This window comes from Streptosporangium subroseum (genome assembly GCF_900188345.1).
In the GTDB taxonomy this organism is placed as follows: domain Bacteria; phylum Actinomycetota; class Actinomycetes; order Streptosporangiales; family Streptosporangiaceae; genus Streptosporangium; species Streptosporangium subroseum.
Genome location: NZ_FZOD01000026.1, coordinates 1 through 56,851 on the forward strand (window position 1 = coordinate 1; position 56,851 = coordinate 56,851).

Annotated in this window: 52 protein-coding genes and 1 riboswitch (1 of these 53 cut by a window edge); of the genes, 32 read left to right on the top strand and 20 right to left on the bottom strand. The window is 68.5% G+C overall.

The genetic code is table 11. The features are described from left to right. Positions 1-873 precede the first annotated feature (873 nt). Positions 874-1,275 (bottom strand): ArsR/SmtB family transcription factor, encoded by a 402-nt coding sequence (locus CHC08_RS24370; RefSeq protein WP_089209690.1) that lies wholly within the window; start codon positions 1,273-1,275, stop codon positions 874-876. 66 nt (positions 1,276-1,341) lie between these two features. On the opposite strand from CHC08_RS24370, the gene CHC08_RS24375 reads away from it, so the two are divergent. After that, positions 1,342-3,321 carry a heavy metal translocating P-type ATPase gene (locus CHC08_RS24375; RefSeq protein ID WP_089209691.1) on the top strand — a complete coding sequence of 660 codons (1,980 nt, stop codon included), beginning with the start codon at positions 1,342-1,344 and terminating at the stop codon, positions 3,319-3,321. A gap of 463 nt (positions 3,322-3,784) precedes the next feature. Here the strand turns inward: CHC08_RS24375 and CHC08_RS24380 are convergent, their stop codons facing one another. Next, entirely contained in the window at positions 3,785-4,294 is a 510-nt protein-coding gene (locus CHC08_RS24380) for a hypothetical protein (RefSeq protein WP_089209692.1), read from the bottom strand. Positions 4,295-4,480: 186 nt separating this feature from the next. Then, entirely contained in the window at positions 4,481-5,044 is a 564-nt protein-coding gene (locus CHC08_RS24385; protein ID WP_089209693.1) for a hypothetical protein, read from the bottom strand. 317 nt (positions 5,045-5,361) lie between these two features. Here CHC08_RS24385 and CHC08_RS24390 point away from each other — a divergent pair, with 317 nt between their 5' ends. The 4 genes from CHC08_RS24390 (at position 5,362) to CHC08_RS24405 (ending at position 11,075) form a co-directional block, all read left to right on the top strand. Continuing rightward, positions 5,362-6,720, top strand: coding sequence for a TrpB-like pyridoxal phosphate-dependent enzyme (locus CHC08_RS24390; protein WP_089209694.1), 1,359 nt, complete (start codon positions 5,362-5,364; stop codon positions 6,718-6,720). Between the two features lie 161 nt (positions 6,721-6,881). Beyond that, on the top strand, positions 6,882-8,468 hold the full coding sequence (locus CHC08_RS24395; RefSeq protein ID WP_089209695.1) for a phytoene desaturase family protein: 1,587 nt from the start codon (positions 6,882-6,884) through the stop codon (positions 8,466-8,468). 44 nt (positions 8,469-8,512) lie between these two features. Continuing rightward, a complete protein-coding gene (locus CHC08_RS24400) occupies positions 8,513-10,207 on the top strand; it encodes an ATP-binding SpoIIE family protein phosphatase (RefSeq protein ID WP_245878530.1) in 1,695 nt (564 codons plus the stop codon). A gap of 280 nt (positions 10,208-10,487) precedes the next feature. Next, positions 10,488-11,075 (top strand): TIGR03086 family metal-binding protein, encoded by a 588-nt coding sequence (locus CHC08_RS24405; RefSeq protein WP_089209774.1) that lies wholly within the window; start codon positions 10,488-10,490, stop codon positions 11,073-11,075. Positions 11,076-11,233: 158 nt separating this feature from the next. Here the strand turns inward: CHC08_RS24405 and CHC08_RS52970 are convergent, their stop codons facing one another. Then, a complete protein-coding gene (locus CHC08_RS52970; protein WP_370879562.1) occupies positions 11,234-11,308 on the bottom strand; it encodes a 50S ribosomal protein bL37 in 75 nt (24 codons plus the stop codon). Between the two features lie 263 nt (positions 11,309-11,571). On the opposite strand from CHC08_RS52970, the gene CHC08_RS24410 reads away from it, so the two are divergent. The 5 genes from CHC08_RS24410 to CHC08_RS24430 all read left to right on the top strand — a co-directional run bounded on the left by CHC08_RS24410 (position 11,572) and on the right by CHC08_RS24430 (position 16,196). Next, positions 11,572-12,168 carry an HD domain-containing protein gene (locus CHC08_RS24410; protein WP_218825448.1) on the top strand — a complete coding sequence of 199 codons (597 nt, stop codon included), beginning with the start codon at positions 11,572-11,574 and terminating at the stop codon, positions 12,166-12,168. Positions 12,169-12,250: 82 nt separating this feature from the next. Continuing rightward, positions 12,251-13,051, top strand: coding sequence for a DeoR/GlpR family DNA-binding transcription regulator (locus tag CHC08_RS24415; RefSeq protein WP_089209696.1), 801 nt, complete (start codon positions 12,251-12,253; stop codon positions 13,049-13,051). Next, on the top strand, positions 13,048-14,127 hold the full coding sequence (gene galT, locus CHC08_RS24420; protein WP_089209697.1) for a galactose-1-phosphate uridylyltransferase: 1,080 nt from the start codon (positions 13,048-13,050) through the stop codon (positions 14,125-14,127). Before CHC08_RS24415 ends, galT begins: the two co-directional genes overlap by 4 nt. A 72-nt stretch (positions 14,128-14,199) precedes the next feature. Beyond that, positions 14,200-14,335, top strand: a riboswitch (cyclic di-AMP (ydaO/yuaA leader). A gap of 5 nt (positions 14,336-14,340) precedes the next feature. Beyond that, entirely contained in the window at positions 14,341-15,315 is a 975-nt protein-coding gene (locus tag CHC08_RS24425; RefSeq protein ID WP_089209698.1) for a coiled-coil domain-containing protein, read from the top strand. Between the two features lie 221 nt (positions 15,316-15,536). Beyond that, entirely contained in the window at positions 15,537-16,196 is a 660-nt protein-coding gene (locus CHC08_RS24430; protein WP_089209699.1) for an HNH endonuclease family protein, read from the top strand. A 113-nt stretch (positions 16,197-16,309) separates the two neighbouring features. Here the strand turns inward: CHC08_RS24430 and CHC08_RS24435 are convergent, their stop codons facing one another. Further along, positions 16,310-17,932 (bottom strand): helicase HerA-like domain-containing protein, encoded by a 1,623-nt coding sequence (locus CHC08_RS24435; protein ID WP_089209700.1) that lies wholly within the window; start codon positions 17,930-17,932, stop codon positions 16,310-16,312. A 211-nt stretch (positions 17,933-18,143) separates the two neighbouring features. Here CHC08_RS24435 and CHC08_RS24440 point away from each other — a divergent pair, with 211 nt between their 5' ends. Then, positions 18,144-19,172: an endonuclease/exonuclease/phosphatase family protein gene (locus CHC08_RS24440; RefSeq protein ID WP_089209701.1), complete on the top strand. Its 1,029-nt coding sequence runs from the start codon at positions 18,144-18,146 to the stop codon at positions 19,170-19,172. Between the two features lies 1 nt (position 19,173). Here CHC08_RS24440 and CHC08_RS24445 read toward each other — a convergent pair whose 3' ends face one another. Then, positions 19,174-19,647: a MarR family transcriptional regulator gene (locus CHC08_RS24445; RefSeq protein ID WP_245878532.1), complete on the bottom strand. Its 474-nt coding sequence runs from the start codon at positions 19,645-19,647 to the stop codon at positions 19,174-19,176. A 117-nt stretch (positions 19,648-19,764) separates the two neighbouring features. On the opposite strand from CHC08_RS24445, the gene CHC08_RS24450 reads away from it, so the two are divergent. Together CHC08_RS24450 and CHC08_RS24455 are read left to right on the top strand one after the other, a co-directional pair. Continuing rightward, positions 19,765-20,586 carry an alpha/beta fold hydrolase gene (locus CHC08_RS24450; protein ID WP_245878533.1) on the top strand — a complete coding sequence of 274 codons (822 nt, stop codon included), beginning with the start codon at positions 19,765-19,767 and terminating at the stop codon, positions 20,584-20,586. A gap of 168 nt (positions 20,587-20,754) precedes the next feature. After that, entirely contained in the window at positions 20,755-21,261 is a 507-nt protein-coding gene (locus CHC08_RS24455) for a DinB family protein (protein WP_089209703.1), read from the top strand. Between the two features lie 147 nt (positions 21,262-21,408). Here the strand turns inward: CHC08_RS24455 and CHC08_RS24460 are convergent, their stop codons facing one another. Further along, positions 21,409-22,716 carry a M50 family metallopeptidase gene (locus CHC08_RS24460; RefSeq protein WP_245878534.1) on the bottom strand — a complete coding sequence of 436 codons (1,308 nt, stop codon included), beginning with the start codon at positions 22,714-22,716 and terminating at the stop codon, positions 21,409-21,411. Between the two features lie 203 nt (positions 22,717-22,919). Between CHC08_RS24460 and CHC08_RS24465 the strand changes: the two genes are divergently transcribed. After that, on the top strand, positions 22,920-23,525 hold the full coding sequence (locus tag CHC08_RS24465; RefSeq protein ID WP_089209704.1) for a response regulator transcription factor: 606 nt from the start codon (positions 22,920-22,922) through the stop codon (positions 23,523-23,525). Between the two features lie 35 nt (positions 23,526-23,560). On the opposite strand, the gene CHC08_RS24470 is transcribed toward CHC08_RS24465, so the two are convergent. Beyond that, a complete protein-coding gene (locus CHC08_RS24470; protein WP_089209705.1) occupies positions 23,561-24,676 on the bottom strand; it encodes a PP2C family protein-serine/threonine phosphatase in 1,116 nt (371 codons plus the stop codon). A gap of 118 nt (positions 24,677-24,794) precedes the next feature. Between CHC08_RS24470 and CHC08_RS24475 the strand changes: the two genes are divergently transcribed. Together CHC08_RS24475 and CHC08_RS49715 are read left to right on the top strand one after the other, a co-directional pair. Further along, entirely contained in the window at positions 24,795-26,024 is a 1,230-nt protein-coding gene (locus tag CHC08_RS24475) for a GNAT family N-acetyltransferase (protein ID WP_089209706.1), read from the top strand. Between the two features lie 177 nt (positions 26,025-26,201). Continuing rightward, positions 26,202-26,378 carry a hypothetical protein gene (locus CHC08_RS49715; RefSeq protein ID WP_179282193.1) on the top strand — a complete coding sequence of 59 codons (177 nt, stop codon included), beginning with the start codon at positions 26,202-26,204 and terminating at the stop codon, positions 26,376-26,378. 63 nt (positions 26,379-26,441) lie between these two features. Here CHC08_RS49715 and CHC08_RS24480 read toward each other — a convergent pair whose 3' ends face one another. After that, a complete protein-coding gene (locus tag CHC08_RS24480; protein WP_089209707.1) occupies positions 26,442-26,909 on the bottom strand; it encodes a ribose-5-phosphate isomerase in 468 nt (155 codons plus the stop codon). Positions 26,910-27,007: 98 nt separating this feature from the next. On the opposite strand from CHC08_RS24480, the gene def reads away from it, so the two are divergent. Beyond that, on the top strand, positions 27,008-27,496 hold the full coding sequence (gene def, locus CHC08_RS24485; protein WP_089209708.1) for a peptide deformylase: 489 nt from the start codon (positions 27,008-27,010) through the stop codon (positions 27,494-27,496). A gap of 212 nt (positions 27,497-27,708) precedes the next feature. Here the strand turns inward: def and CHC08_RS24490 are convergent, their stop codons facing one another. Next, the gene (locus CHC08_RS24490; RefSeq protein ID WP_089209709.1) at positions 27,709-29,118 is read right to left on the bottom strand and encodes an aldehyde dehydrogenase family protein; all 1,410 of its coding nucleotides are present in this window, start codon (positions 29,116-29,118) and stop codon (positions 27,709-27,711) included. Positions 29,119-29,562: 444 nt separating this feature from the next. Next, positions 29,563-30,183, bottom strand: a complete 621-nt coding sequence (locus tag CHC08_RS24495) for a mycothiol-dependent nitroreductase Rv2466c family protein (RefSeq protein ID WP_089209710.1) — start codon at positions 30,181-30,183, stop codon at positions 29,563-29,565. Between the two features lie 221 nt (positions 30,184-30,404). Between CHC08_RS24495 and pepN the strand changes: the two genes are divergently transcribed. Together pepN and CHC08_RS24505 are read left to right on the top strand one after the other, a co-directional pair. Beyond that, a complete protein-coding gene (gene pepN / locus CHC08_RS24500; protein ID WP_089209711.1) occupies positions 30,405-32,969 on the top strand; it encodes an aminopeptidase N in 2,565 nt (854 codons plus the stop codon). Positions 32,970-33,313: 344 nt separating this feature from the next. Further along, positions 33,314-34,276: a hypothetical protein gene (locus CHC08_RS24505; RefSeq protein WP_089209712.1), complete on the top strand. Its 963-nt coding sequence runs from the start codon at positions 33,314-33,316 to the stop codon at positions 34,274-34,276. A gap of 46 nt (positions 34,277-34,322) precedes the next feature. Here CHC08_RS24505 and CHC08_RS24510 read toward each other — a convergent pair whose 3' ends face one another. The 4 genes from CHC08_RS24510 to CHC08_RS24525 are packed head-to-tail and all read right to left on the bottom strand — an operon-like array spanning position 34,323 to position 37,041. Continuing rightward, a complete protein-coding gene (locus tag CHC08_RS24510) occupies positions 34,323-34,895 on the bottom strand; it encodes a Pycsar system effector family protein (RefSeq protein ID WP_089209713.1) in 573 nt (190 codons plus the stop codon). A gap of 20 nt (positions 34,896-34,915) precedes the next feature. After that, entirely contained in the window at positions 34,916-35,278 is a 363-nt protein-coding gene (locus tag CHC08_RS24515) for a DUF5130 family protein (protein ID WP_089209777.1), read from the bottom strand. Positions 35,279-35,295: 17 nt separating this feature from the next. Then, a complete protein-coding gene (locus tag CHC08_RS24520) occupies positions 35,296-35,580 on the bottom strand; it encodes a hypothetical protein (protein ID WP_089209714.1) in 285 nt (94 codons plus the stop codon). 39 nt (positions 35,581-35,619) lie between these two features. Continuing rightward, positions 35,620-37,041 (bottom strand): amidase, encoded by a 1,422-nt coding sequence (locus CHC08_RS24525; protein ID WP_089209778.1) that lies wholly within the window; start codon positions 37,039-37,041, stop codon positions 35,620-35,622. A 153-nt stretch (positions 37,042-37,194) separates the two neighbouring features. Here CHC08_RS24525 and CHC08_RS24530 point away from each other — a divergent pair, with 153 nt between their 5' ends. From CHC08_RS24530 to CHC08_RS24540, 3 genes are all read left to right on the top strand, one after another. Further along, positions 37,195-38,019 (top strand): nuclease-related domain-containing protein, encoded by an 825-nt coding sequence (locus tag CHC08_RS24530; protein ID WP_245878535.1) that lies wholly within the window; start codon positions 37,195-37,197, stop codon positions 38,017-38,019. Positions 38,020-38,665: 646 nt separating this feature from the next. Next, positions 38,666-40,504: a dihydroxy-acid dehydratase gene (gene ilvD, locus CHC08_RS24535; RefSeq protein WP_089209716.1), complete on the top strand. Its 1,839-nt coding sequence runs from the start codon at positions 38,666-38,668 to the stop codon at positions 40,502-40,504. Positions 40,505-40,594: 90 nt separating this feature from the next. Beyond that, positions 40,595-41,080: a helix-turn-helix transcriptional regulator gene (locus tag CHC08_RS24540; RefSeq protein WP_089209717.1), complete on the top strand. Its 486-nt coding sequence runs from the start codon at positions 40,595-40,597 to the stop codon at positions 41,078-41,080. A gap of 151 nt (positions 41,081-41,231) precedes the next feature. Here the strand turns inward: CHC08_RS24540 and CHC08_RS24545 are convergent, their stop codons facing one another. Genes CHC08_RS24545 through CHC08_RS24555 form a run of 3 tightly spaced genes read right to left on the bottom strand, consistent with a single transcriptional unit; the run spans position 41,232 to position 42,844 of the window. Beyond that, positions 41,232-41,435 (bottom strand): FmdB family zinc ribbon protein, encoded by a 204-nt coding sequence (locus CHC08_RS24545; RefSeq protein WP_089209718.1) that lies wholly within the window; start codon positions 41,433-41,435, stop codon positions 41,232-41,234. Between the two features lie 23 nt (positions 41,436-41,458). Then, positions 41,459-42,280 carry a GNAT family N-acetyltransferase gene (locus tag CHC08_RS24550; RefSeq protein WP_089209719.1) on the bottom strand — a complete coding sequence of 274 codons (822 nt, stop codon included), beginning with the start codon at positions 42,278-42,280 and terminating at the stop codon, positions 41,459-41,461. Between the two features lie 54 nt (positions 42,281-42,334). Next, positions 42,335-42,844 (bottom strand): HNH endonuclease, encoded by a 510-nt coding sequence (locus CHC08_RS24555; protein ID WP_089209720.1) that lies wholly within the window; start codon positions 42,842-42,844, stop codon positions 42,335-42,337. A 318-nt stretch (positions 42,845-43,162) separates the two neighbouring features. On the opposite strand from CHC08_RS24555, the gene CHC08_RS24560 reads away from it, so the two are divergent. After that, on the top strand, positions 43,163-45,235 hold the full coding sequence (locus CHC08_RS24560) for a prolyl oligopeptidase family serine peptidase (RefSeq protein WP_089209721.1): 2,073 nt from the start codon (positions 43,163-43,165) through the stop codon (positions 45,233-45,235). 96 nt (positions 45,236-45,331) lie between these two features. Here the strand turns inward: CHC08_RS24560 and CHC08_RS24565 are convergent, their stop codons facing one another. Continuing rightward, positions 45,332-46,096, bottom strand: a complete 765-nt coding sequence (locus tag CHC08_RS24565) for a TetR/AcrR family transcriptional regulator (RefSeq protein ID WP_089209722.1) — start codon at positions 46,094-46,096, stop codon at positions 45,332-45,334. A gap of 114 nt (positions 46,097-46,210) precedes the next feature. Between CHC08_RS24565 and CHC08_RS24570 the strand changes: the two genes are divergently transcribed. After that, a complete protein-coding gene (locus tag CHC08_RS24570; protein ID WP_089209723.1) occupies positions 46,211-46,804 on the top strand; it encodes an NADPH-dependent FMN reductase in 594 nt (197 codons plus the stop codon). A 35-nt stretch (positions 46,805-46,839) separates the two neighbouring features. Next, complete coding sequence (locus CHC08_RS24575) at positions 46,840-48,519, top strand: MDR family MFS transporter (protein WP_218825449.1); 1,680 nt, start codon at positions 46,840-46,842, stop codon at positions 48,517-48,519. Between the two features lie 76 nt (positions 48,520-48,595). Here CHC08_RS24575 and hypF read toward each other — a convergent pair whose 3' ends face one another. Continuing rightward, on the bottom strand, positions 48,596-50,932 hold the full coding sequence (gene hypF / locus CHC08_RS24580; protein WP_245878536.1) for a carbamoyltransferase HypF: 2,337 nt from the start codon (positions 50,930-50,932) through the stop codon (positions 48,596-48,598). Positions 50,933-51,213: 281 nt separating this feature from the next. On the opposite strand from hypF, the gene CHC08_RS24585 reads away from it, so the two are divergent. From CHC08_RS24585 to CHC08_RS24615, 7 genes are all read left to right on the top strand, one after another. Beyond that, positions 51,214-51,816, top strand: a complete 603-nt coding sequence (locus CHC08_RS24585; RefSeq protein ID WP_245878537.1) for a D-sedoheptulose-7-phosphate isomerase — start codon at positions 51,214-51,216, stop codon at positions 51,814-51,816. Next, complete coding sequence (locus CHC08_RS24590; protein ID WP_089209725.1) at positions 51,813-52,046, top strand: HypC/HybG/HupF family hydrogenase formation chaperone; 234 nt, start codon at positions 51,813-51,815, stop codon at positions 52,044-52,046. Before CHC08_RS24585 ends, CHC08_RS24590 begins: the two co-directional genes overlap by 4 nt. Then, a complete protein-coding gene (locus CHC08_RS24595) occupies positions 52,033-52,728 on the top strand; it encodes a D-sedoheptulose-7-phosphate isomerase (RefSeq protein WP_089209726.1) in 696 nt (231 codons plus the stop codon). Before CHC08_RS24590 ends, CHC08_RS24595 begins: the two co-directional genes overlap by 14 nt. Before the next feature lie 82 nt (positions 52,729-52,810). After that, positions 52,811-53,887, top strand: a complete 1,077-nt coding sequence (locus tag CHC08_RS24600; RefSeq protein WP_089209727.1) for an NADH-quinone oxidoreductase subunit B family protein — start codon at positions 52,811-52,813, stop codon at positions 53,885-53,887. 25 nt (positions 53,888-53,912) lie between these two features. Then, positions 53,913-55,721, top strand: coding sequence for a nickel-dependent hydrogenase large subunit (locus CHC08_RS24605; RefSeq protein WP_218825450.1), 1,809 nt, complete (start codon positions 53,913-53,915; stop codon positions 55,719-55,721). 58 nt (positions 55,722-55,779) lie between these two features. Then, positions 55,780-56,340 (top strand): NifU family protein, encoded by a 561-nt coding sequence (locus tag CHC08_RS24610; protein WP_089209728.1) that lies wholly within the window; start codon positions 55,780-55,782, stop codon positions 56,338-56,340. Next, on the top strand, positions 56,337-56,851 hold the 5' portion of the coding sequence (locus CHC08_RS24615) for a DUF5947 family protein (RefSeq protein WP_089209729.1). It continues 118 nt past the right edge of the window; 515 of the gene's 633 nt are visible here — the first part of the coding sequence; its start codon is at positions 56,337-56,339; the stop codon falls past the right edge of the window. Before CHC08_RS24610 ends, CHC08_RS24615 begins: the two co-directional genes overlap by 4 nt.

Below are 56,851 nucleotides of genomic sequence, written 5' to 3' on the forward strand. Positions count from 1 at the left end.
TCGCAACCTGAAGGATCACGCGATGGCCGTCCTCATTTCACGACGCCACGCCATCTAGCTGGGGAAACTCATACACCACGTCCGTGGACGCAACCAGCGCCTCAGCGATCACCTTGTCTCGGTCCTGACTGGCGTGCTGCTAGATCAACGCTGCCCGCGCCAAGGCGTGCCCCATCCGAGTCATCAGCTCCTTGAGGCTTGCCCCGTTCGCCGTCGCCAGGGTGTTGCCGACGTGCCGAAGATCATGGAAGTGGAGATCTGGAAGTCTCACATCAGCCTGTACCTTCCGCCAGACCCGGCGGAAGCTGGAACGCCTCAGCGACGCGCCTTTGGGACCAACGAAGACTCGCCCGTTCTCCCCCGGCTCGGCGAACGTGTCGAGATGCGCTCGCAGCTCCGGAATGATCTCGCCAGGGAGGGCCGCCACCCGCCGGCCAGCCCGCGACTTGGGGGTCTCGTTCTGAAGCGTCCCGCCATCAAGGGGCGGCGGCGCTGCGCGCCGACGCCCGGCCCTGCGCCTGCTGACGCGCGCCGGGCATGCGGCCTGGGGACCGGTCCCAGCACGCGGGCAGGACTCCGGGCCGCCGCCGTACTCAGCACGCGCCGCCCGGACTCCAGCCGCCGGCCCCTGGTCGCGCCGCCGCCCCAATGCAGCACGACGATCGCCACGGGGTGATGGGTCACCGCGGATTGCCGGGGGCGATCGCAGGGCTGGGACTTCGTTCCTCAGCCCAGCCCACCGAATCAGTGCGGAATCTGCCGTTGCCGAAACATGTGATCCCAGTCGACCTCGATGCTCCGGAGATGACGAAGCGGTCAGAGCGCGATCCGCATCGGGTGAAACCAGATATTCGACGTGCGGGTGCTTGATCGTCAGGAGGCGTTTGTTGCAGGGTGAGCAGCGCTGACAGCGGGCTCGTCGATGGCGGCGGAGCCGGGCGAGGGGTGCGGATCGTCACGGTCAAGGTGATCGGCGTGGAACAGGCCTTGGGTCAGCAGGCGGCGCACGTGTTCATCGGCGGCGGTGTAGTAGATGAAGTTGCCTTCCCGGCGGCCTTTGACCAGCCCGGCTAGGCGGAGTTTGGCCAGGTGCTGACTGACCGCGGTGGGGGCGGCATCAGCGAGTTCGGCCAGGCAGGCGACGTTGGATTCGCCCTGCAGCAGCGCCCAGAGGATTTTGATGCGGGTGGGGTCGGACAGCAGCCGAAACGACTCGGCGGCCAGGTGCACCTGTTCCTCGTTCGGCATGTCGAAGTCCGGCAGCGACGTATGCATACCCCCAGCATACTCCGCGATCTTCCTATTTGCGTACCTGCGTGAGTGCGCATATACGATGGCACGATGACAGCAGAGCTGAAAACCGTCCCCGCCCGTGACGTCGGGGCCGCCGCTCAGGGCCGCGCCACCTCGTCGTGGCGGTCCGGGATCTGGTCGTTGCCGGAAGTGCGCTGGGCGGCGGCAGCAACCGCTTTGTTCGCCGCCGGCGGCATCTGCCAGCTCGCCGGGGCGCCGTCATGGCTGTGGTGGAGCCTGTACCTGGCGTGTTATGTGGCCGGCGGCTGGGAGCCCGGCTTGGCCGGCCTCAAGGCGCTGCGTGAGCGGACGCTGGATGTGGACCTGCTGATGGTGGTCGCGGCGATCGGCGCCGCGGCGATCGGGCAGGTCTTCGACGGCGCGTTGCTGATCGTCATCTTCGCCACCTCCGGCGCATTGGAGGCGCTGGCCACCAAACGCACCGAGGACTCGGTACGCGGCCTGCTGGACCTGGCGCCCGAGCAGGCGACCCGGCTGAGCGACGACGACGAGGAAGAGGTCGTCGATGCGGCCGCGCTTCAGGTCGGCGAGATGATCCTGGTACGGCCCGGGGAACGGATCGGCGCCGATGGCCAGGTGCTGTCCGGGGCCAGCGCCGTCGACCAGGCGTCCATCACCGGTGAGAGTTTGCCGGTGGACAAATACGCCGGGGATGAGGTGTTCGCCGGCACGCTGAACGGCACCGGCGTGCTGCGGGTGCGGGTGATGAGGCCGGCGGCCGAGACGGTGATCGCCCGGATTGTGGCCATGGTCGCCCAGGCCAGCGCGACCAAGGCGCGCACCCAGTTGTTCATCGAGAAGGTCGAGCAGCGCTACTCCGTCGTCATGGTCGCCGCCACCCTCGCGGTGTTCGCATTGCCGCTGCTGTGGGGGGCTGCGGTGCAAGACAGTCTGCTCCGCGCGATGACCTTCATGATCGTGGCTTCGCCGTGCGCGGTGGTGTTGGCCACCATGCCGCCGCTGCTGGCCGCCATCGCCACCGCCGGACGGCATGGCGTGCTGGTCAAGTCGGCCGTGGTGATGGAACAGCTCGCCACTGTCACGGCGGTGGCCTTCGACAAGACCGGCACGCTGACCGAGGGCCGCCCGCACCTGACCGGCGTGCACGTCCTGCCCGGCGTCGACCTCACCTGTGACCGGCTGCTGGCTTTGGCCGCTGCGGTCGAGCATGCCTCCGAACATCCGCTGGGCCGCGCCGTGGTCCAAGCCGCCCGCGAGGCCGGGCTGGCACTGGCACCCGCGCGAGACTTCACCTCCGCGCCTGGGCAAGGCGTGCGGGCGCACGTCGAGGGCCGCTTGGTCGAGGTCGCCAGTCCTGCTCACCTGATCGGTGATACCGGCACCGGCGGTATCGCCCAGCTGGTCGCCGACCTTCAAGGCGGCGGGCATACCGCGGTGGTGGTACGCGTGGACGGCGTCCCGGCCGGGGTGCTCGCCCTAGCCGACCGGATGCGATCAGGCGCTGCCGAGACGGTGACTCATCTGAGGGCGTTGACCGGGGCCGCGCCGGTGCTGCTGACCGGCGACAACGCACGAGCCGCCGGGTACCTGGCCGTGCAGGCTGGCATCAGCGAGGTCCGCGCGGATCTGCTTCCGGCCGACAAGGTGACGGCGGTGCACGAGCTGCAGGGCCAGGGGGGACGGTTGGCGTTGGTCGGCGACGGTGTCAACGACGCCCCCGCATTGGCCAGTGCGCATGTCGGTATCGCGATGGGGCGCGCCGGATCCGATCTGGCTCTGGATACCGCCGATGCGGTCATCACCCGCGACGAGCTGGCCACCGTACCGGCTGTGATCGCCCTGGCCCGTCGGGCTCACCGCCTGGTAGTGGCCAATCTGATCATCGCCGCCACCTTCATCGCCGTCCTGGTGGCCTGGGACCTGCTCGGTGACCTACCGCTTCCGCTGGGCGTGGCCGGGCACGAGGGCTCCACCATCATTGTTGGCCTCAACGGGCTACGACTGCTGCGCAACGCCGCCTGGCGACGCGCCACCACCGAAAGGTGACCTGGCTATGGCCACAACCTCAGGCGGCCGGGATGGTCCTGATAAGGGAGCGGTCGTGAAGGTCAGGCCGTGCCCGTTGCGTGCCCGTTAGCAGGGTGACCAAGGGTGAATCAGGGGGACTCACGGGGAGAGTAAGACCAGCTCTGACCTGGAGTGCAGCAGATCACGGAGTTACGCGCCGCAATCTTCCAAATTGGCTACGCGGGTTCGATTCCCGTCGTCCGATCCAAAATGACAAAAGGCCAGGTCACCCCACCTCTGGGGTGACCTGGCCTTTTGGTTTTCGTCTAACTTCTCTCTGCTTTCGCGCCCGTTATATGCCTAATGAGTTTTTCTTGGACTCGGCGTGTGAGGCCGGGAATTCCTCCCCGTACAAGTCTGCGATCATCCGCTCACCCTCCGGCGGAACCCGCCGACGAGTCGGTGACCTTCCCGTGAGCGGTCCCCGGCGGGAGAGCGGTGATCACGCGGGGAAGTCCTTCGGGTTGACGCCGCTCGTGCTGGCGTTGCCGCCCCGGACGACGTTCAGGGTCAGCGTCCAGATGGTCGACTGGGTCGTGGTCGTGGTGTACGACAGCAGCCTGTCGAAGCGCCTGTAGACGGCGCTCCGGCCGAACTTGCCCTTGGAGGTGCTGAACCTGTAACCGCTGGTGTAGTAGATGCGGTAGGTGCCGTCCCTGACATCGTTGACGGTTGCCGTCGACCTTGCCCTGACGAAGACACTGATCGCCTTGCTCTTGCCGCGGACGAGGGTGACGACCGCGTCCCTGGTGGTGCCGTTCTTGACCTTGAGAGCACCCTGCCCACCGCTGATGCGGTCGTAGAGGATCTTGCCGTTGGCGGGACGCGCGGCCGCCTCGGTCCAGGAGACTGCGGAGGACTCCTGGGTCGTGGCGCCGGCCGGACTGGAGGCGAAACCAGTCAGGAGAACGGATGCGAGGATCGCTCCCGCGAGGGGACGTAGAGAAACCATTTCGCAAATATGGCGAACCATCCGTTAAACCGTCAACGGATAATGCATCCGCGGAAAATTGTCCGAACGCCGTTCCCCACGCGAAAACGAAAGCGGCGCCTCGGGGAGACACCGGCCAAACGGCGCGCCACCTCGTGTGGGCCGACCGGGAAGAATCCCTGCGGGTCCCGGATGGCTCGGAGGCCGCTAAGCGGAACCGCTGCACACTTCCGTCGACAGAGCGGTCTGCCAAGGCTCGGCGGCCCGCTTCCCCTCGGGATCCGAACCGAGTGCCCGGAGGGCGGCGTAGACGGTCGTCTGGACGCCGGAGACCTCCACGAGAACAGGAATCGGCCACTCTCCCTTCGGAACGGCCGCGCAATCGATGATCTTGTACTTCAGGCTGAAGCCGAGACTTTGCCCGGGTTGGAGCACCTGGGAGTCCTGCTTCCCGGGGGACAGCAACTCCAGCCCCGGCCCACTCCGGCCGATCCCCACGATCGTCACGGACTCCTGGCTTCTGCTCTTCATGTCCAGGTTGACGGTGAACTGCCGGAACGATGCGTCCGGGCCCTCGACGGATTCGGTGGAGGTCCCCGTCATCTCCAGGTTGAAGCCGGGAGACGCAGGCAGGTCCGGCGACGAGTGCGCGGAAGCGGCAGCGGCAGCGGCGTGGGCCGACGGCGCCAGGCCGCACGCCGACACGAGCACCAGGGCAGAGGCGACACCGTACGACCTGAGACGCCGATTACCACTCGCTACCTGAGTCATACCGGTGACATTCACCCATATAGCCACAAAACAACCTCACGCCACGACCAGACCATCCCCAATATTTCTCGATAAATCTCTCTAAACGGACCCGTTGAAGCACGGGGGCGGCGGACCACCGCGGACGTGGCGGCCACACCGCGCGGAACCACCCGCATTCCGCGCACCGTTAAATCACCCAAATCATCTGAATTGCCCATATAAGCACCAAGGACGGCGGTGCGGCGGCCTCCGCCACGATCGGGAGGAAAGCACAAACGGCGGACTACACCGGGTGACGGGACCGACACTGAGTGAATCCAACCCAGGAGGCACCCATGAGCGAAGCCGTCCGAGTCCTGCTCGACGAGTCCCGGATCCCCCGCAACTGGTACAACATCGTGGCCGACCTACCGGCCCCGCCTCCACCGCCGCTGCATCCGGACACGTTGCAGCCGGTCGGCCCGGACGATCTCGCACCGCTGTTCCCGATGGAGCTGATCGCCCAGGAGGCCGGCTCCGAACGCTTCGTCGCGATCCCGCAGAGTGTCCGCGACGTCTACCGTCTCTGGCGACCGACTCCGCTGATCCGCGCCCGCAGGCTCGAACGCGATCTCGGCACCCCCGCGAAGATCTACTACAAGTACGAAGGCGGTTCCCCCTCGGGCTCGCACAAACCGAACACCGCCGTCCCCCAGGCCTACTACAACGCGCGGGAGGGGATCAGGCGGCTGACCACGGAGACCGGAGCGGGCCAGTGGGGCTCGGCGCTGGCGTTCGCCTGCGCGCAGTACGGCATCGAGTGCGAGATCTGGATGGTCCGCGCCTCCTACGACCAGAAACCGCACCGCAGAAGCCTGATGCGGATGTACGGCGCGACCGTGCACGCGAGCCCGTCCCCGGTGACCGCGGCGGGCAGCCGGATCCTGGCCGACCATCCGGACTCACCGGGCAGCCTCGGCATCGCGATCAGCGAGGCCGTCGAGGTGGCGGGGGCGGACCCGGAGGTCCGCTACGCGCTGGGCAGCGTGCTGAACCACGTTCTGCTCCACCAGACGGTGATCGGCGAGGAGGCGCTCGAGCAGATGGCCGCGTTCGGCGAGGTGCCGGATCTGATCGTGGGCTGCGCGGGCGGGGGGTCCAATTTCGCCGGGCTGACCTTCCCCTTCCTCCGCGAGAAGCTGGCCGGGCGGATGAATCCGGTGATCCGGGCCATCGAGCCCGAGGCCTGCCCGTCACTCACCCGGGGCACCTACGCCTACGATTTCGGCGATGCCGCCGGGCTCACCCCGTTGCTGAAGATGCACACGCTGGGCCACGACTTCGTACCCGATCCGATCCACGCGGGCGGTCTGCGCTACCACGGCATGTCGCCCCTGCTCTCACACGTGTACGAGCTGGGCCTGTTCGAGGCGGCAGCCAGGGGCCAGACCGAGTGTTTCGAGGCGGGGCTGCGCTTCGCCAGGACCGAGGGGATCATCCCGGCGCCCGAGCCGGCCCACGCGCTGGCCGAGGTCGTCGCCGAGGCGCTTCGGTGCAAGGAGACGGGCGAGCCCAAGGTGCTGCTGACCGCGCTGTGCGGGCACGGGCACTTCGACATGAACGCCTACGACCGCTATCTCTCCGGGGAGATGGAAGATCTCTCGCTTCCCCAGGAGCAGATCGACACGGCGCTGGCCGGGCTCCCCACCCTGTGATCGCCCACCCCACCACCTCCGTGACCAAAATGCTCCGCTGTGTGACCGATAAGCCCCGCTAGATCCAGAAATATCCAGTAATCTCGCCCAAACAAGGAGAGCAAAACTAGATCATTCTTTACAATCCTCCCTAAAAGCAGTCAAAGTGGCCTGGAGGGAACGTGACGGAGTTCGACGGCGTCATCGTGGGCGGAGGCCACAACGGGCTTACGTGCGCCGCCTACCTCGCCAAGGCGGGCTTATCCGTCGCGGTTGTGGAGCGAAACGACGAGGCCGGGGGTGGATGCACCACCCAGGAGCTGACCCTCCCCGGCTTCCGGCACAACACCCACAGCAGCTATCACTTCCTGGAGGAGGGCCCGGTCCCCGGCGACCTGGAACTCCAGCGGTACGGCCTGCAGTACGTCTACCCCGAGACCCAGCACGCCACGATCTTCAGGGACGGCCGCGCGATCACGGTCTACACCGACCCCAAGCGCACCGCCGAGTCCCTGGCCCGGTTCTCCAAGGCCGACGCCGACCGGTGGCTGGAGCTGTACGAGCGCTACGCCGAGGCGGCCAGGGGCCTGATGAACGGCTTCCTCTACTCCAGGCCGCTGCCGCCGCCCGTGCTCGCCGAGCAGATCAAGGGCGATCTCGGCCGCGACCTGATGAGCTACATGCCTCTGTCGCTGTACGAGGCCGTGGACAGAAACTTCGAGAGCGAGCAGGTCAGGGTCCTGTTCAAGTCCTTCCTGCACGCGATCTCCATCGAGAACGTGCCCGGCACCGGCGGTTTCTTCCCCCGGCTGCTCTCCCGCATCACGCGCCTCGGCGTGCCCGTGGGCGGGGCGGGAAACGTGGCGAGCGCGCTGCGCGCCGTCATCGAGGAGCACGGCGGCACGGTGGTCACCGGAGCACACGTCGAACGGATCCTCGTCGACGACGGCCGGGCCACCGGGGTCAGCCTGGCCACCGGTGAGGTCCTCAGCGCGCGGCGGTTCGTGGCCAGCTCGGTGGACGCCCCCCAGACGGTCCGGCTGGCCGGCCCGGAGAACTTCGGCGCCGAGATCACGAACAAGATCGAGAACTATAAATGGGCCGGGCACAGCCTGGTCACCCTCCACCTGGCGCTCCAGGAACCCCCGCGCTACACGGCGGCCGAGTTCGAGCCCGATGTGGACCGGGCCTTCCTGGTCGTGCTCGGCGCCGACGACAGCGAGCAGCTCGGCCGTACCTTCGACCAGATCCACGAGGGACGCTTACCCGACCGGCTCGCGGGCAACGGCGCGTGCCCGTCGCTGTTCGACCCCTCATACGCGCCGGACGGCAAGCACGTGGCGTTCTGGTGGCCCTGGGCGCCGTACGACCTCGACGGGGACGCGGCCAACTGGGACCGCAGGAGCGAGGAGGTGGGAGAGCGGCTGCTCGCCGAGTGGACCGAGTACGCCCCCAACCTCGGCGGAGGCGCCGTTCTCGGCAAGCGGGTCTTCTCCCCTCTCGACATCGAGCGCCACTGCGTCAACATGGTGCGCGGCAGTCACCACGTCGGCGCGTACGAGCCCTCGCAGCTGGGCGGTAACCGGCCGGTCCCCGAGATGGGCCAGTACCGGACCCCGATCGACGGCCTCTACCTCTGTGGCGCCAGCAGCCACCCCGGCGGCTCGGTCTCCGCGGCCCCCGGGTACAACGGAGCGAATGCCATCGCCGAAGACCTCGAACTGGACACCTGGTGGACCCCGGTGCCCGCACCCCGGTGGAGCGAGTGAAGTCACGTTTCGTCACTAAGGACCCAGCGACGCCAGGCTTTCGAATGAGCAGCCCCGCTTCACTGCACGAGCAGCTCTCCATGCTCAACGCGGCGAGCAAACGAATCGGCAGCACCCTGGACATGTTCGAGACCGGCAGGGAGCTGATGGATCTCGCCGTACCGCGTTTCGCGGACGCGGCGGGCATCCTGGTGCAGGACCGGCTGGTGACCGAGGGTGAGTTCCCCCAGCGCAGCACCGACGGCACCGCGCCGGTACGGAGGATCGCGGTGGGCGTGTCCGACCCCGCGCCCGGTGTGTACGCCAACGCGTTCCCGGTGGACGAGGTCGCCGTCTACGAGGCGTGGACGCCCTACGCCCGATGCATGGCCAGCGGCAACCCCATCCTGTACCCCCGCCTGGGCCGCCGGACGGCCGAGGAGATCGGGCGGTTCTGGAAGCGCGACTCGGTCTCCAGCGTGCTGGAGGACAGCTCCTTCCTGGTGGTCCCGCTGAAGGCGCGCGGCCAGGTGCTCGGCTTTGTCATCTTCACCCGCAGACCCGACAGTTACCCCTTCGACGAGCAGGACGTGAACCTCGCCGAGGAACTGGCGGCCAGGACCGGGGTCTGCATCGACAACGCCAGGCTCTACAGCCGCGAGCGCCGTACCGCGCTGACCCTGCAGAGCAGCCTGCTCCCCATAGACCTCTACCAGCCGCTGGGCCTGACGATCGCCTCCCGCTACCTGCCCGCGAGTGATCTGGTGGGGGTGGGCGGCGACTGGTACGACGTGATCCCGCTGCCCGGATGCCGGGTCGCCCTCGTGGTCGGCGACGTCATGGGGCACGGCATCAGGGCCGCCGCCACGATGGGCCAGCTCCGTACGGCCGCGCGCACGCTGGCCAGCATGGACCTGAGCCCGGCCGACGTGCTGTTCCGGCTCAACCGGATGAGCCAGGACCTGGACGCCAGTCAGATCGCGACGTGCGTGTACGCCACCTACGACCCGGTGACGCAGCTCTGCGAGATAGCGTGCGCGGGGCATGTGCCGCCGATCCTGGTACGGCCGGGCGGCGAGACCGAGCTGCTTGAGCTGCCTCCCGGGCTTCCCCTCGGCATCGGCAACGAACCGGCCGAGATGCGCAGGTTCACGCTCCCCCACGGCAGCGTGCTGGCCTTCTACACCGACGGGCTGGTGGAGAGCCGTGACCGGGACATCGACGAGGGCATCAGCGCGCTGCGCGGCCTGCTCTCCGGCCAGGACCAGGACCTGGAAGAGGTCTGCGACCTGACGATCAGTGCCCAGCGTCCGGGACACGAGCGTGACGACATCGCCCTCATGCTGGCGAGGGTGTGCGAGCTCACCGAGAACGAGGTGGTGGAGCTGACCCTCCCCTCCGAGCCCATCTCCGCCTCGAAGGCCCGCCGCTTCGTCCGCAGCACTCTCACCGGCTGGGGATTGTCCTCGATCGCCGACAATACGGAGCTCATGGTCAGCGAACTGGTCGCCAACGCGATCGAGCACGGCCACGGCCCGGTCGAGTTGCGTCTGCTGCGCGGTCCCACGCTGCTCTGCGAGGTGTCCGACTACTCCCCCGCGGTGCCGGTCATGCGCGAGGCGGCCGCCGACGACGACACCGGCCGCGGGATCTATCTCATCAACTGGCTCGCCCACCGCTGGGGCTCCCGCCTGACCCCGAAGGGCAAAATCGTCTGGGTGGAGCTGAAGTTGCCGTGGAGCTCTCCCCAGCTGGGGTGAGGGTGCATTCCTCCCGTGACCGGAATCGGTCACGGGGCCGGAAACAGGCCGGTGGCCACGGCGGCGGTCAGAGGGCAAAGGTCGCTTTGCGCATGTGGTGAATTTTCACGAAATATCATGGCCGATCGCTGACGGTGAAATAACCACGGGATGAACCCATATGACCGGGTAGAGCGGGAGCCTCAATCGGTAGGGCATCGGCCTATCCGTCATGCCTCACAGGCGCGATGACTACTGGCGATCCGCGAGTTACGGTCGAGATAAGACTCGGGAGGGCATGATGACCATCGACATACGTGAGGCCTACCGCCGCGCGCTGGACGACTTCGGCGCTCTCGTTCATCGGATCGAGCCCGACCAGTGGCAGACCCGGACTCCATGCGTCGACTGGGACGTTCGCGCCCTGGTCAACCACGTGGTGAGGGAGAATCTGGGGGCGCCCGAGCTGCTCGCCGGACGGTCCGCCGCGGAGATCGGTGACATCTTCGACGGCGACCTGCTCGGCGACGACCCGATCAAGGCGTTCGACGCCTCGGCCATGGGCGCCGTCCAGGCGGCGAGTAGCGATCACTCCCTGACCTGTGTCACCCGCCTGTCGTTCGGTGACGTGTCCGGCGCGGAGTACATCGCCGAACTGTTCGCCGACGCCCTCATCCACACCTGGGACCTGGCCCGCGCCATCGGCGCCGACGAACGGCTCGACCCCGAGCTGGTAGAGGCCTGCACGGCCTGGTTCGCCGACGCGGAGAACGACTACCGTCAGGCCGGGGTCATAGGGAAACCGCAGTCGGTGCCCTCCGGCACCGACCCGCAGACCCGGCTCCTGGCCTCCTGGGGCCGCGTGGCCAGACCGTGTCCCTCGGCGTGACCCTGGACCGTCCCCGGCCACGCCTCTCCGGCGAGCGTCACTGACCGCGCCTCTCCGGCAGGCGCCGGTCCGCGGACGCCCCGGCTTACGACGGCTCGGTACCGTGCCGCGGCCCCGGCGTTCCCGACCGTCTCTTCGGATGCCCTCGGCGGGTCTCCCTAGCCGGCCGGCCGCTTGCCGTGATTGGCCTTGCGCTTCCTGCGTGCCCGGCTCTTGCGTGATCGCCTGCCCATCCCGACCACCCTCTTCCTCACGTTCTCCAGGATCCCGGTTCTCCCGGGGTCCGATGACGCGAGTCCCTTTCACGGGGCCTCATCCTCACGTTCCTCCTGGGACGCGTGCCGTACAAGACCTGAGAGACAATCCGTCCCGCCGGTCCCGATCACCGTGATCGGGACCGGTGCGATCGAGGCAGGACACATGATCGGAGTCCCGCCGCCCACAGGTCGGACGGGCATGATCCCGGTCATGGTTTGGGCGGCTTATGCTCCCTCGCATGAGCGCAGAGCTGATGGACCGCTGGCGGTCCCTGACCGGACCCGACGCCGAGCCCCTCGGCCGGAAACTGATCACCCGTTACAACGAGCCGCACCGCAGGTATCACACGACCGCCCACCTGGAGGCCGTACTCGCCCACGTCGACACCCTTGCCGGACACGCGGAGAACCCGGATCTCGTACGGCTGGCGGCCTGGTTCCACGACGCCGTCTACGACCCGCGGCGTGGCGACAACGAGGAGCTCAGCGCCACGCTGGCCGAACGCGCGCTGCCCGAGCTGGGACTGCCCGCCGGAGCGGTGGCCACGGTCGCCCGGCTGGTCAGGCTCACCGTCACGCATGATCCGGCCCCCGAGGACGCGGACGGGGCCGTACTGTGCGACGCCGACCTGGCGATCCTGGCCGCCCCACCCGGGATCTACGCCACTTACGCGGCGGCCGTGCGCGAGGAATACTCCTTCGTACCGGACGACGCCTTCAGGGTCGGCAGGGCCGCCGTGCTGCGCTCGCTGCTCGACCTTCCGGCGATCTTCCGTATCGCCGATCTGGAGGCGGCCGCGCGGGCCAACATCCACGCGGAACTTGAGCAACTGTGAGTGGATAATCACCACGATCAAACATAGCTGCCGCATTTATCTGTGATAATTTGGTGGAATCTGGTGGATTAAGGAGTGGTCGATGCTTGCCCAGCAGCGGCAGCAGGCAATTCTGGAGCGAGTGCGGAGCAGTGGCGGGGTGAGGGTCGCCGATCTGGTGCGGGAGCTCAGCGTCTCCGACATGACGATCCGGCGGGACCTGGAGGTGCTCGCCGAGCGCGGGCTGGTGGAGAAGGTCCACGGCGGCGCCACCGTGGCCGGACCCGGCTCGACCGAGGAGCCCGGGTTCGCCGCCAAGTCGGTGCGTCAGCAACCGGAGAAGGAGGCGATCGCCCAGCAGGCCGCGCAGCTCGTCCGGCCCGGCACGGCCATCGCGCTCTCCGCCGGGACCACGACCTGGACGCTGGCCCACTTCGTGGCCGACGTGCCCGAGCTGACGGTGATCACCAATTCGATCAGGATCGCCGACGTCTTCCACCGTTCCCCCCGGGCGGACCGCACGGTCGTGCTGACCGGCGGGGTGCGCACTCCCTCCGATGCGCTGGTCGGGCCGGTCGCCGTGTCGGCGATCCGCAGGCTCCACGTCGACACCCTGTTCCTCGGCGTGCACGGGATGAGCGTCCGCGCCGGTTTCACCACGCCCAACCTGCTGGAGGCGGAGACGAACCGCGAGCTGGTCGCCGCCGCACACCGCCTGGTGGTTCTCGCCGACCACACCAAATGGGGCACGGTCGGGATCAGCACGATCGCCGATCTGGCCGAGGCCCACGTGGTGATCACCGACTCGGGCCTGTCCGACGAGGCCCGCGAGGAGTTCACCTCGCGAGTGGGCGAGCTGATCATCACCAATTCCCAGCCGGAGAGCGAGAGCTTGAGCCGATGAAGCGCACGATCACCCACCTGGCCGACGGGCGGGAGCTGTTCTATTTCGACCGGCAGGACGACGCGGACCGCAGCGCGGTCGACAAGCGTGACCTGCCGCCCCGCCCGCCGGCCTCCGAGCTGCGCTACGACCCGCTCACCGAGGAGTGGATCGCGGTGGCCGGCCACCGTCAGGGCCGCACCTTCCTCCCCCCGACCAGCGAGTGCCCGCTCTGCCCGTCCACTCCCGGCCACCTCACCGAGATCCCCTCGTCCTCCTACGACGTGGCCGTCTTCGAGAACCGGTTCCCCTCCTTCTCCGCCCAGCCGGTCGAATACGAGCAGGTCGGCGGGCTGAGCGAGGTCCGCCCGGGGACCGGACGCTGCGAGGTGGTCTGCTTCACCTCCGACCACGACTCCTCCTTCTCCGCGCTCTCCCCCGAGCAGGTCGAGCTGGTCATGGAGGCCTGGATCGACCGTACGGCGGAGCTGTCGGCGCTGCCGGGCGTGGAGCAGGTGTTCTGCTTCGAGAACCGGGGACCGGAGATCGGCATCACCCTGGCGCACCCGCACGGCCAGATCTACGCCTACCCCTACGTGACCCCGCGCACCAAGCTGACCCTCGGCGCGGCCGAGCGCCATCGGGAGCGGACCGGAGGCAACCTGTTCGCCGACGTGCTCGCCGCGGAGCGGGAGGCCGGGACCCGGGTGGTCGCGTCGAACGAGCACTGGACGGCCTTCGTCCCGGCCGCGGCGCGCTGGCCCGTTGAGGTCCACCTCTACCCGCATCGCCAGGTCCCCGACCTGCTCGCGCTGGAATCCTCCGAGCGCGCGGCCTTCGGCCCGCTCTACACGGAGGTGCTCCGCCGGCTGGACGGGCTGTTCGGCGTGCCCATGCCGTACATCGCGGCCTGGCACCAGGCGCCCGTCAACGTCGGCCGTGACCTGTCGTACGCGCACCTTGAACTGTTCAGCATCCGCCGGGCACCGGACAAGCTGAAATATCTCGCCGGGTCGGAGTCCGCAATGGGTGCATTTGTGAACGATGTCCTGCCCGAGAACACGGCGAGGCTCCTGCGCTCCGTTATCACAGATTGATCACTGCTTGGCATCAGGATGGAGTCGCGTGACCATTACTTTGCCACTACTATCCTTCCAACATCAGCTGTAACAGCTGATATGCCCAATCCCGGGCGCCTTGCCCGGGAGCCGGGGAACCACCGAACCTGGGGTGAACCACTTAGGTGGAAGGGCTTCCTCCAGCCCGAACCCGTCAGCTAACCCGGTCGGCGTAAGGAGAAGAGGAGGGTCGTGGCGGCTCTTTCCCCCACGTTCCGTCGTCATGCGGCTCTGACCCTGTGTCTGATCTCGGCCACCACGTTCGCCCTCGGCGCCTCAAGCGCGGGAAACGCGGCCCCCAAGCCGACCGAGGCCGAGCTCCGGGCTGATCTGGCCAAGCTGGGCAAGAAGGTCGACAAGCTCATCGAGACCTACGCGGCCAAGCGCGAGGCCCTGGAGAAGGCGCGGAAGGCCGAGGCCGTCGCCAAGACGAATATGCGCAAGGCAGAGGAGATCTACGCCGAGGCGGAGAAGGAGGTCGACTCCATCGCCCAGATCCGCTACCAGAGCAACAGCGGGAGCCTGCCCGCGATGCTGTTCGCCCCCGACCTGAGTGGCGCGGCGATGATGGAGCAGCTCACCGCCCAGCAGAGCGCTCACCTGCAGGGGTTCGCGGGAACCCTGACCCGCAGGAAGCAGGCGGTTCAGAAGGCGGCCCAGCTCGCCGATGACATCGGCGATGAGGCCAAGGTGGTGGAGAAGCAGCGCAAGGACGCCGAAGATGTGATCCGCGACATCAAGGACAAGCTCGACCGGCTTGTCCCCACCGGCTCCGGCCGCCTCTCCAACGGAAGCTGGGCTCCCCAGCTCCCCACCGGCATCGACAACATCACCGACCGCACCCGGATCATGCGCGAAGCCGTCAGGAAACGCTTCAGCCTGCCCTACGCGGTCGGTTGCTACCGGGCCGAGAACGACGGCGGCGAACACCCGCTCGGCCGCGCCTGCGACTTCATGATGAGCACCGGCGGCTCCATGCCCTCGGCGGCCCACGTCAAGCTCGGCGACGAGATCGCCGCCTGGGCCATCAAGAACAGGGCCAGGCTCGGCGTCAAATACGTGATCTGGCGCCAGCGCATCAACCACGGCTCCGGCTGGCGCGCCATGTCCAACCGCGGTGGCGTGACCGCCAACCACTTCGACCACCCGCACATCTCGATGTTCTGAGCCGTTCTGAGATGCAAGGTCTCCGATCCGCGGTGGGATCGTCTCGGGAACCGTCAGGGCGCTTCCATCATCCGGCGGCTCGTGTCTCTCCCATCCGCGAACCCTCCCGTCAGGGAGGCGCGGAGCACGATCGTCAACCACCGGCGCCGCATGATTGCGTCACCCTTTCGTATCTTGCCTATCACCGCCGTGGGCGGGGAGTGACTGGTAAGGATAAAAGCATGATCTTCTTGAGGCGGACGCTCCACGTCGCCGTGCTCACCCTGTTGGTCGTCCCGCTCGCCGCCGTCACCGCTGCCCCGCAGGCGGCGGCCGACTCGAGCGGGCGGCCACAAGCCGATGCCGGGGCGCCGGCCCGCCGCATGCTGGCTCGGCTGAAAGTCTCCAAGCCCCTGTCGATCCGTGGTTACAGCCACCAGCGGTTCCAGCCCCGATGGGCGCACCACAGCGGCAAATGCGACGCACGAGAGGTGGTCCTGGCCCGCGACGGGCGACGCGTGCGCAGGAATGCGTCCTGTCACCCGGTCAAGGGCGTCTGGTACAGCCCGTACGACGGCAAGTGGCTGAAAAGCGAGAAGCTGGTCGACGTCGACCATGTCGTGCCGCTGGCGTACGCCTGGCGCTCTGGCGCCAGCACCTGGAGCCAGGCGCGGCGGCGTGCCTTCGCCAACGACCTCACCCGCCCCGAGCTGGTCGTGTCCAGCCACTCCGTCAACATCGCCAAGGGCGCCGAAGGACCGCAGAGCTGGCGTCCGCCGCGCCGCGGTTACTGGTGCCGCTATGCGACCTCATGGATCACCGTGAAGTATCACTACCGGCTCTTCGTGACCCGGAGCGAGAAAGTGGCCTTGCTCAACATGCTCCGCACCTGCCGGGGGTGACCATTGAATCGTCCGCGGATCACAGCCCCGGCGCGGACGAGGGGCACGGTCCGGGACGCAGGACGGTCGATCTCCACCCGCGAAGGCGTCCTCTCCGCCTCTCCGGTCCCGATCTAGTTTTTCGGGACGTGGATCGCTTCGAGCTTGGTGGGAAGGTCCAGCTGCGCCCTTCTGATTGCACGATAATCATCCCTGGGGACCTCCTTTTCGCCGAAAAAAGCTTTCAGCAGGGTGTCTTCGCTGGGGCCCTCGGCGCCGAAGATTCCCTGAGGGGCGCTGGGGGCGCCGAGAAGGTGGACGTAGCAGCCGTAGTCGATTTGCAGGACGTCGAACTTGATCCCCGGAACTCCCGCACTGGAGTAATCTTTTTTTATTATATGAAGTATCCGGTCGTCGATCAGCCTTCGAATGAGAGGATGGTCGACGTGCTCCTGGTTGAGAAGAAAGGCTCTTGCCTTCTTCTTCGAGATCACTTCTCCTATGATGGCGTCGAGAAGCTTACGCGCCTCCGGGGCGCTGCTCAGCAGCGCCGCCTTGGTCATTTTGTAGACCCGATGCGCGCCCTGTCGGATGTCGTTGGTGGAGATCTTCTCGTCGTTGGCTATTATTGCGGCCTTGGAGATGATGCTCAGCGCGTCCCTCGGCACCCCCTCGGCAGCCCTGATCAATTCCTGAAGTGCGGTGATCTGGGTAAAAAGCAGGGTGGTCAATTGATCCAGGGAGTCCAGTTCCGACAGGTTCTGTGATTTTAGCTCCTGGTTTATGTGGCGGAAGAGGAGGTTCTGGAAGAAGTTGATCGACCGCTCCTTCTGCTCTCTTTTGCTCTTGGCGGGAAATATCACGAACTCGTCGAGGTCGAGTATCGGGAACAGGTCAGATCCGATCTCGATGCCGATGTAGTCCGAGCTGCCTTCCCTGAGAATTCTCCATTCCGTACGATGAGGGATTGCCGCGATCCGCACGGTGACCTTGGGCAGGCTGAAGAAGATCCGGCGGAGCATCTCGGCGACGTACGGCTGGAGGGAGATCGGCATCTCGCTCCACTCGTCGAGGAGTATCCAGCACTGCTCCGCCGGATGGGCCTCCAGCGCATGCTTGAAGAGCTTTCCCAGCGCGCCGAAATGGACGCGGTAGCGAACGCCTCCCGAGGATTTTATCCGAACGCTCTCGGATGATTTGTCGAGTGACCTGTCGGAGATGCTGGCGCTCATGGACAGCCCGGATTTTCCGACGCTCGCCTTCAGGTCATCCGTCTCGGAACGCTCTTTCTCTCTCCCCGTGAATATTTCCTGCTCTTCCTGTTCGACGACCATGACCTCGCCGATGTGATCGAATATCTCGTTCAGGGGATGTAGGTCGCCGTGGCCGTTCAGCGCATCGTTGATCAGGCTGTCCTGAATCATCGCGATGATGTCGACGAGGAGCCGCGAGGCCCTCTCTGCGAGAGGGATCGTGGAGTCGGAGTACCAACCCCCGGTCGAACCCAGGTCCTGTTTCACATCGATGAAGACGACCAGGTTTCCCTTGGCCCGCTCCTTCTCCGCCAGGTATTTGAGCGTGTGGGTCTTCCCGGTCCCCCGGCGTCCATATATGACGCCATTGTCGCGAGCCGCTATGGAGGTCGTCAGGATTTCATTTTCGACGTAAGTGCTTATCGTGTGCTCATCGTTGTGAATGCGCTCTGCGCGCTTCTCGATGACCTGGAGGATATTAAGCAGCTTTGCGGTATCCAACATTCCACCCCCAGATTATTTATTTCGAAAATTCATGACGATCAAAGCCACTGCCACGCCAAATGTCTTCAATTATTTTCGTGGCACGGTCAAGAAATGAGATGATCTCAATGGTGTGCGCGAGGGTGCGATGGACGCGGGACGAGGCCGGTCGGCCCGCCGCGCGGCTCGGAGGCACGTTCGCACGGGGTCATCGGCACCTACGAGGAGCGTGATGGAGCAGGTGAACAGGGGCGTGGCGCCGGGAGGGAAAACGGCGTCCGCCGAGGGGGAACCTCGCGGCAACCGGGGTGGGGACGCACGAGGCCGGACCCCCTGGACACGCGGGCGGGTCCTCGCGTCGCTTGCCGTGCCGGTCGCCGGGCTACTGGCGTTTCACTCCGCTGTGCCCAACACCGTGGGCAATCTCGGCAGCCTGCTGGAGACGTTTCTTCCCTGGCTCGGCCTGACCGTTCCCGTGCTGCTGGTCCTGGCGCTGCTGCGCCGCTCGGCCACCGCGACGGCGGCCACGGTGCTGCCCGCGGCAGCCTGGGCCGTCCTCTTCGGCGGGCTGCTGCCGCCCACCGGCCCTGAGGCGCCGTACGACCTGACGGTGGTTCAGCACAACGTCAACGACGAGAACCCCGACCCCGCGGGAACCGCACGGGCCCTGGCGCAGGCCGGAGCCGACCTCATCGCCCTCGAGGAGCTGACGCCCGGCGCGCTGCCCGTCTACGGAGCCGCCCTCGCGTCCGGCCATCCCCACCGTGCCGTCGTGGGCACCGTCGGGCTCTGGTCCAGGCATCCTCTCGTGGACCCCCGGCCGGTGGACATCAAGCCGAAGGACATCGAGGCCGACTGGAGCCGCGGGCTGCGGGCCGTCGTACGGGGGCCGTCCGGTGACATCGCCGTATACGTCGCCCACCTCCCCTCGGTCCGCATCGGACTGCCGAGCGGCTTCAGCTCCGGCCGGAGGGACGAGAGCGCCGCCGCACTGGGCGCGGCCATCGGCGCGGAGAAGCTGGACCGGGTCATTCTGATGGGCGATCTCAACGGCACCCTCGACGACCGTGGCCTGGCCCCGGTCATCTCCCGGATGACCCCGGCGGAAGAAGGTTTCGGCTTCAGCTGGCCCGCGGCTCTTCCCCTCGCCCGGATCGACCACGTCATGACCCGGGCGGCGACTCCCGTCACCACCTGGGCGCTGCCCCCCACCGGCAGCGACCACCTGCCGATCGCCGCCCGCATCAAGATCTGGCCGTGAGTCATTCAGGTCGGTGTGACGGGTCCGTCCGCAGGCGGGTGAGCGCTTTCGGGGTCAGGTCCCGCGCGAGCGACTCAAGTGCGGCGACGATCTCGCGGATCCGCTGGGGATCGTCGGTGCCGAGCGCCGCACCCAGGGCGTCGTCGACGGGCGTCGAACGGACCTGAGCCACTCGCTCGGAGATTTCGGAGGCCTGCCGGACCAGGAGCCGGCGACGGTCCCGGGGGTCGGTCATCGTCACGACGGAGCCCGTTTCCCGCAGCCTCGCGACGGCGGCCGACACCGCGCTCTGCGGCAGGCCCGTCCGCGTGGCGATCTCTCCGACCGAACTGTCCGGATGCTCGCGAAGATCGCTCACCACGATCAGGACCGTCCGGACGCTGGTGGAGTGATGGCCGATGCCCTCCGTCGGCATCGCCTCCTCACCGATCTTCATCAGGGTTCGTCCCAGCAGGAACAGCTCGACTCCATTCACGTTCACGAAGGTACATCAAAAAAGATGCATCAATATTGATGCATCTTTTTTGATGGGTTAAAGTCGGTGCCGAAGAAGCGATCAACCCTCTGAAAGGCATCTCCGATGATCGACGCGATGACAGGCATGCTCCACGTCCCGGGCGCCCGCCTCTACTACGAGGTGCGCGGCACCGGGCCCCTGCTGCTCATCTCCCAGAGCGGCGAAGGCGACGCGGGCCGCAGCGTCGATCTGGTCGACCGGCTCGTCGAGGATCACACGGTGGTGACCTATGACCGGCGAGGGCTGTCACGCAGCACGCTCGACGACCCCTCCCAGGGGGTGACCCTTGAGGCACACGCCGACGACGTCCATCGCCTGCTGACCTCCCTGACCGATGAACCCGCGCTCATGCTCGGCTGCAGCCTCGGCGCCGTCATCGGCTTCCACCTGGCCCTCCGTCATCCCGGCCAGGTGAGCACGCTCATCGCGCACGAGCCCGTCGCGCCACGACTGCTGCCCGACGCCGAACGGACCCATCACGAGCAGGAACTGCGGGAGATGCAGGAGGTCTACCGCCGCGACGGTGTTCCCGCGGTCGTCACGGTGGTCGCCAAGCTCCTCGGCATCAGCCTGGCCGACCAGGAGACGGAGCCGGACCTCACCCAGCACCCGTTCACCCCCGAGCGGACCGCCAACTTCGAGTTCTTCGTCGAGCACGACTTCACCGCGATCCTGGACGACACGCTGGACGTCGCCGCGCTGAAGAACACGCCGACCCGCATCATCCCGGCGGCCGGCCGCACCACCCCGCGCACGGTCTTCGACTACCGGTGCGCGCAGGAACTGGCCGACCTCGTAGGGGCCGGCCTCGAGACGTTCCCCGGCGGCCACAACGGCAACCTGACGCACCCGCGAGCCTATGCCGCACGCGTTCGCGAACTCCTCGGCGACGCATGACGCCTGCCCAGCGGTCAGCCGGAGGAGTTCGCGGCATCGCACGCGTTCGGATGCCTCGTTGACCTACTGGATGGTCGTCTCAGCCCGGTTTCTGACCGTGTTCGACGGCCTTCGGTCACCGCGAAAACGATATGACAGCGGCCTCCGGCCCGGACATGATTGGACGCCATGACCGACAACCGGATCGATCCCCCCTTTGTCGCCGACGAGGGCCCCATGCTGAGGTCCTGGCTTGGCTGGCACCGGGAGACCCTGGCGGTGAAGTGTGCCGGGCTGTCGCCGGAACAGCTCCGCCTGCGCTCCGCCGAACCGTCCACGATGTCCCTGCTGGGCCTGGTCCGCCATATGACCGATGTCGAGCGCCACTGGTTCCGCAACGTCCTCAACGGTGAGGACACCCCCGGCATCTACTGGACCGACGAGCATCCCGACGGAGAGTTCGACCTGGTGGACACCGCCTCAGCCGAGGAGGGCCTCGCCCGCTGGCAGGCCGAGATCGCCAACTCCTCCGAGCTCTCCGCGGGGCTGCCCCTCGACCTCGTGGGCAAGGGGCGGCGCGGGGGCGAGGAGGTCTCGCTGCGCTGGATCCTCGTTCACATGATCTCGGAGTATGCCCGGCACAACGGTCATGCCGACCTCATCCGCGAGCGAATCGACGGTGCCACCGGCGAGTAACGGCGTCGAGCACAACCGTCACGTCTGGAACCCGCATCGGCCGCCGCGACTCCCCTGTCCGGCGCTCGGATCCCGCGCGGTCGGAACAACGGCGCCGGGGGCGTCTGTCCCCTGCGGGCGTGCATCCTCTGCACGCCCGCGGAGGGATCAGCCGGAGAGCCGGACCGGGTTGACCAGGTCGGCGTACATCAGCAGACCGGCCGAGATGATCATCACGAACGCGATCGCGTAGGTCAGGGGAAGCGCCTTGGCGATGTCCACGTAGCCGGGCGTGGGGCGGCGGGCGACGCGGGCGAAACCACGCTTGAGGCCTTCCCACAGGCCGCCCGCCACGTGACCGCCGTCCAGCGGGAGCAGCGGGACCAGGTTGAACAGGCCGATCGCCAGGTTGAAGCCCGCCAGCAGGTTGATGAAGACGACGACCTTGTTCTCCAGCGGAGCGCTGGAGGACGCTATCTCACCGCCGATGCGACCCGCGCCGATGATGCCGATCGGGCCGTTCAGGTCACGCTCCTCGCCGGAGAACGCGGCGTGCCAGACGCCGACCATCTTCTGCGGGAAGCGGAGCAGCGAGCCGGCGGTGGCCGCGGTGAGGTCCCACATGTGGGAGCCCACCGCGCCGATGCTCTGCTTCTCCATGACCACCGTCGGGCTGATGCCCAGGTAACCCACGCCCTTGTCGATCTTTCCGGGTTCGTCGAGCGACTCCCGGTCCTGGGCGATCAGGTTGGCGGTCAGGGTCAGCTTCTGCCCCGCCCTGTCGACCTCGAACGTCACGGGCCCCGGGCCGTGGGCGCGGATGTCCCGCGTCACCGCCTCCCAGGTCGTGGCGGGCTTGCCCGCCGCCGACAGGATCTTGTCACCCGGCTTGAAGCCCGCCGCCGCGGCCGGGCTGGGCTTGTCGGCCGCGGTGCAATCGGGGTTCTTCGCGTATTCGGCGGTGGTCTTCACGCACGCGGGGACCCCGGCGACCTGCGTCTTCGACACCTGGATGCCGAAACCCATGAGCACGACGCCGAACAGGATGAAGGCCAGCACGAAGTTCATCGCCGGGCCGCCGGACATGACGATGACCTTCTGCCACCAGGGCTTGCGGTAGAAGACCCGGTCCTCGTCGCCGGGGCGGACCTCCTCCAGCGCCACCTCGCGCGCGTTCTCGATCAGGCCCTGCCAGGGCCCGGTGGAGACCGAACGCAGCTTGGTGGGATCGTCGGTGGGCCTGGGCGGCAGCATGCCGATCATCCGGATGTAGCCACCGAGCGGGATCCACTTGATGCCGTACTCGGTCTCGCCCTTGCGTCTCGACCACATGGTCGGGCCGAAACCGACCATGTACTGGGTGACCCTGACGCCGAACAGCTTCGCCGGCAGCAGATGTCCGATCTCGTGCAGCGCGATCGAGGCCATCAGTCCAAGGAAGAAGCCGACGATGCCGATCACATAGAGCCAGCTCACAGGTTCGTACCCCCGGTCGCGGATTTATCGACAATGCCCCTTAGGAGATTAGCCGAATTATCCAGGCCCCAGGTTGCCGCCGGGACGGACGGTATGCATTGGGCCGCTTGCGCGGGCCTGGACGAACATGGCCACTTTGGTGACAATAAGCAATCGGACGGTTACATTATGGCAAGGACGGGCGAGAGAGTGCGGGGAGAGCTTTGATCGGAATCCTGGTTGCCGAGCAGTTGCCCCTGGTCCGGCGTGGCCTGGTGGCATCGCTGGAGTGCGAGGCCGATCTGAAGGTGGTAGCCGATCTGGGCAGGGGCGAGGAGGTTGTACCCGCCGTTCTGCGCCACGAACCCGAGGCCGCGGTCATCGGCCTGGATCTTCCCGGCGTCGACGGGTTCGCCGTGGCGCTCCGGCTGCACGAGGAGGCCCCCCGCTGCCGGGTCCTCCTGCTGTCAGGCAATCCCACCCCCGGCCAGGTCCGCCGCGCCTTCAGCGTCCACGCGCTCGGGTTCATGAGCCTGGACGTGGGGCCGGATCAGCTGGCCGACGGCGTTCGCCGGGTCGCGGCCGGCCGCCGCGCGGTGGACGCGGAGCTCGCCCTGGCCGCCCTGGAGCTGGTGGAGAACCCGCTGACCCGCCGGGAGCTGGACGTGCTCCGGCTGGCCGCCCAGGGGGCCCGGTCCGGCGAGATCGCCGACCAGCTGTTCCTCTCCGTGGGAACGGTCCGAAATCACCTGTCGCGGATCATGTGCAAGACCCACGCCCGCAACCGCCTCGACGCCGTGCGCATCGCCGGCGACTCCGGATGGCTGTGACGTCTCACGCGCGGACGGCGGAGGCCGCCTGGAGGTCAGGGGCGCCAGATGAGGACAAGCGCGCAGTCGTCGTTGTGCCCCGACGACATGGCGGTGACCAGATGGCGGGCACCGTCGCGGAAGCCGGAGGGCAGCAGCCGCTCGGCCTCGCCCAGCAGGCGGTCGAGGCCGGCGTCGATGTCACGGCCGGGCTGCTCGATCAGGCCGTCGGTGTAGAGCATGAGCGCGTCGCCCTTGCGGAGCATCCCGCGGTCGGTTTCGCAGTGCAGGTCGGGCACGACGCCCAGAACCACGCCCTTGGCCGTGGAGACCCGCCAGGTCCCGGTGCCCGCCTCGAACTTGACCACCGGGGGGTGACCGGCCGAGGTGATCACATACTCGCCCGTGGCGAGGTCGATCCGCACGTGGACGGCCGTGACGAAGCCCTCGGCCTCACGCTGCCGGTGCAGATAGGTGTTGCAGGCGGGCAGGAAGTCGGTGACCGAGCCGAGCAGGCCGCCGAAGGTGCCCGACAGCATCAGCGCCCGGGTGCCCGCGTCGACGCCCTTGCCCGACACGTCGACCAGGGCGAGGTCCACGATGTCGCCCTCGCGCATGGAGACCAGGAAGTCGCCTCCGAACGAGGAGCCTCCGGCCTGCTTGAGGACCACCCGCGAGCCCCAGTCCTTGGGCAGCGGGGGCAGCTCGCTCTGGCTCTTGAGCCGGTCGCGCAGCTCCAGCAGCATCACGTCGCCGCGCAGCCCCTGCACGCCGAGCTTGCCCCGGGTGCGGGCCATCAACGCGGCCAGGACGGCGGTGAAACCGAAGGTGACCAGCAGGCCGGGACCGATATGCCCCACCCCGCGCACGACGGCCACGTAGATGATGGAGATCGCGACCGCGCACAGCAGTTTGGCGAGGCTGGGCAGCCGGAGCTGGAGGCCGGCGACAAGGGTGATCGGGATCATGAGCGCCGGGGAGAACCACTCCATGGAGACCCGGGCGGCCAGACCGCCGAGCACCAGGGTCAGCACGATCAACGTGATGAGCAGGTTGCGGTCACGGGCCAGCGGGCCACGGCGCAGGAGGCGCACGATGGGCACCAGGAGGGGGACCCGCACCAAGAACGCACGGAGCGCCGGAGGGATCAGCGGCACCGGACGGGAATTCATGATGCACCTGACTGTATCGGGCTATCCCCCCTTTGGGCAGCCCACTTGACCAATACCTTGATCATTAAGGGTGGATAATAGATGGCCGGAACCCTCCATCCCCTCTACCGTAGGAAAAATGAGCATTAGTCTGCGTCCGGTAACCGAAAGCGAATGGTCCGGCTGGATGACGGTGGAGGAAGAGGCGTTCGGCGCCGCAGTCCCCCCGCACCGGGAGAAGCTCTTCAGGGGCACCACCGAGTTCGACCGCTCGCTCGGCGCGTTCGAAGGCGACCTGCTCGTAGGCGTCACCTCGGTGGACAGCCTCACCATGACGGTGCCCGGCGGGCCGATTCCGGTCGGCGGCGTCACCGCCGTCGGCGTGTTGCCCTCCCATCGCCGCCGGGGCATCCTGTCCTCCCTGATGACCCGCCAGCTCGCCGACGTCCGCGAGCGGGGCGAGGCGGTCACCGCCCTCTACGCCTCCGAGGCCGCGATCTACGGGCGCTTCGGGTACGGCAGGGCCGCCGACAGCATGTTCTTCACCATCCCCACCTCCGGCACGGCCTTCGTCAGGAACGCTCCGGCCGATCCGGCGCTGCGGCTGCGCGTCGTCAGGCCCGACGAGGCCAGGAGCGTCTTCGAGAAGATCTTCGAGACCGTGCGCGGCGACCGGCCGGGACTCTACGAGCGCACACCCGCGCGCTGGGACGTCGTGCTGTCCGACCACGAGGCCGACCAGCGTGGCGCCGGACCGCTCCGTGCCGTCGTCGTCGAGGACGACGACGGCCCCCGGGGCTACGCGATCTTCCGGACCAAGCAGAGTTTCACCGATCACGACGTGCCGGACGGCGAGGTGCGGCTCAGGGAGCTGTACGGCCTCGACCCGGCCGCCTACGCGCTGCTCTGGCGGCATCTGCTGGATCGTGACCTGATGTCGCACGTCAAGGCCTCCTACCGGCCGTCGGACGACCCGCTGATCCACCTGCTGGCCGAACCGCGCCGGCTCAACGCCGGTTGGCTGGACGACCTGTGGATCCGCCTCGTGGACGTCGAGCGGGCTCTCGCCGCCCGCCGTTACTCGGCGCCGGTGGACGTGGTGATCGAGGTCGAGGACACCGTCTGCCCCTGGAACGCCCGCCGCTGGCGGCTGTCTGCCGACACCTCCGGCGCCCGGTGCACGCCCACCGAGGATCCCGCCGACCTGACGCTTCCCGTCGCCGTGCTGGGCGCGGCCTACCTGGGCGGCCGGCCGCTGGCGGCTCCGCAGGCGGCGGGTGTGCTGCGCGAGTCGCGGCCCGGAGCCGTACGGGAGCTGTCCACCGCCATGTCGTGGGAGCCCGCTCCCTGGGGCGGGTTGATGTTCTGATCGGCCCCGGTCCGGATGATCCCGGCCCGCGGCTTTCGGCCCATGACTCCGGGCCGTGAGCTCCGTGAGCTCCGCGGGCCGCGACCCGGGCCGTGCCCACGGCCCCGGCTCGTGAACTCGCGCCCTGACCCCGCGAGCTCCGGGCCCCTGCCGTGACGGGCGGGTTAGGGTGACGGCATGGCACTGCAGAGTTTGCAGATCAACGCGATCACCGCGATGCGGGCACGGGACGTCTCGCGACCGACGCAGGAGCAGCAGGAGGCCGCGGACCGGCGGCCCCTGCGCGACGAGGCACCGCGCAAGGAGCCTCCGCGCAGAGAACCTCCGTACCGCGAGGCCCCGCGCCGCGGATAGGGTCAACGCCCGTTCGGGGTCACCCGCTCGCTCAGGACGAGCGAGCGGGCTCTCCGCCGGGGTTCAGGGCAGCGAGGGGAGCTGGCCGATCGTCTCGTACGAGTCGAGCTGCGCGAGCCGGCGGCTGTGCCGCTCGGCGCCCGAGTAGGCGGTGGCGAGGAAGATCTCGACGAACCGGGTCGCCTCCTCCTCCGAGTGCATGCGCGAGCCGATGCTGATCACGTTGGCGTTGTTGTGCTCGCGGGCGAGCTTGGCGGTCTCCTCGCTCCACGCCAGGGCGGCGCGGACGCCGCGCACCTTGTTCGCCGCGATCTGCTCGCCGTTGCCCGAGCCGCCGATGACGACCCCCAGGCTGCCCGGGTCGTCCACGACGCCCTCGGCCGCACGCAGCACGAACGGCGGATAGTCGTCCTCGGGGTCGTAGACGGAGGGACCACAGTCCGTGACCTCGTGGCCGTGTTCTTTCAGCCAGGAGACGATGTGGTTCTTGAGCTCATAGCCGGCATGGTCGGCACCGATGTAGACGCGCACCCGCCCAGTTTCGCAGGTGTATGTGGACGGCTGGACCCCGGTCCCGACTAAAGTAATGATCGAAGTACTCCTGCAACCCTTACAAGAGAGAGCCCCTCATGCGTGACATCCGAGTGGTCGGGGATCCGGTCCTCCGTACGCCCGCCGAGCCGGTCGTCGACTTCGACCGCGACCTGCGACGCCTGATCGACGAGATGTTCGATGCGATGTACGCCGCGCAGGGCGTCGGCCTGGCCGGTCCGCAGCTCGGCGTGTCGCAGCAGATCTTCGTTTACGACTGCAGCAACCGCAAGGGGCATGTGATCAACCCGGTGCTGACCGTCGACGACGACGCGGAGGTGCTCGACGAGGAGGGCTGCCTGTCGGTTCCCGACCGCGACACCCGCACCCCGATCTACGCGAAGACCCCCCGGGCCGCCGGGGTCACCGTCCAGGGTCTGAACCGTCTGGGCCGCCCGGTCCAGATCAAGGCTCGCGGCCTGCTCGCACGCTGCTTCCAGCACGAGACGGATCACCTCAACGGCCTGCTGTACGTGGACCGGCTGGCCAAGGACGCCGCCAGGAAGGTCCTGCTTCAGGCCCCCTGATCGGGGTTCGATCCGACAGGGGTGATGCGGATCGGATCGCCGCGCGGGGCGGGCCGGCCGGAGCCGAGGGGACGGTCGGCTGCGCGGAGCCATCCGGCCAGGGGCGCGGTCCGACCTCGGAGCCAATGGCCCGGGGGCAGCCTGCGCTCACCTGGCGGCGACTTACCGGATCGCGTCCGCCCGGCCAGGCGGAACACCCTCGGCTCACCCCGTCAGAGCTGGACGGCCTTGATCTCCAGATATTCCTCGAGACCGAACTCGCCCAGCTCACGGCCCAGCCCTGACTGCTTGTAGCCGCCGAACGGGGCCCGCATGTTGAACTGGCCGCCGTTGACGGCCACCTGGCCGGTTCGCAGCCGCCGCGCCACGGAGACCCCGTGCTCCTCGCTGCCCGCCCACACCGCGCCCGCCAGGCCGTACGGCGTGTCGTTGGCGATGGCGACGGCCTCGTCCTCACCGCGGGTGTAGGGGATGATCGTCAGGACCGGACCGAAGATCTCCTCCTGCTCGATCACCATCCCCGGCTCCACCCCGGCGAACACTGTGGGCTCCACGTAGAAGCCCCTGTCCAGGGGCCGGTCGGTGCCTCCGGAGACCAGCCGGGCGCCTTCTTCCTGGCCCCGGTTAATGTAGCGGATGACCCGATCGCGCTGGGCCGCGGAGACCAGCGGGCCGAGCCTGGTCATCTCGTCGAAGGGGTCGCCGACGGTGTATTTCCTCGCGGCCTCGACGGCGAGCCCGACGACCTCGTCGTACTGGTCCCTGTGGACGATCATGCGGCTCCAGGCGGAGCAGGTCTGGCCGGAGTTGAGGAAGGCGTTGGCCACCGTCACCTTGGTCGCCACGGGCAGGTCCGCGTCCGGCAGGACCAGGCTGGCCGATTTGCCGCCGAGCTCCAGTGCCACCCGCTTGACCGTCTCGGCCGCGAGCGCGGCGACCCTCCGCCCCGCCTTGGTGGAGCCGGTGAAGGACACCATGTCCACGTCGGGGTGGGCGGCCAGGGCTTCGCCCACCACCGGGCCGTGACCGCTCACCATGTTGAAGACCCCGGCGGGCAGCCCCACCTCGTCGAAGATCCCGGCGAGCGCGAAGGCCGCCAGCGGCGCCACCTCGCTGGGCTTCAGCACGACCGTGCAGCCCGCGGCCAGCGCCGGGCCGACCTTGCAGATGATCTGGTGGAGCGGATAGTTCCACGGCGTGATGGCGGCCACCACGCCGACCGGCTCCCTGAAGATCCGGGAGTTGCCGACCTGCCCGCCCTCGAAGGCGTAGGTCTCGGCCATCTGGGCGTAGGAGGCCAGCACCCCGGCCGGCATCAGCGTCTGCACCTTCATCGCCACGCCGTACGGCGCGCCCATGTCGGTGGCGATGATCCTAGCTATCTGATCGGAGCGTTCTCGGAGCAGCTCGGCCGCGGCGGCGAGGATCTTGCCTCGCTCGGCGGAGGCCGTCCTCGACCACGCGGGAAATGCCGCGCGAGCGGCGGCCACCGCGGCATCGACGTCGGCGGGCGCCCCTGCGGGCACCCTGTCGATTATCTCCTCCGTCGCGGGGTTGACGACGTCAATGCTTTCGCCCGACGCCGAAGACTGCCAGGCTCCGTTCAGATAAAGGTGACGCATTCCCTCATCCTTGCGCGCGTATTGTCATTATGCGAGAGCTCAGCAGGTCACACCGTAGATCCCGCCGCCACACGAAGATCAGAAGTTGGCCGGATGTGGCCATTCGCCCCGTTGGGCGCTCGACCGTCCGCTGCGACGAGGGTACGACGAAGCACGCCAACAAGCGGCATATAGGGAAGATCCTTAAAAACTCGTAATATCCGGATAAGAGCGTTTCTTGATCGTCGCGGAAATCCAGATCACGCCGAACCCACCGGACAGCCGCGAAATGATCACCGCCTCCATCGGGCACATCCGGCTCGCCGGGGTCACCCGAGACCGCCCGGGACCGGCCCCCTGATCGCCGTCTGTTGTGATCCCCGCGAGCCCCCCGAGCCGCCGAAGCCCGCCGTGCTTGAGCACGGCGGGCGGGCGATCGAAGGCGGGTGAGGCCCGGTCCGCGACTCAGTCGAAGATCGGGGCCCGGGTCCTGGAGCGCTTGAGCTCGAAGAACCCGTCGGTGCCGGCCACCAGGCGAACACCGTCCCAGAGCCTGCCGGCGGCCTCGCCCTTGGGCGCGGGCGAGATGACGGGACCGAAGAACGCCACGCCGTCAACCGAGATCACCGGGGTGCCGACCTCCTGGCCGACCCGGTCGATGCCGTCGTTGTGCGAGGCGCGGAGGGCCTCGTCGAACTCCTCGGAGTCCATCGCGTCGGCGAACCCCTGATCGAGCCCCGCCGCCTCCAGCGCCTCGGCGACGAGCTCGGGGAACTTCTCGGACTCCTTGGCCCGGCCCTGGTTGTGCAGGCGGGTGCCGAGTTCGGTGTACAACCGGCCGACCGTCTCGGAGTCATGCTTCTGCTGCACCGCCGTGACCACGCGGACCATGCCGATGGTCCTTTCGACCATCGTGCGATAGCTCTCGGGCACGTCCTTGTCCTCGTTGAGGACCTTCAGGCTCATGACATGCCAGCGTGGTTCGATCGGCCGTACCTTCTCCACTTCCAGCAGCCAGCGGGAGGTCATCCACGCGAACGGGCAGAAGGGGTCGAACCAGAGGTCGACAGGAGTGCGCTCCGTCATCTTTCAGCTTCCTGATCGTAAGACTTCGTCACCCTGCGACAACCCGATCGGGAGAGTCTCCTATTCCATATCTGGATTAATACGTTTGCTTGCCCGTTTATCCTCAAATGTGGTGACCAGCCTTCCGCTTGATCCTCCATGCGGCGACCTGCTGCCTTACGTGGCAGGATTCAGTCACCCCTTCGCAATGGAGCGGGGGAAGTTTTGACGAGGGAGCGGTAGTGGCAGGCAACCTGACCCGTGACGAGGCCCGCGAGCGCGCACGGCTGCTCAGCGTGCAGTCGTATGCGGTGGAGCTCGATCTGACCGAGGGTGAAGAGCGCTTCGAGAGCATCACCACGGTCCGCTTCACCAGCGCCCGCGCGGGTGCGGAGACGTTCATCGACCTGGCCGAGGCCAAGGTGCGCAGGGCGGTGCTGAACGGCGTCGAGCTGGACGTGACCGCCTACGACCCGGAGACCGGGCGACTACCGCTGCCGGACCTGGCCGAGACCAACGAGCTGCGCATCGACGCCGACTGCTCCTACACGCGCACCGGTGAGGGCCTGCACCGCTTCGTCGACCCGGTCGACAAGAGCGTCTACCTTCACAGCCAGTTCGAGACGGCCGACGCCCACCGGATGTACGCCTGCTTCGACCAGCCCGACCTGAAGGCCACCTTCGAGCTGACCGTGCTCGCGCCCTCGTACTGGGAGATCATCTCCAATGCGACGCCCGACTCGGCCGACGAGCTGGAGGGGCACCGGGGGCGCCACGGCGCGCTCCAGGCCGCCAAGCGCTGGCACTTCCCCGCCACCCCCGTGCTGTCCACCTACATCACCGCGCTGTGCGCCGGGCCGTACCACAAGGTGACCTCCGAGCACGACGGCATCCCGCTGGGCCTGTACTGCCGGGCCTCGCTCGCCGAGCACCTCGACGCCGACAACATCTTCGAGATCACCCGGCAGGGCTTCGACTTCTTCCACGGGATCTTCGGCGTCCGTTACCCGTTCGGCAAGTACGACCAGCTGTTCGTGCCCGAGTTCAACGCGGGCGCGATGGAGAACGCGGGCTGCGTGACCTTCCTGGAGGACTACGTCTTCCGCTCGCGCGTCACCGACGCGGTGATCGAGCGCCGCGCCGAGACGATCCTGCACGAGATGGCGCACATGTGGTTCGGTGACCTGGTCACCATGCGCTGGTGGGACGACCTGTGGCTGAACGAGTCGTTCGCCACCTACGCCTCGGTGCTCTGCCAGGCAGAGGCCACCCGCTGGGGCCAGGGCGCGTGGACGACCTTCGCCAACGTGGAGAAGTCCTGGGCCTACCGCCAGGACCAGCTGCCCTCGACCCACCCGATCGCCGCCGACATCGTCGACATGCACGCGGTCGAGGTCAACTTCGACGGCATCACCTACGCCAAGGGCGCCTCGGTCCTCAAGCAGCTTGTCGCCTACGTCGGGCTGGACAACTTCCTGGCCGGCGTCCGCGACTACTTCAACGAGCACTCCTGGGGCAACACCGAGCTCAAGGATCTGCTCGGCGCCCTGGAGCGCACATCGGGACGCGATCTGTCCTCCTGGTCCAAGGAATGGCTGGAGACCTCCTGGGTCAACACGCTGCGCCCGTCGTTCACCGTCGACGCCGAAGGCCGTTTCCTCGAGTTCCAGGTGCTGCAGGAGGCTCCCGCCGACTATCCGACGCTGCGCTCGCACCGCGTCGCCATCGGCCTGTACTCCCTGCGGGACGACGAGCTGGTCCGCACCAAGCGGGTCGAGCTCGACGTGGTCGGTGCGCGTACGGCGGTGGCCGAACTGGTCGGCGAGCTTCAGCCGGACCTGGTCCTGATCAACGACGACGACCTGACCTACGCGAAGGTCAGGCTCGACGACCGCTCGCTGCGGACCCTGGTGGACGGCGGCATCGCCAAGTTCACCGAGTCCCTGCCCCGTGCCCTGTCCTGGTCCGCGGCCTGGGACATGACCCGCGACGCCGAGATGACCACTCGCGACTACCTCGCTCTGGTCATCTCCGGGGTCAGCTCGATCAAGGACATCACGGTCGCCCAGACCGTGCTCCGCCAGGCCCGCCAGGCCGTCCAGCAGTATGCCGACCCCGCCTGGCGGAGCCAGGGCCTGGCCCTGCTGGCCTCCGCCCTCCGCTCCCTCGTCGACGGCGCCGAGCCCGGTTCCGACCACCAGCTCGCCTACGTCAACGCCCTGTCCACCGTGGCCACCTCGGCGGAGGACCTGGCCTTCCTCAAGGGGCTGCTGGACGGCTCGACCGTGCTCGACGGACTGACCGTGGACACCGACCTGCGCTGGACGCTGGTCCAGTCCCTGGTCTCCGGCGGCGTGCTGGACGACGAGGACATCGCGGGTGAGCTCCTGCGCGACGCCACCGCCAGCGGCGAGCGCTCCGCGGCGCTCTCCCGTGCCTCGATCCCCACGGCCGAGGCCAAGGCGAACGCCTGGTCCACGATGGTCGAGGGCAAGCTGAGCGGCGCCCTGCTCCGCTCGACGATCGCGGGTTTCATGGACCCGCGCCACCCGGATCTGCTGGAGCCGTACGCCGCGAAGTATTTCGAGGAGATCGGTTCGATCTGGAAGTCCTGGACCTCTGACAGCGCCCAGAACTTCGCGACGGGCTGCTACCCGGCCCTGAGCATCTCACCCGAGACCGTCGCCAGGACCCAGGAGCTCATCGCGGAGAGCCAGCCCTCGCACGCCCTCAAGCGCCTCCTGCTGGAGGGCGCCGACGGCGTCAGCCGCGCCCTGCGCGCCCAGGCCAAGGACGCCGCGGCCTGATCCGCCTCGGATCCGGAAGGAACCGACGCGAACCACCCCGGCGGAAGCCGGACGCGCGGACGCCCCCCGCCGTGATGGCGGGGGGCGTCCGCGCGTTTCGAGCGGCGCCGGGTGCTCGGCCGTCACCGGATCGTGTCTCAGCGCCGGGGAGACCAGGTCGGCGCCCTGCCCCGCTGATCCTGATTCTTCACCCGGGCGGGACAGTCGAGCCGACCACCGGGCGGCCGAGGCCGAGGGGGCGAGGCGGATGGTGATAAAAATGGTTTCTAGCTGCCCAAAAAGGCTCATTTCGCCCTTGTATAGGTAACGTCCACCTCATTCGCGGGTCATGAGAGGGTGATCAAGTGGAATCGGCACGTGATCTACTCGTCTCCCTGGCCCAGAGATACGCCTTCGCCGACCTGGGGGCGCTCGCCCCCGGTGTCGTGAAGGACGCGAGCAACATCGAGGTGGTGTGCGAGTTCGGGCAGCGGCTGCTCTCACTCGACGCGGAGGACTTCGCCGTCGAGGCACGCGCCGTACCGAGCGACCTGAGGCGGCGGGCGCGGGCGTGCACCATGCCGCAGACGCCGCGCGAGCAGCCGCGCGGCGCTCTGGAGTCGCTGCGTCCGGCCTACGCGCTGCTGCTGGAGGTGATAGCGGTCAGATGGTACCGGCGCGAGCTGAGCTCGATGGTCGCCGCCGTACACATCGCCAGCGAGTATCTGCCGCTGCTCGCCTTCGAGCCGGTACTCGGCAGCGCGGGCGACCCCGCGCGCTGGCCCGAGGGCCTCAGCGCGCCGGGCAGCAGGTTCGGCGTGATCGGCGACCGCGACTGCGACCACACCAAGGCCGAGCAGTCGGCCGTCAACCGGACCCTGCGCGTGGCCCAGGAACCCGCCGAGGGGTGGCGGGCCTACCTCGACCGGCAGCACAGCCAGGTGGCCGGTGCGCTGGCCACCTGCGTGGCCGAGTGCCGCAACCCCTGTACCGCGATGGACTGGATCCAGGAGAGCCGCCGCGAGGACCTCGCCCGGCGCGCCCGGGTGGCGCTGACCTTCGCCGACACCCCCCTGGTACGGCTACGCCACGCGGCCCCGGTCGGCCACGGGTTCGGTGTGCCCTCCCCCGAGGAGGTGCTTGAGGCCTGGGACCGCAGCCGGACGATCCTGAGCAAGAACGAGATGGGCCGGGAGGCCGCCAAGGACGACGGATTCCCGCTGCCGGGGCTGCCCAGCCTGTTCTCCGCCGTCGCCGCCGCCCCGCTGACGCCCTCGACGCTGCTGATGGACACCGCCACCCATCTGGTGAAGCTGCTGCGGCTCTGACCGTGGCACGCGCCTTCACGGTGGGGACACCCGGGCGGGCCGGCGGTCAGATCTCCTGGCCGATGAGCACCGAGAGCACGCAGCAGGCGATGGCGATCAGCATCAGGATCGTCGCCCTGCGGATGTAGCGGTACTTCGCGTCGGCCATGGCGCTGAGCCTCCTGATCCTCAGCACGATCAGGTCGACCCTGGCCTGCCCGTTCCGGTGGGTGCTGCCCGCCCTCAACTCGGCGAGCACCTCGTCGGTAAAGCCGTGGACGTAGGAACGGCGGCGATCCACGGCCTGCCCGGCGAGCCCCGCACTGCGCGGATGGATCGCACCGACGAGCATCAGGATTCCCGCCAGCCAGAAGAACATCCCGGTCCACCAGAGCCACTCCACCTGGCTGGGCAGCTCGTGCGGCCTCCACTGCCCGCCCAGCAGCCCCGCGACGATGAGACCGGCGGCGGCGCCGGTCGTCACCAGCAGGATGACCCCCTTCTGATCCGCCCTGCCGACTTCGGTCTGCGCGTCGACGAGCATCGCCAGGATCTGGCCGAGGATCTGATCCGGTTCCCCCGCCGCCGTGTCCCCCTCAGGAGGACGGCCCAGCAGCGCATCCCACATGATCTTCAGCACGCCCCGATTATCGGGGAAAGTCACGGATGGCGCGAAGCCTGGTCCGCGAGCATCCACACGCCGGTGACGATTCCGCCCACCAGGTCTCCCCCGCTGAACACGGTGGCCATCGACATCGCGGCCATGCGGCACTTCTCGTCGGGGAGCCGCCGCCTGGCCTCGGAGCCCGTGACGATCTCCAGAGCCTTCTTCTCCGAATCCACGAAAATGAGCACGGCCCGGTCGACCTCGTCGCCCAGCGCGGCGTGCAGCCGTTCGGAGAAGTGACGGCGAGGGCCGATCGCCGGTCCGAGGTAGGCGGCGAAGCGCAGGCCGGTGCGGCGCTCGGCGGCGCGTAGCGCCTCCCGGACGCCGTCGATCTGGGTCGAGGTAAGGGTTCTCATATCCGTCGCCACCTCCGTCACCACACCGAGGACGCTCCACCGACGTACCGTCCGGGCTCGGCGGTCTCCGTCAGCATGACCCAGTCGACCTCCGGCGTCCGGCTCTCCTTCAGCACCAGACCGGAGGTGTTCACACCGTGCTCGCTGTGGAGCGGGCCACCGAACCACATCGCACCGGCCGACGTGGTCCGGGCGGCGTTCTTACGCAACCTGCCGGGCAGTGCCACCAGCAGGGCGATGAGCAGGAACAAGCCACCGGAGGCTCCGATGAGAAATCCGAAGACCTGGATCGCGCTGTCCACACAATCAACCGTAGGCCCCTTCCGGGGAATCGTCGAGATCTACCAGACAGCAGGTCTCCGCTCCCCCCAGAAACCGCCGCGTGCCGCCTCGACCTGCGCCGAAACGGAGATCAGGGTGCCCTCGTCGCCGAACCGCCCCGCCAGCATGACGCCGATCGGCAGGCCCTCCGCGGTCCAGTGCAGCGGAAGGTTGACCGCGGGCTGCCCGCTGACGTTGTAGACGGCGGGGAAGGCGGCGAACCGCTTCATCCGCTCGAGGGTCTCCTCGGGATCCTCGACCTCTTCGAACCAGCCCACCGGCTGTGGCGGCTGGGTGAGGGTCGGGGTGAGCACCGCGTCGTACTGGTTGGTCACCAGCAGTCCCAGCCGGGTGGCGAGCTGCAGCGCCGACTGCGCCCGCATGAAGTCGGGGGCCGGGATGGCGAAGCCGCGCCCGCGGAGCCAGGCGGTCAGCGGCCGGAGCCTGTCCTGTTTGCTCAGGTCCACCGGGTGCATGCAGGCGAACGCGCACCAGAGCGTCACGAACTGCGGCACCAGATCGGCTGTGAACGGCGGATCGATGTCCACCACCTCGTGCCCGAGCCCCGCCAGCTCCGCCGAGGCCCGCTCGTAGGCGACGAGCACCTCGGGCTCCACCACGGCGCCCGGGACCGGCGGCTCGGTGTAGCGGGCGATCCGCAGACGGCCCGGGTCACGGCCCACGTAGGCCGAGAAGGAGCCGAGCTCCGGCGGCGGCGCGTAGTAGAGATCGCCGGGGTTGTTGTGGGTCATCACGTCGAGCAGCGCGGCGGCGTCGGCGACGGTCCTGGCGATCGGACCGTTGGTCGACAGGCCAGCCAGATCGGGGACGATCGGCGCGTAGCTGATCCGGCCCCGGGTCGGCTTGATGCCGTACAGCCCGCAGACGGAGGCCGGGATCCGGATCGATCCGGCGCCGTCGCTGCCCTGTGCGGCGGGAGCCAGCCCTGCGGCGACCGCGGCCGCTGCGCCGCCGCTGGACCCGCCTGCCGAGCGGGAGAGGTCCCACGGGGTGCGGGTGGGCGGGGAGATCGAGGTCTCGGTGTAGCACGGCATCCCGAACTCGGGCGTCGCGGTCTTGCCGAGCATGATCGTCCCTGCGTCCCTGAGCCGCTCGACCACGCTGTCGTCCACCGGGGCGACGAAGTCCTCGTAGGCGGCCGAGCCGAAGTGGACCGGGACGCCCTTGACCAGGTTAAGATCCTTGATCGGGATCGGCACTCCGAGCAGGGGCGAGGGGTCGCCCCCCGCGAGCACCCTGGCCTCGGCCTTCTGTGCCTGCTCCAGCGCCAGCTCGGGGGTCACGGTCACATACGCGCCCACCTGGGAATCCAGCCGGGCGATGCGATCGAGGTAGTGCTCGGTGATCTCGACGGGCGAGATCTCCCTGCGCCGTACGGCTTCCGCCTGCTCAAGAGCATTAAGATCATGTATGTGAACCACGTCCCGCACAGTAGGTGCAGTCGACCGAAGTTATCTAGAGAGGAAATGAGTAGATACCCGGTTAAGACGAGCGCCATGCGAAGGATCACGGTCACAAAAGTATGAGATACGCAATACTAGGCACCCTCAAGGACGTCAGCTACCGTGAGTTACGTGGATTCCGGTCAAGTACCAGAAGACGGTAACACTACGTCACCGATTTGGGTCAGCGACCGCCAGGCCGAGGACAGGCCGACGTCTCGACCCGCCGCGCCCGCGTCTACGTACGCGCCCATCGAGCGCGCTTCCCTGCGCAGCCTGCTCGACCATCCCAAGTACCGCCATCTGCGCCGACGCGTTCTGATCGCGATCGGCGTGGGGGTGATCGCGGGCATCCTGCTGGCCAGTTGGCGGCTGGGTGTCACCGCCGCCATCGTGGCCGCGATCGCCGACACGGTGCTGCGCGCCCGCTCGAACTCGAGTGTGCCCGCCTGGCGGCGCGCCTCGGTCGCGGAGCGGCGCACGGAGGTCCAGCTCAAGAGGCTGGAGCGGGGTGGTTACCGCACCCTGCACGCCCGTGCGATCCCCGGCAGCGAGGCCCAGATCGACCATCTGGTCGTGGGCCCCACGGGGGTGTACGCCGTCGACTCCGAGAAGTGGGACAAGCGCCTGCCGGTCCGCGTCCAGTCGCATCGCAAGCTGTTCCACGGCCCGTTCAACCAGAAGCCCCGTCTTGACGAGGCCCGCTGGGAGGCGGCGCAGGCCAGCGAGCTGATCGGCGAGATGCTCGGCCGCGAGGTCTCGATCGTCCCGTCTCTGGCGATCTACGGTCCGGCCATCCCGTGGAAGGTTCTCAACGTCCGCGAGGTCGACGTTTTCGACGGCAGCCGTGTCCGTAAATGGATCACCAAGCGCGAACGCTCACTCACCGACGTCGAGATCGAGAAGATCTACGAGGCCGCGGAGCATGTTCTGCCCGCGCGGTACCCCGAAACCTGAGTTCTTTCGGCATGCCGGTGTCATTCTCCAACTTTTTCGGCATACCAGGTTAGTTCTCCGGGACCAAGGTCCAACGGGAGTCTCCTACGCCAAGTCGCCCCGGCAGCGGTGACTCCCGTTCTTGGAGAAGGCGTCCTCCCCGGAGGGAGGGCCGCCGTCGAGCGACTCGCGCCGTTCGCGCCCCGCGTATCGATCGTGGCGGTGCGTGACGATGCCCGTACAAGCGGTGTCACTCTGCGCGACGGCGAGCGCCCGCCGACCGGTCGTCCCGGTCCCGAGTGCGATCCCGCACGCGCGCGAACATGCCCGCTTCCGCACATCTGAGGCGCTTCATCGACACGGCCCCCGCCCCGCTCGCCGTCGCCGGCGCGGACGTTCGATAGTCTTGGGGACGGATCCGTCGAGCTCGGACCGGGCTCATCGGACGCCGCGTCGGTGCCCATCCCCGCTTCCCCCGTCGGCGTCCCGCGATCTCCGCGGTACCCCTCTGCCTCGCCCGGCAGGCGACTTCTCGCCGTGCTCGCGGAGCGGCAGTCACAGAGCAGATGGTCACGGGCCGTACGTCTCGTGGCGTGGACAGTCGTCTCACGCACCGGGCGGTGGCCGTACCATTTGAAGACACGGTTTCGATGATGGGAGAAGCCTTATGCCCGCCCTCAGGTCTCGTACGGTCACTCACGGCAGGAATATGGCCGGGGCCCGGGCCCTGCTCCGGGCGACGGGCGTAGCCGGTGAGGACTTCGGTAAACCGATCATCGCCGTGGCCAACAGCTTCACCCAGTTCGTCCCCGGGCACGTCCACCTCCGCGAGGTCGGCGACGTGGTCGCCACGGCGATCCGCGAGGCGGGCGCGATCCCCCGCGAGTTCAACACGATCGCGGTGGACGACGGCATCGCGATGGGCCACGGCGGCATGCTCTACTCGCTGCCCAGCCGCGAGCTGATCGCGGACTCGGTCGAATACATGGTCAACGCGCACTGCGCCGACGCGATGATCTGCATCTCCAACTGCGACAAGATCACCCCGGGCATGCTGCTGGCCGCGTTCAGGCTCAACATCCCCACGATCTTCGTCTCGGGCGGGCCGATGGAGGCCGGGAAGACCCCCAACGGGAAGCTCGACCTGATCGACCCGATGATCGCCGCCGCCGACGACAGCGTCTCCGACGCCGAGCTGCTGGAGATGGAGGAGAACGCCTGCCCCACGTGTGGTTCGTGCAGCGGGATGTTCACCGCCAACTCGATGAACTGCCTCGCCGAGGCCATCGGCCTCGCGCTCCCGGGCAACGGCACGATCCTGGCCACGCACAAGGCACGCAAGAAGCTCTTCCAGGACGCCGGCCGCCAGCTCGTGAACATCACCAAGCGCTACTACGAGCAGGACGACGAGACGGTCCTGCCGCGGAGCATCGCCACCCGTGACGCGTTCGAGAACGCCATGGCGCTGGACGTGTCGATGGGCGGCTCGACCAACACGATCCTGCACATCCTGGCCGCGGCCCGCGAGGCCGGGGTCGACTTCGGCCTCAAGGAGATCAACGAGATCTCGCTACGGGTGCCCTGCCTGTGCAAGGTGGCCCCGGCCACGGCGAAGTACCACGTCGAGGACGTGCACCGCGCGGGCGGCATCCCGGCCATCCTCGGCGAGCTCGACCGGGGCGGCCTGATCCACCGCGACGCGCACACCGTCAACGGCGGCACCCTGGGCGACTATCTCGACGGCTGGGACCCGCAGTCGCCGAAGGTCCTGTCCGAGGCGACGGAGCTCTGGCACGCGGGCCCCGGCAACGTCCGCACCGTCAAGCCCTACTCGCAGAGCGCCCGCTGGGAGGATCTCGACCTCGACCGGTCCGAGGGCTGCGTGCGCGACATCGAGCACGCCTACACCCGCGACGGCGGCCTGGGCGTCCTCTACGGCAACATCGCCGTCGAGGGCTGCATCGTCAAGACAGCGGGGGTCGACGAGTCGGTCTGGAAGTTCACCGGACCCGCCGTGGTCTTCGAGTCCCAGGACGACGCGGTCGAGGGCATCCTGAACAACAAGGTCAAGGCCGGCGACGTCGTGGTGATCCGCTACGAGGGGCCGAAGGGCGGCCCCGGCATGCAGGAGATGCTCTACCCGACCTCGTTCCTCAAGGGCAAGGGCCTGGGCAAGGTCTGCGCGCTGGTCACCGACGGCCGCTTCTCCGGTGGCACGAGCGGGCTGTCCATCGGCCACGCCTCCCCCGAGGCCGCCGAGGGCGGCACCATCGCCCTCGTCGAGAACGGTGACCTCATCGCCATCGACATCCCCGGCCGTTCGATCGAGCTGAAGGTCCCCCAGGAGGAGCTGACCGCCCGCCGCGAGCGGCTCCTGACCGAGCTGGGCGGCTACCGGCCGCGCGACCGCCAGCGCCCGGTGACCGCCGCGCTCCAGGCCTACGCCGCACTGACCACCTCGGCCTCCACCGGCGCCTCCCGGGACCTGTCCCAGCTCTCGCGCTGACGGCCGGCCCCTGATTCCCTTGTCGGGTACGGCATGCCGTACCCGACAAGAGGTTCGAAAAATGTCGGTGCTCGGCATTATTATTTGGGTATGACTACCGTCATGAAGCCCTCCACCCGCCCGTTGACGACCGCCGAGATCGCCGCCCTCGCCCTGTCCCTGGCGCACATGGGTTCGGGCCCGCAGGCCATCACCGCCCGGCGCGGCCTGCGCCACGCGTTCGAGCACATGGAGCTCGACGACGAGGTCATCGCCACCACGCTGGAGACCCTGACCTCACCGATGCCCCCGGCGACCGCCGACCGGGCAAGGACCATCGCCAACGCCATCACCTCGCGCCTCGTGATCCGCCTCCACTACCAAGACGTGACCGGCCGGATCACCGTCCGCGACGTCGACCCGGTGACGTGCATGGTCCACCGCGAATACTGGTATCTCGTGGGCATGTGCCGCATGCGCCACGCGATCCGGGCCTTCCGGTTCGACCGGATCGTCGCCACCGAGCCCACCTTCATGCCCGCCCGCCCGCACATGGTGGACAACTTCCTTCCCTTCCAGGGCAAGCGCGCGGCATAACCGGATTCCGACCTGTCATCCGGCATGATCCTGAAAGCCGGATGACAGACTCCGGTATCACTCCCGGCGGTCGCCGCGGCCTCGGACACCGTCAGGCGGGCACGCTCACTCGAACGCGGTCATGGGGACGAGACCGTGCGTGGAACGCGGTCTAGCCGCAGCATCCGCCACCGCCGCCACCACCCGCCGGGGCGCTCGATCCGCCCGCCCCTCCGGTCACGGCGACCGTGGACAGGAGCTTGACGGTGTCATCGTGGCCGTCCGGGCAGACCGCCGGGTCACCGGATCGGGCCATCGGACGGGAGATCTCGAAGGTGGACCCGCAGGCACGGCAACGGAAGTCATAACGAGGCATGACCCACAGGTTACCCAGATTCCTCAGCGAAAGGTGATGGAGGCGTAGTCGGCCACCGGGCGGTAGCCGATCGCCTGGTAGATCGAGTTGGACGTGGGATTGTCCAGGTCGGCGAAGAGCAGCACCTCGCCGGCCTCCTCCGCCAGCGCCTTGGCGGTCACGGCGTGGGACACCGCCGCGCCGTACCCCTTCCTGCGATGCTCCGGGGGCGTGTAGACCGGGCCGACCCTGGACATACCCCCGATCGGCAAGGAGACCCCGGCGAACGCGACGGGCCGCCCGTCCACCTCCCACAGGACCAGCTCTCGCCGGCCGATCCGGCTGACCACCAGCGGAGTCAGGTCGGCGGGGGCGACGCTGCCCGCCTCGGCCTGGAACTCCTCGCTCCATTTCACCAGAAGCTCAAGGTCGTCCTCGGTGGCCGTGCGGGAGGCGCCATCGGAGAGGGCGGGCGGTGCAAGGAGCGAGTCGAGCCGGTAGAGGCGTTCGGGGCAGCGCTCGGCCTCGGGCCGCCACCAGGCGGCGGCGAACGCCTCGGCCAGCGGAAGCGGCCCGGAGATCCCGGGGATCGCCCTCTCGGCCTCGATCAGCTGGGAGGCGAGGCCCTGCACGGTGCCGAGGGGAATGTCGGCGAGCAGCAGGAAGTGAGGCGCCGTCTGACAAACCGCCGCGACGGTCTCCCCGCCGCGCTCCAGCCAGCCCATCAGGAGGTCGTCACCCCAGAGACCGCTGCGCATTCCACGCAGAACCGTGAGCGGGACGGTGTTCCGGACGGGATCCTGAAGCAGCCACGGCTCCGCCGCCCCGGCGTACACCTCGACCTTGGAAGTGAAGGTCCATGTCATGCACCGATTGTGCCGACACATACCCGCCGGGGCGAGCGGATATTCACGCCGCCGTCAGGCCGCGCTCTCCGCGAGATAGGGCGCCCACAGGGGGTCGCCGACGATGTGCGCGCCGATCAACCGCCAGTGGACGCCGCGTGGCACCACCGGGGCGACGCTTAACGTCCACCCCAGCTCCTCCAGCATTCGGTCGGCCTTGCGATGGTTGCACGACGTGCACGAGGCAACACAGTTCTCCCACGTGTGGGGTCCGCCCCGCGAGCGGGGAATCACGTGGTCGATGGTCTCGGCCCGCTGGCCGCAGTAGGCGCACCGGTAGTCGTCCCGGCGCATCAACGCGGTTCGGGTCAGTGGGATCCGCGACCGGTAAGGGATACGGACGTATCTGCGAAGCCTGATCACCGATGGGACGTCGAGCGTGCGACTCGCCGAACGGAACACGGCGCCCCGCCCGTCACGATGGACGACGTCCGCCTTCTCCCTGAGCACGAGCACGACGGCACGGTGCAGGGAAAGAGTGGTGAGGGGTTCGTAGGTGGCGTTCAAGAGCAGGACCTGGCGCATCAGCGGGCCTCTCCCGCCGTACAACGCGTCAATTGAGGGGGCACGCCACTGCGTGCCCCGGCTGGCGGCCCCTCCTGGGGCCCGGGTGCTTCCGTCACGAGGACCTCCGCCGGACGGCCCAGCGGATGCTCACCACGGCACCGTCCTTCACCAAGTTTGGCTTCTACATCAGCGTTCCCGCCACCCATAAATGACTGGAGGGACCCCTGATACGTTTTATGCCCGCATTACCAGTTCTTAACTCCTCCCGCTACGGATAGGATACGTCGCTCGCGCGATGGCCCCGTACGGTAGCCCAGAGGTCGTAGGGTTCCTGCCATGACGCTACAGCCATACCCTCCAGCCAGCCGCGATGACCTCGTTGAGGAGCTGCACGGCACCCCGGTCTCCGACCCCTATCGATGGCTGGAGGATCCCGACGACCCGGCCACGAAGGACTGGCTGACGGCGCAGGAAAAACTCTTGTCCGCGGAGATGGGAGCCCTTCCGGGCCGCGACGGCTTCAAGTCACGGATCACCGAACTCCTGAGGTCGGGCTCGATCGGCGCACCGGTGTGGCGCGGGGAGCGGCAGTTCTTCATGCGGCGCACCCCGGAGCAGGAGCACGCCGTTCTCTACACCGTCGACCCCGACGGCACCGAGCGGGCGCTGCTGGATCCGATGACGCTCGACCCGACCGGTCTCACGACGCTCGACGCGTGGCAGCCCGACAAGGAGGGCCGTCTGCTCGCCTACCAGGTCTCGGTGGGCGGCGACGAGGAGTCCAGCCTCTACCTGATGGACATCGCGTTCGGCGACCGGATCGAGGGGCCGATCGACAGGTGCCGCTACTCCCCCGTGGCGTGGCTCCCCGGCGGTGAGTCCTTCTACTACGTGCGCAGGCTGCCCTCCACGGAGGTGCCCGACGGCGAGGAGCAGTTCCATCGCCGGGTCTACCTGCACAGGGTCGGCACCTCCACCGAGGAAGATGTCCTGATCTTCGGCGACGGTCTGGAGAAGACCAACTACTACGGCGTCGGGGTCTCCCGCGACGGCCGGTGGCTGCAGATCTCCGCCTCCCGGGGTACGGCGCCGCGCAACGACCTGTGGCTGGCCGACCTCTCCGCCTCCGCCGCCTCCTCTCCCGACCTGGTCGTCGTCCAGGAAGGGGTGGACGCCCAGAGTGGGCTGCAGTTCGGCCGCGACGGCCGGCTCTACGTCTTCACCGACCGCGACGCCCCGCGCGCCCGGATCTGCGTGACCGACCCCTCCACCCCCCAGTTCGAGAACTGGCGTGACCTGATCCCCCAGGACCCCGAGGCCGTGCTGTCCGACTTCGCGATCCTCGACGACCTGGACCGGCCGGTCATGCTCATCGGCTGGACCCGCCACGCGATCAGTGAGATCTCCGTCCACGACCTGGTCACCGGCGAGCGCCTCGGAGAGGTGCCGACGCCGGGAGTGGGCACGATCGGCGGCATCAGCGAGCGTCCCGAGGGCGGCCACGAGGCCTGGTTCGGCTACACCGACAACACCACCCCGCCGAGTATCCAGCGCTACGACGCCCGCACCGGCGAGACCTCCCTCTGGGCCGCCTCCCCCGGCGCCGTCGAGGTTCCCGCCGTCAACACCGAGCGGATGACCTACCGCTCGGCCGACGGCACCGAGATCCACATGTTGGTGATCTCCAAGCCCGGCGTCGAGGGCCCCCGCCCCACCGTCCTGTACGGCTACGGCGGCTTCGGCCTCTCGATGACCCCCGGTTACTCGGCGTCGATCCTGAGCTGGGTCGAGCAGGGCGGCACCTACGCCATCGCCCAGTTGCGCGGCGGCGGTGAGGAGGGCGAGGAGTGGCACCGGGCCGGGATGCTCGCCAACAAGCAGAACGTCTTCGACGACCTGCACGCGGCGGCCGAACACCTGATCGCCACCCGTGTCACCACGGCCTCCCGGCTGGCCATCTCCGGCGGCTCCAACGGCGGTCTCCTGGTCGGCGCGGCCCTGACCCAGCGCCCCGAGCTGTACGCGGCGGTGGTCTGCTCGGCCCCGCTGCTCGACATGATCCGCTACGAGCTGTTCGGGCTCGGCGCGACCTGGAACGTCGAGTACGGCACCGTGGAGAAGCCCGACGAGTTCGCCTGGCTGCACGCCTACTCCCCGTACCACAACGTCCGGGAGGGCGTCTCCTACCCCGCGACGCTGTTCACCGTCTTCCAGTCCGACACCCGGGTCCACCCGCTGCACGCCTGGAAGATGTGCGCCGCCCTGCAGTACGCCCAGGCGTCCGACAGGCCGATCCTGCTCCGCAACGAGGTCGAGGCCGGCCACGGCGCCCGCGCGGTGAGCAAGACCATCGAGCTCGCCGCCGACCAGCTCACCTTCCTCGCCTACCACACCGGTCTGACCCAGTAGGGGAAGCGCGCCCCGGGATCGCCGTCTCCGATCCCGGGGCATCCGGTCCGAGGCCCGGCAGGGGTGCGGATCCCGGGGCCGGAGGTCCGGAGGGGGTCAGATGCCCATGCGGGCGGCGATGCCGTCGAGGATGTAGTCCAGCCCGGTCTCGAACTGCCACTGCGGGTCGTCCTTGTGGGTGCCTTCGAGGAGGTAGCGCTGGAAAGTGGGGTAACGGCCGGTGCCCATGAGCCAGATCATCTGCGGCGCCAGTCCCGTCTTCAGCTCGTCGTCGCTGGACCATCCGCGGCCCTCCATCAGCTGGTGCAGGGTGATCTCGGCGTTGGTGGCGCCGTGCACGTAGGAGTCGATGGTGCGGACGATGGCCATCATCGTGTCGGCGTTCAGGCCCAGGCTGTCGAGTGCGGTCAGTGATCGCTCCGCCACGGCCATCCGGTTGGGGGTCAGGGCGAAGGCCGCCTGGGGGGAGAGCTGGGCGAGCCAGGGGTGTTTCAGCATCAGCGCGCGGGTGCGGAGAGCGAGGGCCCGCATGGTCTCTCGCCAGCCGTCGGCCTGGGAGTGCTCCAACTCGCCGTGGACCAGGTCGACCATCAGCTCCATGACGTCGTCCTTGCCGGACACGTAGCGGTAGGCCGCCATGGGGGCGACGCCCAGTTCGGCGGCCAGGCGCCGCATGGTGATGGCGTCGAGGCCCTCCGCGTCGGCGATCTCGATCGCCACCGAGGCGATTCGGTGAGGGGTCAGGGCGGCGCGGGGCGCGGGCGCGGGGCGCTCGAGACGCTCCCACAGGGAGGTCTGCGCCTGGCCCTCGTCTTCCCCCTGTGACGGAGGAGCGGCCGATGACTTTTTCTGACTGGCCACGGATGCGGTCTCCTTATCGTCACATTGCGTACAGCGTATCAGGAATAGACAACGTACACAGTCATGTATACGTTGTATTCGCTGAGATACGGCGTACACATTGAGGAGATTTCCATGGACGGCATGTTCGGCTTGCGGGTCGCGGTCATCGTCGGCAGCACCCGGGACGGGCGCTTCGGCCCGGTCGTGGCGAACTGGCTGCTCACCCACCTCGAGCAACGCGAGGACATGACCTTCGACCTCGTCGACCTGGCCGAGACCCCGCTGCCCACCGTGTTCCCGGCCTTCGGGCGGCCCGCGGCGCCCGGCACCGCCGAACTGCTGGCCACCGTCTCGCCGAGGCTGGCGGCGGCCGACGCGTTTGTCATCGTCACCCCCGAGTACAACCACAGCTTCCCGGCCTCGCTGAAGAACGCCATCGACTGGCACAACAAGGAGTGGCATGCCAAGCCGGTCGGTTTCGTCTCCTACGGCGGCCTGTCCGGCGGGCTCCGCGCGGTCGAACAGCTCCGTGTCGTCCTGGCCGAGCTGCACGCCGTCACCATCCGCGACACCGTCAGCTTCCACGGCGCGTGGACGCGGTTCGACGCGGACGCCGGGGCCAAGGACCCGGCCGCAGACGCCGCGGCGAAGACCATGCTCGATCAGCTGGCCTGGTGGGCGCACGCCCTGCGTGACGCCAAGGCCCTTCGCCCCTACACCGCCTGATGCCGCCCTACCCGCCGGAGCCGGAGGAGGCAACGATGGATCACGAAGGTCACAGCGAAAGCCGCAGTGAGGGTCACCCCGGGGAGAAGGAACCGGGGCGCCCTCGGTCGCTCTACTTCGGTGTGTTCGGCCTGATGCTCGGCATGTTCCTGGCCATGCTGGACGGACTGATCGTCGGCACCGCGCTGCCCACGATCGTGGGCGACCTCGGCGGGCTGAACCACCTGTCCTGGGTGGTGACGGCCTACCTGCTGGCCGCCGCCGCGACCACCCCGATCTGGGGAAAGCTCGGCGACCTCTACGGCCGTAAGGGCACCTTCATGGCCGCGATCGTGCTCTTCCTGGCCGGCTCGGTGCTTGCCGGGCTGTCGCAGGACATGGGCCAGCTCATCGCGTTCCGTGCCGTGCAGGGGCTCGGGGCGGGAGGGCTGATGGTCGGCGCGCTCTCGATCATCGGCGTGCTGGTGCCGCCGAGAGAGAGCGGCCGCCTGCAGTCGATGATCGGCGCAATGCTACCGGTCGCCTTCATCGGCGGGCCCCTGGTCGGCGGCTTCCTCACCGACCAGCTGAGCTGGCGCTGGACCTTCTACGTGAACGTACCCGTCGGGATCGTCGCACTGCTGATCATCGGTACGGGGATCCGGCTGCGGACCGAGCGGATCAGGGCTCGCATCGACTATGCCGGCGCGCTGCTGCTGACCGTCGGCATCCTGACCCTGACGCTGCTGGCCGCCTGGGGCGGCAACACCTACGCCTGGTCCTCGCCGCAGATCCTCGCCCTGGGCGCCGCCGGCGTCCTGGCGCTGGCCGGTTTCGTGTACGTCGAACGGCGCGCCGCCGAACCGGTCATCCCGCCCCGGCTGTTCCACAACCGCAATTTCACCCTGGCCCAGATCCTCAGCTTCCTCGTCGGCGCCGTCATGCTCAGCGTGACGAACTACCTTCCGCAGTACATGCAGTTCGTCCAGGGGGCCTCCCCGACGGCCAGCGGCCTGCTGCTGCTTCCCCTGATGTTCGGCATGCTCGGTGCGCAGCTGACGGTCGGCCACCTCATCAGCCGCAACGGCCGCTACCGCGTCTACCCGATCCTCGGCGGCGCCGTGATGGCGGTGGGCGCCCTCGTCCTGCTCCTGCTCGACGTGAGCACCGGCACGGCCGTCGCGTCCGCCCTCACCCTGGTCACCGGGCTTGGTCTGGGCCTGCTGATGCAGAGCACCATGCTCATCACGATGAACAGCGCCGACGTCCGCGACATGGGCGCCGCGAGCGGGACGGTCACCCTGGTGCGCACCATCGGCGGCTCGCTGGGCATCGCGCTCCTGGGCGCCGTCTACGCGAGCCGTATGGAGGCGAGCCTGGCCGGGAGGCTCGGCTCCGAGGCCGCGCACCGGATGGCCGCCGGCGGCGGCCAAGTGACGCCCGCCCTGCTGCGGGACATGCCCGCCTCCGTCCGCGACGCCTTCCGGGCGGCCGTCTCCAGCGGCCTGCACGGCATCCTCATCGGCGCCGCCGTCCTGTCGGTGGTCGCCTTCGCCGCGACCTGGCTCATCCGGGAGATCCCGCTACGCACCGGGGCCGCGCAGACCGACCCCACGGAACCCGTGGAGCAGGCCAAGCACGCCGACCCCGCGGAAGACGCGGAGCAGGCCGAGCACGCGGAAGACGCGGAAGGGATCTCCCGTCCCGCCCTGGCCCCCGCCGGTACGGCCGACTGATCGCGAGCAGTATTGCCGCGTCACTGCGTTGCCTCGTTACCGCCCCCGGTCGCCGGCCCGGATCGGGTCACGCGCGTCAGAGCAGGCCGAGTGCGTCGCGTGCCGCCGCCACGGCGGCCTGGCCCAGGCTGATGCCACCGTCGTTGGGGGGAACCGTACGGTGGGTCAGGACCCGGAAGTCCCGCCGCCGAAGCGCCCTGACGAGCCCGTCCAGCAGCAGCAGGTTCTGGAAGACCCCGCCTGACAGGGCGACCGTGCCGATGCCGGTGCTCTCGCGCAGCCGTACGCACGCCTCGGCGGTGGCGGCGGCGAGCCCGTTGTGGAAGCGGGCGGAGACGAGCTCCGGGCCGGCCCCGCCGCGCATGTCCTCGACGACCGCCCGGACGAGGTCGGCGGCCTGGATCGTCACCAGCGACCCGTCGTCGAGGAGCCGGGCGGGGTAGGCGCCCTTCTCGGCCGGATCGGCCCGCTGTTCGAGCGCGATCGCGGCCTGCCCCTCGTAGCCGGCGATGTCACGGAGTCCGGTGATCGCCGCGACCGCGTCGAACAGCCGACCGGCGCTGGAGGTGAGGGGAGAGTTCACCCCGGACCTGGCCACGGCCACCACGTCGTCCCAGCGGCGGTGGTTGCGGGACCTGACCGGGAGGTCGTCGGGGGGCGCGCCGTCGTAGGCCGCGTCCAGGTGCGCGGCGGCCATCCGCCAGGGTTGCCTGATCGCCGCCGTGCCGCCGGGCAGCGGCACCGGCGACAGGCGCCCGGAACGGGTGAAGCCCGTGAGATCGGCCACGAGGAGCTCGCCGCCCCAGATGGTGCCGTCGGTGCCGTAGCCCAGGCCGTCGAAGGCCACTCCGATGACGGGCCCGGTCTCCTGGTTGTCGGCGAGGCAGGAGGCGATGTGCGCGTGGTGGTGCTGGACCCCCGCCAGGTCCACCCCGCCCGTGTCCTGGGCGTCGTGGGCGTACTTGGTGGAGAGGTATTCGGGGTGGAGGTCATGCGCGACCAGTTGCGGCGTGATGTCGAACAGGCGCCGGAAATGGTCGACGCCGTCGGCGAAGGAGCGCAGCGTCTCGTAGTTCTCGAGATCGCCGATGTGGTGGGAGAGGAAGGCCCGGTCCTCCCTGACGAGGCAGAAGGTGCTCTTCAGCTCCGCACCGCACGCGAGTACGGCCCGCCGTACAGGCTGGGAGAGCCTCAGGGGCTGGGGCGCGTATCCCCGCGATCTCCGCAGCGGAAGCCCCCTCCCCCGTACCGGGAGGATCACCGAGTCGTCGGTGCGGACGTGGATCGGGCGGTCATGCGTGAGGAAGCCGTCCGCGATGCCCGAGAGACGGCTGTACGCGTCGCCGTCCCGGTGGGCGATGGGCTCGTCGGAGAGGTTGCCGCTGGTGAGGACGTACGGCCCGGCGAACCGGTGGGCGAGCAGGTGGTGCACGGGCGTGTAGGGCAGCAGGAGCCCGAGGCGGCGGTCGCCCGGCGCCACGGACTCCGCCATCGCGGCGCCGGGCCGCCGGGGCAGCAGCACAATCGGGCGCTGGGGGCCGGTGAGCAGCCGTTCGGCGTCGCCGTCCAGCTCGCACAGCGCTCGCGCGGTGTCGAGGTCGCCGACCATGACGGCGAACGGCCTGTCCTCGCGACGCTTGCGTGCGCGGAGGTTCCGCGCGGCCTCCTCGTTCGCGGCGTCGACCGCCAGGTGATATCCGCCGAGACCCTTGACCGCCAGAATGCCGCCCGACCGCAGAAGCTCTGCCGCCGACGTGATCGGATCACCGGCCGGTGATCCGTCTTCGGCCCGGCTGCGGACGTCGAGCAGCCGCAGCGTCGGGCCGCAGGCCGGGCAGCAGATCGGCTGGGCGTGGAATCTGCGGTCCCGCGGATCGAGGTATTCGCGCTCGCACTCCCCGCACATGGTGAACGCGGCCATCGTCGTGGCCGGCCGGTCATAGGGGACGTCCCGGATGATGGTGAATCTCGGCCCGCAGTTGGTGCAGGTGATGAAGGCATGGCGGTACCGGCGGTCGTCCGGGTCGAACAACTCGGTCAGGCAGTCAGCACATGTCGCGACATCAGGCGAGATCAGGGTGGCCCTTCCGGCTCCCTCCCGGCTGTCCGCGATATGGAACCCGTGGTCCCCTCGCGCCGGTATCACGGTGGCGGTGATCCGATGGATCGCCGCCAGCGGGGGCGCCTGGTCCCGCAGGTCCTCCTGGAAGCGTGCGACGTCATCCGGGGTGCCCTCGGCCTCGATGAACACGCCCCGGCCGTCGTTGCCCACCCATCCGGACAGCGCCAGCCGCAGGGCCAGAGAGTGGACGTGCGGACGGAATCCCACCCCCTGAACGATGCCCTCGACGCTGACCCTGATCCGAATCCGCGTCGAAACCTGGGCCTGCGTCCGCGTCCGCCCGATGCTCACGCCGCCGCCCTGATCCGGATCCAGGCCCGGGGCCGCCCGATGCTCACGCCGCCGTCCGGATCCAGGTCCGGGGTCGCGTCCGTCCGATGCTCACGCCGCCATCCTGTCCGTGCCCGGCATGCCGTCACCGGCGGGCACGCACGGTCTGGGCGAGAAGGTGATGTCCATGATCAGAGCTTTACCGCTGATTGTGAAGTCAAGGGTGTTCCGCCTGAAACAACTCACCGTAACCTGACGACTACCGTAAATAACGGAGCGTCAGCATGTCTGCCATATCGACCATGAAACCAGCGGTCAGCGAAGCCTTCGCTCGCCGGGACCGCGCCGGCCGCGCCCTCGCGGACGACGCGGAGCGCATCGCGCGAGCGTGCCAGGAGATGGCCGTGCTGTTCCGTCTCGGCGGAAAGCTGATCGTCTTCGGCAACGGCGGCGGAGGCACGGACGCGGCCCACATCGCGGTCGAGTTCATGCACCCGGTCATCGTGGGTAAGCGGGCGCTGCCCGCGGTGGCGTTGAGCAACGACGCCGCGACGGTCAGCGGGGTGGGCAACGACGAGGGGCTCGCCGAGGTCTTCGCCCATCAGGTGCGCCACTGGGCGGACACCTCCGACATGGCGCTGGGGATCTCCCGCGACGGCCGGTGCGCGAACGTCCTGCGGGGCCTGGAGACCGCCAAGGACCAAGGCCTGTTCACCCTCGCCCTGATCGGCGGAGACGGGGGCGCCCTCGCGCGCAGCCCGGCGGTCGACCACGTCCTGGTCGCCGGCTCGGACGACCCCGCCGTGGTCAAGGAGATCCACGTGACCATCTATCACCTTCTGTGGGAGCTGGTCCACGTGTTCTTCGACCAGACCGGCCCGCTCTCCGGCGAGACGCCCGGATGACCGGGCCCGCGGACTGTTCCGCCGATGTGTGCGTCACCTGCTCCGACGAGGCCGTGCCGATGACGGTGATCCGGCTGATGGACCCGGACCTGGCGATCGCCCGTGCGGACGGGCTTCCCGAGGAGATCAGCGTGGCGCTGGTCGACGCGTCGGTGGGTGACACCGTCCTGGTGCACGCCAAGGAGGCCATCGCCGTGATCTCGCGGGGAAGCGGTGATGAGCGTGCTTGAGGAGTCGCCGTCCGACGGGATAGGGGGGCTCTACCCCTTCCTCTACGCGGGCCGGGCCGATATGGACTCGGCACTGGCGGAGGCCAACAGGTCCACCGCGGAGAAGGCGGCCGAGATCGTACGGTTGCGCCGGCGGATGGCCGAGGAGTCGGGGGCCGAGCTCGCCGAGTGCGCCGAGGAGATGGCTCTCCGGTTCACCTCGGGCGGGAGGCTGTTCACGTTCGGCAACGGCGGCAGCAGCACCGACGCCCAGGAGGTGGCCACCACCTTCCTGCACCCCTCCCACGGCCGGCCCCTGCCCGCTCTCTCCCTGACCAGCGACGTCGCCGTGGTCACCGCGCTCTCCAACGACGTGGGGTTCGAGGTCGTCTTCGCGCGGCAGCTCGCGGCCCTGGCGCGGCCCGGAGACATCGCCTTCGGCCTGTCGACGAGCGGGGGCTCCTGCAACGTCGTCCAGGCGTTCGAGGAGGCGGCGCACCGGGGCATGCTCACCGTCGGCCTGGCCGGCGACCAGGGCGGCAGGCTGGCCGAGCTCGACCTTCTCGACTACCTGTTCATCGTCCCCTCCTCGTCCGTGCACCGGATCCAGGAGGCGCAGACGACGGTCTACCACGTGCTCTGGGAGCTCACCCAGCACGCGCTCGACTCGATATCCGTCCCACGGGGCCACCGCTCTGGGTGAAGGGAAGCGCCATGATCCGTACGGCACAGACCCCCCACACCGATCACGTCCCATCGACATCGACGAGGAGTGGGGAGGCGGCATGACGGCGACGACGCGGTCGGCGAGCGGCGGACCACAGGGGCAGGAAGAGCCGGTCGTCCACATTCTGTGGATCAATGCCGGGCTGAGTTGTGACGGGGACTCCGTCGCATTGACCGCGGCGATGCAGCCGAGCATCGAGGACATCGTGCTGGGCACGCTTCCGGGACTGCCCAAGGTGGCGGTGCACTGGCCGCTGATCGACTTCGAGTCCGGGCCGATGCAGGGCGCGGACGTGTTCATCGAGTGGTTCTTCAAGGCCGCCCGCGGGGAGCTGGACCCGTTCGTGCTGGTGGTGGAGGGCTCGATCCCGAACGAGTCGATCAAGCAGGAGGGCTACTGGTGCGGGTTCGGGAACAACCCGGAGACCGGGCAGCCGATGACCACCAGTGAGTGGCTGGACCGGCTGGCGCCCAAGGCGACCGCCGTACTGGCGGTCGGCACCTGCGCCACCTACGGCGGGATCCACGCGATGGCGGGCAATCCGACCGGGGCGATGGGAGTGGCGGACTACCTGGGCTGGGACTGGCGCTCCACGGCGGGGCTGCCGATCGTCAACGTGCCCGGGTGCCCGATCCAGCCGGACAACCTGTCGGAGACGATCCTGTACCTGCTGTACCAGCTCGCCGGGCAGGCGCCGATGATTCCACTGGACGAGGCGTTACGCCCGACGTGGCTGTTCGGCCAGACCGTGCACGAGGGCTGCGACCGGGCCGGCTACTACGAGCAGGGGCAGTTCGCCACCGAGTACGGCTCTCCCAAGTGCCTGGTGAAGATCGGCTGCTGGGGGCCGGTGGTCAAGTGCAACGTGCCCAAGCGCGGGTGGATGAACGGAATCGGCGGCTGCCCGAACGTGGGCGGGATCTGCATCGCGTGCACGATGCCCGGCTTCCCGGACAAGTTCATGCCGTTCATGGACGAGCCGCCCGGAGCGCGGATATCGGCGACGGTCAGCGGCGGCTACGGCGCCGTGGTGCGTGCGCTGCGCGGCATCACCCTCCACACCGTGGACAAGGAGCCGAAGTGGCGTGCCAAGGGGCGCGAACTCCTCACCGGATACACCGCACCGTGGCGCTGAGCCGCGGCCTCGAAGGGAAGTTGATGTGAAGACCTCACCGAAACCGCAGCGGGGCGGGCCGGGCGAGCAGCCGAGCGAACTGGTGGAGATGGCCTGGGACCCGATCACCCGGATCGTGGGCAGCCTCGGCATTTACGCAAAGATCGACTTCAAGAACCGGCGGGTGGCCGAGTGTTACAGCACCTCGTCGATCTTCCGCGGCTACAGCATCTTCATGAAGGGCAAGGATCCGCGCGACGCCCATTTCATCACCAGCCGGATCTGCGGGATCTGCGGTGACAACCACGCCACGTGCTCGGTCTACGCCCAGAACATGGCCTACGACGTCCGGCCTCCGGCCCTCGCGGAGTGGATCCTGAACCTCGGCGAGGCGGCCGAGTACATGTTCGACCACAACATCTACCAGGAGAACCTGGTCGGGGTCGACTACTGCGAGAAGATGGTCCGCGAGACCAACCCCGGCGTGCTGACGCTGGCCGAGCGCACCGAGGCGCCGCACGCGGCCGACCACGGATATGCGACCATCGCCGACATCATGCGCTCGCTGAACCCGCTGGAGGGCGAGTTCTACCGCGAGGCGCTGCAGGTCTCCCGGCTGACCCGGGAGATGTTCTGCCTGATGGAGGGCAGGCACGTGCATCCCTCCACCCTGTATCCGGGTGGGGTGGGCACGGTCGCGACGGTGCAGCTGTTCACCGACTACCTGACCCGGCTGATGCGCTACGTGGAGTTCATGAAACGGGTCGTGCCGATGCACGACGACCTGTTCGACTTCTTCTACGAGGCCCTGCCCGGCTATGAGGAGGTCGGCCGGCGCCGGGTGCTGCTGGGCTGCTGGGGCAGCTTCCAGGATCCCGAGCACTGCGACTTCACCTACCGGAACATGAGCTCCTGGGGTCGCGAGATGTTCGTCACCCCCGGGGTGGTCGTCGACGGCCGGCTCGTCACCAGCGACCTGGTCGACATCAACCTCGGCATCCGGATCCTGCTGGGCAGCTCCTACTACGACGACTGGCAGAACCAGGAGCCGTTCGTCACCCACGACCCCCTGGGCAACCCGGTCGACATGCGCCATCCGTGGAACCAGCACACCATCCCGCACCCGCAGAAACGCGACTTCACCGACAAGTACAGCTGGGTCATGTCCCCGCGCTGGTTCGACGGCAAGGACATGCTCGCGCTGGACACCGGTGGCGGGCCGATCGCCCGGCTGTGGTCCACCGCGCTGTCGGGGAAGGTCGACATCGGCTACGTCAGGGCCACCGGCCACAGCGTGGAGATCAACCTGCCGAAGAGCGCCACCCTGCCGGAGAAATCCTTCGAGTGGAAGATCCCCCAGCACAACGGTCAGCCGCTGTCCAACGCGCTGGAGCGCAACCGGGCCCGCACCTACTTCCAGGCCTACGCGGCGGCGTGCGCGCTGTACTTCGTCGAGCAGGGACTGGCCGAGGTGCGCGCGGGACGCACCCAGACCTGGTCGCCGTTCACCGTTCCGGACGAGGCGATCAGCTGCGGGTTCACCGAGGCGGTCCGCGGCGTGCTGTCGCACCACATGGTGATCAAGAACGGCAAGATCGCCAACTACCATCCGTACCCGCCCACACCGTGGAACGCCAGCGTCCGCGACGTCAACGGGGTGCCGGGGCCGTACGAGGACGCGGTGCAGAACACCCCGATCTTCGAGGAGAACCCGCCGGAGACCTTCAAGGGCATCGACATCATGCGCACCGTGCGCAGCTTCGACCCTTGCCTGCCCTGCGGGGTCCACATGTATCTCGGCGACGGCCAGGAACTCCGCAAGCTGCACAGCCCGCATGCCTTCAACGCCACGTGATCGATCGGCCGCCGGGGAGCCGTCCGCTCCCCTACGGCCGGGAAAGGGGGCCGGGCAGATGCCGCCAGCCCATGATGTCCAAGCCACCGGGAGTCGCGTCGAGGCGCTGATCTCCGAACTCGGCACGCTGACCGACCCCGCGGCGCGTGCCAAGGCCGAGGAGCTCGTCCGGGTTCTCGTCGAGTTGTACGGCGCGGGCCTCGAACGCGTCGTGGAGATCGTCACCGAGGCCGAGGACGCGAAGGTGCTCCGCCGCCTCGTCGGCGATCCCCTCGTGTCGGGCCTGCTCGTGCTGCACGACCTGCACCCGCTGAGTACGGCCGAGCGCGTCCGTGAGGCGCTCGACACGGTGCGGCCCCTCCTCGGGCTGCACGAGGGCGGGGTGGAGCTCCTCGACGTGGACGAGTCCGGGGTCGTACGGCTGCGCCTGCGGGGCACCTGCCACGGCTGCTCCTCCTCGCAGACCACCGTCACGGACGCCATCGAACGCGCCGTCGTCGCCGCCGCGCCGGAGGTGTCCCGGGTGGACGTCGAGGGAGTGGTCGACGACCGGGCGCCGCTGCTGCAGATCCGGCACCGCCCGCCCGGCTCGTGCCCGGTGCCGGAGGCGGTCTCATGACGGCCGCCGGGCTGCGCCGCTTCCTGGAGCCGCAGAAGCCTGACGTGGCGCGGTGCGAGATGTGCGCCGAGCCGACCGGCACCGAGCACGGCCACGTGGTCAACGTCGAGAGCCGGGCGCTCCTGTGCACGTGCCGGAGCTGCTACCTGTTGTTCACCCATGAGGCGGGGGCTCAGAGGCGTTACCGCTCGGTGCCGGAGCGCCACCTCTACGACCCGGCGTTCCGGCTGTCCCAGGCGACCTGGGACGAGCTCCAGATTCCGGTCCGCACGGCGTTCTTCTTCCGCAACTCCACGCTCGACCAGACGGTGGCCCTCTACCCGAGCCCCGCGGGAGCCACCGAGTCCCTTCTCCCGCTGGACACCTGGGAACGCGTCCTGGCGGACAACCCGGCGATGGCCGATGCCCGGCCGGACGTCGAGGCGCTCCTGGTGGACCGCCGCCCCGAGGGCGGTTTCGCCTGTCACCTGGTGCCGATCGACGCCTGCTACGAGCTCGTCGGCCTGGTGCG

Bases quoted from the DNA above. Each gene is read 5' to 3' on its own strand.
- CHC08_RS24370 (WP_089209690.1), bottom strand. From the start codon at position 1,275: ATGCATACGTCGCTGCCGGACTTCGACATGCCGAACGAGGAACAGGTG.
- CHC08_RS24375 (WP_089209691.1), top strand. From the start codon at position 1,342: ATGACAGCAGAGCTGAAAACCGTCCCCGCCCGTGACGTCGGGGCCGCC.
- CHC08_RS24380 (WP_089209692.1), bottom strand. From the start codon at position 4,294: ATGGTTTCTCTACGTCCCCTCGCGGGAGCGATCCTCGCATCCGTTCTC.
- CHC08_RS24385 (WP_089209693.1), bottom strand. From the start codon at position 5,044: ATGACTCAGGTAGCGAGTGGTAATCGGCGTCTCAGGTCGTACGGTGTC.
- CHC08_RS24390 (WP_089209694.1), top strand. From the start codon at position 5,362: ATGAGCGAAGCCGTCCGAGTCCTGCTCGACGAGTCCCGGATCCCCCGC.
- CHC08_RS24400 (WP_245878530.1), top strand. From the start codon at position 8,513: ATGAGCAGCCCCGCTTCACTGCACGAGCAGCTCTCCATGCTCAACGCG.
- CHC08_RS24405 (WP_089209774.1), top strand. From the start codon at position 10,488: ATGACCATCGACATACGTGAGGCCTACCGCCGCGCGCTGGACGACTTC.
- CHC08_RS24410 (WP_218825448.1), top strand. From the start codon at position 11,572: ATGAGCGCAGAGCTGATGGACCGCTGGCGGTCCCTGACCGGACCCGAC.
- CHC08_RS24415 (WP_089209696.1), top strand. From the start codon at position 12,251: ATGCTTGCCCAGCAGCGGCAGCAGGCAATTCTGGAGCGAGTGCGGAGC.
- galT (WP_089209697.1), top strand. From the start codon at position 13,048: ATGAAGCGCACGATCACCCACCTGGCCGACGGGCGGGAGCTGTTCTAT.
- CHC08_RS24430 (WP_089209699.1), top strand. From the start codon at position 15,537: ATGATCTTCTTGAGGCGGACGCTCCACGTCGCCGTGCTCACCCTGTTG.
- CHC08_RS24435 (WP_089209700.1), bottom strand. From the start codon at position 17,932: ATGTTGGATACCGCAAAGCTGCTTAATATCCTCCAGGTCATCGAGAAG.
- CHC08_RS24440 (WP_089209701.1), top strand. From the start codon at position 18,144: ATGGAGCAGGTGAACAGGGGCGTGGCGCCGGGAGGGAAAACGGCGTCC.
- CHC08_RS24450 (WP_245878533.1), top strand. From the start codon at position 19,765: ATGACAGGCATGCTCCACGTCCCGGGCGCCCGCCTCTACTACGAGGTG.
- CHC08_RS24455 (WP_089209703.1), top strand. From the start codon at position 20,755: ATGACCGACAACCGGATCGATCCCCCCTTTGTCGCCGACGAGGGCCCC.
- CHC08_RS24470 (WP_089209705.1), bottom strand. From the start codon at position 24,676: ATGAATTCCCGTCCGGTGCCGCTGATCCCTCCGGCGCTCCGTGCGTTC.
- CHC08_RS24475 (WP_089209706.1), top strand. From the start codon at position 24,795: ATGAGCATTAGTCTGCGTCCGGTAACCGAAAGCGAATGGTCCGGCTGG.
- CHC08_RS49715 (WP_179282193.1), top strand. From the start codon at position 26,202: ATGGCACTGCAGAGTTTGCAGATCAACGCGATCACCGCGATGCGGGCA.
- def (WP_089209708.1), top strand. From the start codon at position 27,008: ATGCGTGACATCCGAGTGGTCGGGGATCCGGTCCTCCGTACGCCCGCC.
- CHC08_RS24490 (WP_089209709.1), bottom strand. From the start codon at position 29,118: ATGCGTCACCTTTATCTGAACGGAGCCTGGCAGTCTTCGGCGTCGGGC.
- CHC08_RS24495 (WP_089209710.1), bottom strand. From the start codon at position 30,183: ATGACGGAGCGCACTCCTGTCGACCTCTGGTTCGACCCCTTCTGCCCG.
- CHC08_RS24515 (WP_089209777.1), bottom strand. From the start codon at position 35,278: ATGAGAACCCTTACCTCGACCCAGATCGACGGCGTCCGGGAGGCGCTA.
- ilvD (WP_089209716.1), top strand. From the start codon at position 38,666: ATGCCCGCCCTCAGGTCTCGTACGGTCACTCACGGCAGGAATATGGCC.
- CHC08_RS24540 (WP_089209717.1), top strand. From the start codon at position 40,595: ATGACTACCGTCATGAAGCCCTCCACCCGCCCGTTGACGACCGCCGAG.
- CHC08_RS24545 (WP_089209718.1), bottom strand. From the start codon at position 41,435: ATGCCTCGTTATGACTTCCGTTGCCGTGCCTGCGGGTCCACCTTCGAG.
- CHC08_RS24550 (WP_089209719.1), bottom strand. From the start codon at position 42,280: ATGACATGGACCTTCACTTCCAAGGTCGAGGTGTACGCCGGGGCGGCG.
- CHC08_RS24555 (WP_089209720.1), bottom strand. From the start codon at position 42,844: ATGCGCCAGGTCCTGCTCTTGAACGCCACCTACGAACCCCTCACCACT.
- CHC08_RS24560 (WP_089209721.1), top strand. From the start codon at position 43,163: ATGACGCTACAGCCATACCCTCCAGCCAGCCGCGATGACCTCGTTGAG.
- CHC08_RS24570 (WP_089209723.1), top strand. From the start codon at position 46,211: ATGGACGGCATGTTCGGCTTGCGGGTCGCGGTCATCGTCGGCAGCACC.
- CHC08_RS24575 (WP_218825449.1), top strand. From the start codon at position 46,840: ATGGATCACGAAGGTCACAGCGAAAGCCGCAGTGAGGGTCACCCCGGG.
- CHC08_RS24585 (WP_245878537.1), top strand. From the start codon at position 51,214: ATGAAACCAGCGGTCAGCGAAGCCTTCGCTCGCCGGGACCGCGCCGGC.
- CHC08_RS24590 (WP_089209725.1), top strand. From the start codon at position 51,813: ATGACCGGGCCCGCGGACTGTTCCGCCGATGTGTGCGTCACCTGCTCC.
- CHC08_RS24595 (WP_089209726.1), top strand. From the start codon at position 52,033: ATGAGCGTGCTTGAGGAGTCGCCGTCCGACGGGATAGGGGGGCTCTAC.
- CHC08_RS24600 (WP_089209727.1), top strand. From the start codon at position 52,811: ATGACGGCGACGACGCGGTCGGCGAGCGGCGGACCACAGGGGCAGGAA.
- CHC08_RS24610 (WP_089209728.1), top strand. From the start codon at position 55,780: ATGCCGCCAGCCCATGATGTCCAAGCCACCGGGAGTCGCGTCGAGGCG.